Consider the following 47,498-nt stretch of genomic DNA (forward strand, 5'->3'; position numbering starts at 1 on the left):
CATTGGAAGGCGGTTTTCCTTCTTGAGCAATTAGTTGAACCAACGCTTCTTTCGCATCAGCTACTACTGGGATTTCAGTCGGAACATTTTTGCCGATTTCAGCTGGGTCAATATCGACATGAGCAACCGTTGCATTCGGAGCAAAGCAGCTTAAGTTCCCTGTTAACCGGTCATCAAATCGAGCACCGATATTGATAAGAAGGTCAGCCTCATAGAGGGCCATATTAGCGGCATAACAGCCATGCATTCCACCCATTCCTAGGAACATCTCATGTTCTGCAGGAAATCCACCGAGTCCAAGCAGAGTATGAACAACCGGAATTTTCTGTTGCTCAACATATGCTTTCAAATCAGCAGCAGCATTGGCATGTAATACTCCTGCACCTGCTAAAATGACTGGCTTTTTCGCTCTGCTTACCGCTTCAGTTAGCTTGCGAATTTGCAAATAATTTGGTTTTAACGTTGGTTGATAGCCGGGTAACTGAATTTCCTTTTCCTCCGGAACTTCTGCAGTCCCGATGGCAATATCCTTGGGAATATCGATGAGAACAGGACCCGGTCTACCTGAAGTTGCTATATAAAAAGCTTCTTTAATCACATGAGGGATATCCTCAACATTTCGAACCTGATAGTTATATTTAGTAATCGGAGTTGTGATTCCTAAAACATCCGCTTCTTGGAAAGCATCTGTTCCAATCACACCAGTTGCAACTTGCCCAGTAAAGACAACGAGCGGAAGAGAGTCTATCATCGCATCTGTTAATCCAGTGACAATATTCGTTGCACCGGGCCCTGATGTTACAATCACGACACCTGGTTTTCCAGAAATTCGTGCATAGCCTTCAGCAGCATGAATTCCTCCTTGTTCATGACGCGGTAGAACATGCAAAATTTTAGAATCGTAGATTTTGTCATAAATAGGTAAGACTGCCCCACCTGGATACCCAAAAATTACTTCAACATTCTCCTTTTCTAAAGCTTGCAGCAAAAGCTCCGAACCACTCATCGGTTTGTTTTCAGCCTTTATGTTTGTAAAGGCAGTTTCCTGTAACATTCCTTGCCCTCCTCTTATCCATTCAAAATTTTTTAAACCAAGATTTAAACAATATAAAAAACCCTCCCATCCCTCGTATGCCTAAAAAAATAAGGCGAAAGGGATGAAAAGGCTTTATAGCTTTTCCACGGTACCACCCTTGTTCACGCAATAGCTTGCGTGCACTTATGGCCAACACTCTGACCTTTTTGATAACGAGTGTCTACCACTCGACTGTCTCTACTCGATCATTCTTTCAAGACAGCACTCTGAGGTGAGTTCATTTTATGTAGTGACTACCGGTTCTCAGCACCTCCGGCTCTCTGTTAATCAACTATCAATAAAACTACTTATCCTCTTCGTCGCTTTACATTATGAAGTAATCCTTAGCTTACGTTTGGCGTCCTTTCGGTGTAAACCTTCACACCTTCGAGAACAACCCGTTCGCGGAATTTTGCTAAAAGTTTTTTCGTGTGGACGCCAGGAACTCCATCCCCTATCGTTCTACCATCCACTTTTACCACCGCAATTACTTCTGCTGCTGTGCCAGTTAAAAACACCTCATCTGCGGTATAAACATCATGTCGAGTGAACGGTTCTTCTTTTACTTCGTAGCCAAGTTCTTGAGCAATATCGATAACCGCATTTCTTGTAATTCCATCTAAAGCACCAACATATCCTGGTGGTGTATAGAAACAACCATTTTTTAAAATAAAGACGTTGTCAGCAGAGCCTTCTGCTACATAGCCTTGGTCATTTAACATTAGAGCTTCACTTACATTTGCTAGATGAGCCTCAATTTTCACAAGTACATTGTTTAAGTAGTTCAAGGATTTGACCTTCGGGCTCAACACATCTGGCCGATTTCTTCTCGTAGCTACAGTAACGATTTCTAGGCCAGATTCGTATAATTCTTTCGGAAAAATGGACAATGGTTCGACTATGACCACAACGCTCGCTTTCGGACATTTGTATGGATCCAATCCCAGGTCACCGATCCCTCTAGAAACAACAACTCTGATATAAGCATCTTCTACATTATTTTTTTCAACAGTATTAGCAATGATCTTCGTTAGTTCTTCTTCTGTATATGGAATATTTAAGAGAATTGATTTCGCAGAGTTATATAAGCGTTCCATATGCTCCTTCATGCGAAAAATATTCCCGCTATATACTCGAATTCCCTCAAATACACCGTCACCGTAGAGGAAGCCATGGTCGTAGACAGAAACCTTGGCATTTTCTTTCGTGACGTATTGATCATTTAGGAATATCCATTGCTCTGGCACGAAACTCACCTCTTTACTTTAATATTAAACCGCTTTAAACGACTGAAATTCTGAGTAAAAAAAAGATATAATTAAAGATTCCAAAAATTTATCGCGCTTTCAGTTCCTTATCCAAGATCTTATATTTGAGGACTATCTTACTCGGATTTTCTCCCTTCGTCAACAGTATTTTTAAGAATTGTGCGATTATTTAAATAAATCTTTTAATTTGAATCCGCTTACAATATTGGTACGTCAATCGTTACGAAAAGAAAAATTTTTATAATTTTTTGACGATTATTTTTTTAGAATTAAGAGCCCAATTTTTCATAGATATATTAATAGAAGAAACACGGATTTAATGTTAGCTTTCCTAACACCGAAGAAAGCGCTTTAACAATTTCGAGGATGGACAAGTTCAAAAATGAAAAAAAAGCTGCCCAAAAGCAGCCTCACGGTAAATTTCCCTTTCCTTTACCAATCTCTGATGTTTTAAAGGGATGATTCAATTCGGTCTAACCATTCGTGTAGCAGCGAATTAAAAATTTCTGGTTGTTCAATTTGCAAATTATGACCCGCGGTATCCAATACAGTAAATGTACCTCTTGGATATTTATCTATTATTTCTAGTGCATCTTTGAAACCAACAACAGAATCCTGTCTCCCTAAAAGGAACACACTAGGTTTTTCAAATTCAACTTGATCCACCTTAAAGGAAAATTCATATTTAGCCATTACCTTTATTAATAAATTCTCATCTGCAATTTTACACCCATTTAAAACTTCCTCGTTGTATCTTACCCAATTATACTCATCAAGAATAACTTGATTTGCCTTGAAATCTTCTAATTCGTCATTAGTAAGACTTGCAATAAATTGTTCGTCCGATCTCATAATTTTATGTTCATCGACTGTTCTTTCTTCTTTATTAGGAATAATAACCGGGCAAATGAAAGCCGCTCCTAAAATTTGTTCCTTACGTTTTTCAATTATTCCTCTGGCTATATAACCACCATATTATTCCCCAGCAATTAAGAATTTTTGATTTTGCAGGACAGCTTCAATAAATTCCAATACGGCATTTAACATTTCGTCAGAACTGCTGATTTCATTATAATTTTTTGTTAATCCCATTCCCGGAAGATCTATGTAAATACGTCTAAAGCCATTTCTTTCAGTAAACACTGGCTCCATACACCCACTCATTAGTCTGTGATCGGGTGCAAAGCCATGTATCAATAGTATTGGTATCCCCTCTCCAACCTCTTCATAATAAATCTCTGCGTTGGAAACATTACAGTATGCCATTCCTCGCCCTTCTTCCCATTCTAAAATCGTCTATACTATTTTAATTTTATACTAAGTTTAGATTTGTCTCAAAATGGAAGTACCTATTTATAACATCGAAAATAATAAAAATGGCATAAAAAAAACCGTTAAGTTTCGTCAACTTAACGGGTATGTATATGGTGTGTATAAATGGCGTCCCAGGAGAGATTCGAACTCCCGACCGTACGCTTAGAAGGCGTATGCTCTATCCGGCTGAGCTACTGGGACAAATATAAGTATTCTTTTTTGTCTCACTTGTTTTTCGAGGACATTTTTTATTATATTAGGCTAACATTTAAAAGTCAATAGAAAAATTCATTTTTTTGCTGTGAAAATCAAAGGGGTGCTTACCCCCTTGATTATTTCACACAATCATCCGAGATTAAACGTTTGTCGCAATTCCACCATTTCACCACGGTCGAAATCATGAACTTCTAGTTCAACTTTATTCCCTTGGATGTCTAAGAGTACATAAGTCCGTTCTTGTCTTCCTCTTGGTAAGCGAAGACTACCTGGGTTAAGGAACAGCTTTCCTCGAACTAATTCCGCTCCCAATAGGTGAGAATGTCCAAAACAAACGACCTGGGCACTGACCTCATCTGCACGATAAAGTAACTTCATCAACGAAGACTTCACACCAAAAAGATGTCCGTGAGTGACGAAAAAGCGAAGACCATTAGATTCCACAAAGATTTCATTTTCAAAATCTCCTGTAAAGTCACAGTTTCCCTTCACCACAGTATATCCCTGTATTTCCTCATCGTTTTTTTCAAGCTCTGAATCACCACAGTGAATCATGAGCTCGACTTCTTGTCCATGGCGTTTTTTTAACTCCTCAAGTTCTGCCCGTTGGCCATGACTATCACTTACAACTAGCACCTTTGCCATAAAAATCGCACCTTCTACAAACTAAATTTACTTGAATTCAATATGCTTTCAAGATTTTTTAGAGCCTTAGCACGATGACTGATTTGGCTCTTTACTTCAGGCTCGAGCTCCGCCATTGCTTTTCCAAGTTCCTTCACGAAAAAGATTGGATCGTAGCCGAAGCCATGATTTCCTCTTCTCTCCCTTAAAATCATCCCTTCGCATGTACCATGTACAGTAAGGGATTCTCCATCTGGAAATGCAACAGCTAATGCACAGTAAAAACGCGCAGTTCTTTCTTCATCGGGAACCTCTTCAAGTTCTTTTAAAACCTTATCCATATTGGCCTCATCACTTTTTTCAAGACCTGCATAACGTGCTGAATAGATTCCTGGAGCTCCGTTCAAAGCATCAACAATTAACCCGGAATCATCAGAGATGACGACCTGCCCAGTTATTTTACATACAGCTTCTGCTTTCAGAAGTGCATTTTCTTCAAATGTCTTACCTGTCTCTTCAATATCCTCGAAATCATCAAAATCTAATAATGTTTTTACTTCATAGCCTAGTGGAAGGAACATTCTTTCGAATTCTTTCACCTTGCCTCTATTTTTTGTCGCGATAATTACAGTTTTCATTTAGATTTTTTCTCCTCAATTTTTGCCGCTGCTTCTTCACCAATCGCCATACGTTGATGTTCAAATAGTTCAGAAATCCCTTCCTGCGCTGCTTTTAACAACTGCTGCAATTGATCATAGGAAAAAGTAGCTTCTTCTCCTGTTCCTTGCACCTCTACGAACTCACCATTACCTGTCATAACGATATTCATATCAACATTTGCTTGTGAATCTTCTATGTAATTTAAATCTAGTACAACTTCATTGTCTTCTAAAATTCCAACACTTGTTGCCGCAAGGAAATCCTTGACCGGATATTTGGAAAGCTTACGGTCCTTATAAACCTTATGTAATGCTTGCGTCATCGCTACAAAAGCACCTGTAATGGAAGCAGTTCTTGTACCTCCATCTGCTTGGATGACATCACAATCTACCCATACTGTTCTTTCGCCAAGAGCCTCTAAATCAACAACTGCCCGAAGTGCTCGGCCGATTAAACGTTGAATTTCCATCGTACGCCCTGTAATTTTCCCTTTAGCTGATTCCCGAATATTTCGTTGTCCTGTGGCACGAGGAAGCATCGAATATTCTGCAGTAACCCAGCCTTTCCCTTGTCCTCTCATAAAAGGAGGTACCTTCTCTTCAATCGTTGCTGTACAAATTACTTTCGTATTCCCTACTGTAATGAGTACAGAGCCTTCTGGATGTATTAAATAATCCGTATCAATTTGGATTGGTCGCAATTGAAAGGATTCTCTTTCGTCATGACGCATTTGTTATTTCCTCCTTCTCCATACACTAGAGTCTATTTTACAATGATTTAAGTATAATTTCTGCATTAACGTATTTGAATTAAGTTCCCTTATATTGAAAGAACTTCAATGAAAGAAGAGGTGGCCCCATTTAGCCAACCTCTTACTTTCGTCCTTTATATAGTATATCAAAAAAGATTTTTTAAAAACTACCTGTATTGACATTTTCAGGTCGAGTAACTGGTTCGGCTAGCTTTTCCCCGTTCTCTCTGACAAGATCTGCTTTTCCATTTACCATCACTTCAACACTTTCAATGCCCTTCTGTTCAGTTAGAGAAAGAACAAGTGAGTTCAAGACATGCTCAGAAATGATTTTTTCTTCAAAGCTACCGTAAATGGATTCATTGAAATTCAATGTCACTTTTCCATCTTCAATCTTTGGCTCATCTAATAGAGCAACATCAGGAGCAAAATCATTAATTAAAGGTGAATTATAGCTCGGACCTTTGACCAATTCTGCTACAAGGCCTTCAATATCATTTTCCTCAACGCGACGCGTGACAGGGACATAGTAGTATGCTCCCTCATCTCCAGCTACATAATAGACTGTTGCCGCTTCTGTATTTGTAATATCCACAACATCTGAAGTATCAATATTGATTCCATTTACACGACTAATTGATGCACCAATTGGTGTACCAGCTACTGGCATTTCATTTAAATCATGACCATTTAATTGGAGCTTCACATTCTCAATCGAATCAAATTGAGTTAATGTCCAAGTGACTGCCTGTAATATCTTCAGTTCGTCCTCTGGTTTGTAATTTTTAAACTCATTCGAAAAATTGACAATCGCTGTCTTGTCTTTCACATTAATATTTACTTCTGTGTCAGCCGGTAAAACCGCTGCAAATCCATTTGGCAATAGTTCTGTAACTGGCCCATCTTGAACTAAATATTCAATCGCTTGTTTTGCGACTGATTCGGTTTTGGGCAGCTCCAACGTCTGAGGTACCACATAACCATTTTTATCAAACAAATAAAGCTCTGTTCCAATCGTTTCTTCTGCTACTTCTTGATCCACACCTTCTTCAGCAACACTTCCCTCTGTAACTGTTCCGTCATCAGTATACGTTACCGTTTTAGGCGGATCTATTTCCTCTTTCTTTTCACTTCCTAGCAATCCACAGCCAGATAACAGAACGGATGAAATAATCACTGATGTGAATATAGTAGTTCTCTTGTTAATGGACATGCATATCCCTCCAAAGACAGTTTGTACTAACATATATACGAGCCCTATTTTCAAATTAGACCGCAACTGATAAAAAAAATGGACAAATATAAAATGTTGTTAACACAATCAAAAAAATAAGCCTCCTTAACGGAGACTTTTACTTCCAATTTTGATTTTTTGTACATTGGTGATATCTTTCCCTAGCCAGCTCGAAGCGATTTTTGAAAAAATACGACTTGAACCTGTTGTGAAATATTCATGTTCTGGAATCTCACTATTGTTCGTAAGCAAACCTTTATAATTTAAGATACTACTTACTTCTCTTGCCGTTTCTTCCCCTGAACTAATCACATTAATACCTGTTCCCATCGTCGCTTTAATGATCGGTTCTAAAAGCGGGTAATGGGTACAGCCTAATATTAGGGTATCTAATCCTTTATTTTGTAGCGGAATGAGCGTTTCCGCCACAACCTTTCTTGCGACTGGACCATCATAATCACCACTCTCTACTAATGGAACAAATTTCGGACAAGCCAAGCTGGTCACTTTTGTTTTTCCATTAATCGATTTTAAGGCAATTTCGTAAGCATTACTCTTAATTGTTCCAATGGTTCCAATCACACCAATTTGATAATTCTTCGTTACCTTTAGAGCCGTTATCGCTCCTGGATAAATCACACCAATAACCGGAATTGGTAAGGTTCTTTTAATTTCCTCCAGAGCCACAGCGGTAGCCGTGTTACAAGCAATAACGAGCATTTTAATATTTTTATCTAATAAAAAATCTGTAAGCTGCCATGTAAACTTTTTTACTTCTTCACCGGAGCGGGGGCCATATGGACATCTAGCTGTATCGCCTAAATATACAATCTGTTCATACGGTAGCTGTCTCATGATTTCCTTTGCTACCGTTAGACCACCTACACCAGAATCAATAATCCCAATTGGTTGTTCCAAAAATCTCGCCTCATTCTCGCATATCTTGATGTAATCGCATTAAGTTGTCCTTTAGCGTGATAACCTCTTCATCAGAGTGATTTTTTAGCACTTCCTGAAGGTAAACTTGACGTTTTTTAATTACTTCGTCAATAATTCTTTCCCCTTCTGCTAAAAGATGAATCCTGACGACACGTCGATCCTTCGGGTCCTTTACACGCTTCACTAATTCGTTGCGTTCCATTCGGTCGACAAGGTCAGTTGTTGTGCTAAAGGCTAAATACATTTTATTCGATAATTCACCAATTGTCATGTCTCCTTCTTCAAAAAGCCACTGCAAGGCGACAAACTGAGGAGGCGTAATTGTATAATTACTAAGGATTTCTCTTCCCTTTTGTTTCACAATTCCTGATATGTATCGCAAATCCTTTTCTATGTCTGCAACAATCGATAAATCTTTAGGCTCTTTCGTTTTCTCTTGCTCCATCCCACTACCACTCCCCTATTCCGAATCCGTACCAAGCATATAATTTTCTTTTATTTTCTACCTTTTTTCTTGAAATTTCAAGAAGAAATAGAAGTAGGTCGTCGGATACTGTCGAAAATGTGTAAACCGGCACCCAAATTGGATAGCCGGTTTTCATTTAAAGTTCTAGCTCTCCCATTCGAAGGAGCTCTACAACGGCTTGTGAACGCCCCTTAACGCCGAGTTTCTGCATGGCATTCGAAATATGATTCCGAACCGTTTTTTCGCTGATAAACAGTTCACTAGCGATTTCTTTCGTAGTTTTATCTTGTACTAATAACTCAAATACTTCTCTTTCACGTTTGGTGAGTAATGGCTTGTGAGTATATTCATTCTCCTTCAAGTATTGTAACCCTCCTTGCCTTCGCCAGCTATGAACAGCGGGGTGGGTATATATTTAGTCACGATATCATATGTGAATTAATCAACGGGAGTGACTACAATCCTTTAAAGGAGTTCGTGTTTTATAAAAAAATGTGCGAATGCGGAGTTTATTAGATAGCTCCCTCTTTCAGTTCAAATTCTTCCTTCATACTTTCTGTCCATGGAAGACTCTTACCTGTCTTTCTAGAAATCTGAACAATCGTACCACGGCCCACAAAACAAATATCTCCGTTTTCATTTTTTCCCATATAGTGAATATCGACTGAGGAAGTTCCAACACTATTCGCCTTCACATATATCCTTAATCTTTCGTCGAAAAATACTTGTTTAAGAAAATCACATTGCAGGTCTGCCACAACAATTATAGCCTCGCTTTTTTCATTCAACCAATCAGCCATGAATCCTTTGCTCTTAAAAAATTCAATCCGCGCTTCTTCATAATATGTAAAAGGGACCGTATTGTTTAAATGTCCAAACATATCCGTCTCGGAAAATCTTACTTTTACTGGATAATAAAAATCAAAATCCTTCTGCCACGCGACTAAATCGTCTATATAGCTAATTCTGCTCATCTAAATCCCTCCTAGTTTGTATGAATGACTATTCATTCATTATAAATCATTTTCGGATAATTGGGAATACTTTAGAATGGTTGGGTGCAATGAGGAGAATTACATTGTGCAGGGTTGCTTTCTGAAAGAGGTAATTTTAGCGCTGATAATCGTGTACTACAGGATATTTTGAAAATTACGCCCTTCTGTATAGCAAATAAGTTTTGTACGACACATCTCTATCAAAAGGTTCTATTCTGTCAGACAAATTCCGATTGTACGCCACATTCCCCTCAAAAGGCTCTATTCTGTCAGACAAATCCTATTTGTACGCCACATTTCTCTCAAAAGGCTCTATTCTGTCAGACAAATCCTATTTGTACGCCACATTTCTCTCAAAAGGCCCTGTTCTGTCAGACAAATCCTATTTGTACGCCACATTTCTCTAAAATAGCTCTATTCTGTCAGACAAATTCCGATTGTACGCCACATTCCTCTATAACATCTCTATTCTGTCCGACAAATGCAAAAAAGCTGCCCCGAAAGGCCTTGAAACAGCCAATCGGGACAGCTTTCCATATTATACTTACACTTGATCGCTTCCGAAGAAGTTCTTGAATGATTGAATTGCAGTGTCTCTATTTAATGCTGCGATTGATGTTGTCAATGGTATACCTTTTGGACAAGATTGAACGCAGTTTTGTGAGTTTCCACAGTTAGCAAGTCCACCGTCTCCCATAATAGCATCTAAGCGTTCAGCTTTATGCATCTCTCCAGTAGGATGAGAGTTAAATAGGCGAACCTGAGAAAGCGGTGCAGGACCGATAAAGTTGGAATTGCTATTTACGTTTGGACAAGCTTCTAGACAAACACCGCAAGTCATACATTTTGATAGCTCATAAGCCCATTGGCGTTTTTTCTCAGGCATACGAGGTCCAGGACCTAGATCGTATGTACCATCGATCGGAATCCATGCCTTTACCTTTTTCAAGGAATCGAACATACGGCTTCTATCCACTTGTAAGTCCCTAATGACAGGGAATGTACGCATTGGCTCTAAGCGAATTGGTTGCTCAAGTTGGTCAACAATCGCCGAACAAGATTGACGCGGTTTTCCGTTGATAACCATGGAACAAGCTCCACATACTTCTTCCAGACAGTTCATATCCCAAGTAATTGGAGAACTTTCTTGTCCTTTTGCATTAACTGGATTACGACGAATCTCCATCAATGCAGAAATTACGTTCATATTCGGACGATAAGGTACTTCAAATTCTTCCTGATATGGTTCAGCTTCAGGTGAATCTTGTCTTGAAATAATAAATCGAACAGTTCTAGTTTCAGACATAGTTTAGTTCTCCTCCTTTTTCTTAGAATAATCACGCTTACGCGGTGCGATTAAGGAAGTGTCTACATCTTCGTAGTGGAATGCAGGTGCTTGTTTCTCATCTACAAATTTTGCCATTGTTGTCTTTAGGAATTCCTCATCATTTCTCTCAGGGAAGTCTGGCTTATAATGAGCTCCACGGCTTTCATTACGATTGTAAGCACCGATTGTAATAACACGAGCCAACTGAAGCATGTTTTGTAGCTGACGAGTGAACGCAGCCCCTTGGTTGCTCCATTTTGCTGTGTCATTAATATTAATATTTTCATAACGCTCAAGTAGCTCTTGTAATTTCTCGTCTGTTTTCAATAATTTATCATTGTAACGAACAACAGTAACATTATCTGTCATCCATTCGCCTAGCTCTTTATGAAGAACATAAGCATTTTCAGTTCCATCCATGGACATGATGTTGTTCCATTTCTCTTGTTCTTGTTGAACATGCTGATCAAATAGAGAAGAAGAAAGAGAATCAACACTCTTTTCAAGACCATTAATATATTTCACAGCATTTGGACCAGCAACCATACCACCATAAATGGCAGATAGTAATGAGTTTGCTCCAAGACGGTTTGCACCGTGCTGCGAATAATCACATTCACCTGCTGCAAATAAGCCAGGAATATTCGTCATTTGATCGTAATCAACCCATAGACCACCCATTGAATAGTGAACAGCCGGGAAGATTTTCATTGGTAATTTACGAGGGTCTTCACCAGTAAACTTCTCATAAATTTCAATAATTCCACCAAGCTTAATATCAAGCTCTTTAGGATCTTTATGAGAAAGATCCAGGTACACCATGTTTTCTCCATTAATTCCTAATTTTTGATTTACACACACATCAAAAATTTCACGAGTAGCAATATCACGAGGAACTAAGTTTCCGTACGCAGGATATTTTTCCTCTAAGAAATACCAAGGCTTACCATCTTTATAAGTCCAAACACGTCCACCTTCTCCACGAGCAGATTCACTCATTAGACGAAGTTTGTCATCCCCAGGAATCGCTGTAGGGTGAATTTGAATAAACTCACCATTTGCATAATAAGCGCCTTGCTGATACACGATAGATGCAGCAGAACCAGTGTTAATAACAGAGTTAGTAGATTTACCAAAGATAATTCCAGGGCCACCAGATGCTAGAATAACCGCATCAGCAGGGAATGATTTAATTTCCATTGATGTTAGGTTTTGCGCCATGATTCCACGGCAAATTCCTTCATCATCAACAATTACTCCCAAGAACTCCCAGCCTTCAAATTTGGATACTAGTCCAGCAACCTCATGACGACGAACCTGCTCATCTAATGCATAAAGAAGCTGTTGTCCTGTTGTCGCTCCTGCGAATGCAGTACGGTGATGCTGTGTACCTCCAAAACGTCTGAAATCTAGCAATCCTTCTGGAGTACGGTTGAACATTACACCCATACGGTCAAATAAATGGATAATTCCAGGCGCAGCTTCACACATCGCTTTAACAGGCGCTTGGTTTGCTAAAAAGTCTCCACCATAAATGGTATCGTCAAAATGAATATAAGGTGAGTCTCCTTCACCTTTTGTATTTACCGCTCCATTAATACCACCTTGGGCACAAACAGAGTGAGAACGTTTCACTGGTACTAATGAAAATAATTCTACTGATGTTCCTGTCTCAGCAGCTTTGATCGTTGCCATTAAGCCAGCCAATCCACCACCGACTACAATAACTTTTCCTTTAGCCACGCGTATCACTCCTAACTTATATCTCTAGCAATCTATTAAACGAACGCGAATATTGCACGAATCCCTACAATTGATAGGGCAATAAAAATTACCAACGTTACATATGTGGAAATTAATTGTGATCTTGGAGAAACAGTAATTCCCCAGCTCACAGCAAAGGACCATAGTCCATTCGCAAAATGGAAAATCGCAGATACGACTCCAATTACGTAGAATGCAACCATGAATGGATTTGATAGAATACTTTCCATCATATCGAAGTTAACATCAGCTCCGAAAGCGGCCGCAATTCTCGTTTCCCATACATGCCACGCAAGAAAGATGAGTGTAATTACGCCAGTTACGCGTTGGAGTAAGAACATCCAGTTGCGGAAAAAACTATATCGGCTCACATTATTTTTTGCTGTGAAGGCAATATAAATTCCATAAATTGCATGAAACAACAATGGTAAGAAAATAACAAAAATTTCTAAGAAAGTTCTAAAAGGTAAAGATTCCATAAAATGTGCAGCTTTGTTAAAGGATTCCTCTCCTCCAGTAGCAAAATGATTGACCACTAGATGTTGTACAAGGAAAAGCCCAACTGGAATAACACCAAGCAGTGAATGCAACCTGCGATTAAAAAACTCTCGATTACTCGCCATGAATTTACCCCCTTTTTGAATTTAAGCCACGAAGCTTTTCGTTTCTTCCCTATTCCCCTTTGATAGGAAATTCAATCATACTCACTATGTAAAAAATAGTTCGACATTTTTTACAATTGTGTGACATGTTCATTTTACTCCCTACTATGGAGAGCGTCAAGAAAACGGATACACAAAATTTCCTATATAAACAAAATCTTTTGATATTATAAACAATGAAAATTACTTTGTTTGTCCCCTTTTTTTCTATATATTAAAATAGCAATTATTACTAATTGTATAACTATTCTTTTTTTATTTTTTACGCGTAAAATCGAATAAATTGTATATAATAGAATCATAGAAAGAGGGGAAGAACGTTGACCGAAATAAATACTTCTGAAATCGTCATTCAAACAGAGTCTGACTCTGTTCCAGTGTTTGGATATGAACTAATACGCGAAATACTTTTGCCAAATATTCTAGGTAAAGAAACCTCAGCCATTCTTTATTGGGCTGGAAAAGACCTAGCACGAAAATTCCCACTACAATCAATGAACGAGATTATTGATTTTTTCCAAAAAGCAGGTTGGGGCCATTTGACAATTTTGAACGAAGCAAAAAATGAACTAGAAGTTGAACTGACAAGCATCCTAACTTCGGAAGGATCGAAGAAAAAAGATACATCAACTTTCCAGCTCGAAGCAGGATTCCTTGCCCAACAAATCGAATTCCAGAAAGACGTTATCGCAGAGTGCTATGAGCATCCGAAAAAACGCGCGAAAAAAATCATCTTCACGATCAAGTGGGATCGTAAGGACCCGGTTGATTAATACTATATGTACAAAATAAGCCAAAAAGCGTACAAACGCATTTTGGCTATTTTTTTGCTCTATTGCTTCACAGCTGTACGAGCTAATTCAAAAGCTTGATGCAGGGCTTCTACAGCCTTGAGCATATTTTTTTCTTCAACTACAGTTGAGACCTTGATCTCAGATGTACTAACCATTTTCACTTCGATATCATTCGCTGCTAATACTTCAAACATCGTAGCAGCTACTCCTGGATTTGAAACCATGCCTGAGCCGACAATAGAAACTTTTGCTAAATCTTCCTCAAACTGAATATTTTCGTATTGGAGTACCTCTTTATGGTCAACAAAGACCTGTAGCGTATCCTTAATGTCCTGGGATTGAATGGAAAAAGATACATCAGTTGTATTTTTATTTGTTGTACTTTGAATGATAATATCCACATTAATATGATGTTTTGCCAACGTTGTAAAAATCGTAGACAGGCTCTTTAATGTATTCGAAAGTCCTAATACGGTTACTTTCGTGATTTCATCTTCAAAAGCAACTCCTCTAACAACTAAATTTTCTTCCATTCTGCCTTCCTCCTCAATAATCGTTCCTGATTCCTTTTCCATACTTGAGCGAACCTCTAGCGGGACTTGATAATTTTTTGCAAATTCAACAGCTCGTGGATGAAGTACGCCAGCCCCTAAATTAGCTAATTCAAGCATCTCGTCATATGAAATGCTTGATAATTTTCTCGCATCCTTTATATATCGAGGATCGGTTGTGAATACGCCTGTTACATCTGTATAAATATCACATTTATCCGCTTTTAGTGCTGCTGCTAGAGCAACTGCCGTTGTATCTGATCCCCCACGACCAAGCGTAACAATTTCACCATCGATTGTTGACCCTTGGAAGCCGGCTACTACAACGATTTTCCCTTCTTCAAGTTCTTTATTGACTCTGTTTGTATCAATATTTAGAATGCGTGCATTTCCAAAAACGGGCTCCGTTTCTATACCTGCTTGCCAACCCGTAAACGAAACCGCATCATACCCCTTAGTATGTAAAGCCATTGCTAATAAGGAAATCGTAATTTGCTCTCCTGTCGTAAGAAGCATATCCATTTCCCTTTTACTAGGTTGCTTTGATATCTCTTGTGCTAAAGAAACAAGCTGGTCCGTAGTTTTTCCCATTGCAGAAACGACTACCACTACGTTGTTGCCTCTGTTCTTTTCTTCAATGACACGAGTTGCGACATTCATGATTCGTTCTGGACTTCCTACTGAAGTACCACCAAATTTTTGTACGATTAATCCCACTTTTGTCCCTTCTTTCTTCTCCCCTAGAATCTTTTTTGCTTTTCTCATAGTCTTTACAAAAAGTGACTTTTCACATAAAGAAAAAATCATTTTGCACTTATGAAAGCTTTTTTCTCATTGAGAATAGTACTTTCTCTCCAAAAGAAGACAATAAAAAAAGCAATGAGATTCTATCTCATTGCTGCGTAATATAACGTAAAAAAAGAAATTGTACGTTCGCACCAAAAGATAGCTCTCCAAGACATAACATCTTGACAATCCTGCATTTATTCAATACAGAACCAGCTTAGAAAGATATGAGTCTTTCTTCACTTCGGCGGTCCATCCCTTTCAAAGCCCCTCACAGAAACTCATCTTTCTCCGAGCTTTTACTCTTAATGTCCGCACCTCTATCTTCACTTTAATTAAGTAAAGTGATAGCGTTATGAAATTGTTCTCATTATAGCATAGCCATTTTTTGAAAACAATGTTATTCTTGCAATTTTCTAAACAATAACTCGGCTGTATTCGGTGGAATTCCTAAGTCTCGGAATTCTTGAAGAGACGCCTCTTTCATTTTTTTGACCGAGCCAAAAGCTTTTAATAGCTGTTTCTTTCGCTTTTCACCGATTCCTGGAATGTCATCCAAAATCGATTGAAAAGCAGTCTTCCCTCGCAATTGACGATGGAATGTAATGGCAAAGCGATGGACTTCATCCTGAATCCTTTGAAGCAGGTAAAATTCCTGACTATTTCTTGCCAGTGGAATCATTTCAAGAGGATTTCCAAATAATAGCTGAGATGTGCGATGCTTATCATCCTTCACTAAACCTGAAAGAGGAATATCAAGACCTAATTCATTTTCAAGAACATCTCGAACAGCCTCTACATGTCCTTTTCCCCCATCAATCATAATGAGATCTGGGAGGGGAAGAGCTTCCTTTAACGCTCTTGAATATCGTCTACGAACAACTTCACGCATCGAATCATAATCATCTGGTCCTGTCACCGTCTTAATTTTATATTTTCGATAGTCGCGCTTTGATGGCTTTCCATCAATAAACACAACCATTGCAGATACAGGGTCAGTCCCTTGAATATTCGAATTATCAAATGCCTCAATGCGATGAGGCGTGGCAATACCCAGTTGAGCTCCTAACTGTTCCACAGCCTTAATCGTTCTTTGTTCATCTCGTTCAACTAATGAGAATTTTTCCTTTAGGGCAATCGTCGCATTTTTTTTCGCAAGCAGGAGCAAATCCTTTTTTTGGCCCCTCTTTGGTTGAATGATTTTAACGTTTAGAAGTGCATTAGCAAGTTGCTCATCGACTTTCTCTGGTAAAAGGATTTCTTTTGGCTTAAAATGGCTTGCTTGATCGTAAAAGCGGCCGAGAAATGTTAAAAACTCCTCTTCCGGCTCACTATAAATCGGAAACATTGAGACATCTCGTTCAATCAGTTTTCCTTGTCTCACGAAAAAGACCTGTACACACATCCAGCCTTTGTCCACAGCATAAGCAAATACATCTCGATCTGTGAAGTCAGTAGACGTCATCTTTTGCTTTTCCATCGTTGACTCGATATGTGCAATCTGGTCGCGAAACTCTTTCGCTCTTTCAAAATCCAACTCTTCAGAAGCCTTCAGCATTTTTTCTGTCAGCTCATTTTTGATCTCTTTATAGCCACCGTTTAAGAATTTTGTAATTTCCTCAACCATTTCCTGATAGGTCGCTTCTGGGACTTCATTCACACATGGAGCCAAACATTGTCCCAAATGGTAATAAAGACATACTCGGTCAGGAAGAGTTGAGCATTTTCTTAAAGGATAAATACGGTCTAATAATTTTTTTGTTTCATTGGCTGCACCAACGTTTGGATAGGGACCGAAATACTTTCCTTTATCCTTTTTCACTTTTCGTGTTGTGATGAGACGCGGATGCCGTTCTGCCGTCAATTTTATAAAAGGATACGTTTTATCATCCTTCAGCATGACATTGTATTTCGGGTCATGCTTTTTAATCAGATTAAGTTCTAATAGCAATGCTTCAATATTGGAAGAAGTGACGATATATTCGAAGTCTTCGATTTCACTTACGAGTCTTTGTGTTTTTCCATCATGGGAACCCGTAAAGTAGGAACGCACACGATTCTTCAATACCTTCGCTTTTCCTACATAAATAATCGTTCCTTGTCGGTCCTTCATCAAGTAGCATCCAGGCTGATCAGGGAGTAGTGCTAATTTATTTTTAATTGTGTCATTCATCTTGATTTCCCCACCTACACGACTCTATTTATGTTAACTATAACAAAAAAATCTCCTGACAACATCTTGTCAGGAGATTTTTCATACATTTTATAGATGTGAGTTTAAGCGCTCAGCTAATGCTTCTTTTGGTTGGAAGCCTACTACTTTGTCAACTACTTCTCCATCTTTGAATACAAGCAATGTAGGGATACTCATAACACCAAATTTAGCTGCTGTTTCTTGGTTATCATCTACATCAAGCTTGACGATTTTTAACTTATCTCCAATTTCTGCATCCAATTCTTCAAGTACTGGAGCAATCATTTTACAAGGGCCACACCATGGTGCCCAGAAATCAGCTAAAACTACGCCAGAACCAGTTTCCGTATCGAAAGTTTGGTCAGTAACATTTGTAATCGCCATTGTTTTGCCTCCTAAAATAAACTAGCTATGGATAGGAAAATAAGCTTGAATCCTATATAGCCCAATATTGTAATTAAATACTAAGGTCAGTATAACATCGATTATTACGCGATGCTAATAATTTGTTCGAAACTAATTTTCCCTGAAAAAAGGCTTCTATTCACAATATGAAAGGTCTCAAAAATAAAGAACGAGCGGATTTTGCCGCCCGTCCAATTTACATTCTCTTTTTATGCATTTACTTTCAATTTCTTAAACTCTTCTGTTAGCATTGGTACGACTTCAAAAAGATCACCCACGATGCCGTAATCAGCTACGTTAAAGATATTCGCTTCTGGATCTTTATTAATCGCTACAATGACTTTGGAATTTGACATACCAGCTAAGTGCTGAATTGCTCCAGAAATTCCGCAAGCAATGTAAAGGTCAGGCGTTACAACTTTACCTGTTTGACCAATCTGTAAAGAATAGTCACAATACTCAGCGTCACAAGCTCCACGGGAAGCGCCAACTGCTCCACCAAGTACTTGAGCAAGTTCTTTCAATGGCTCAAAGCCGTCCTCGCTCTTAACACCACGACCACCTGCTACAACCACTTTTGCTTCTGAAAGGTCAACCCCTTCAGTTGCCTTACGTACCACTTCTTTAATAATCGTACGCAAGTCTTTAATATCAACAGAAAGTGTTGATACATCGCCTGTTCTAGACTCATCTTTTTCTAACGGAGCAATATTGTTCGGACGAACAGTCGCGAAAATTAATCCATCGGTCACAATCTTTTTCTCAAAAGCTTTACCTGAATAGATTGGACGAGTAAAGACGATATTGCCACCTTCAACTTCAATGGATGTTACATCAGAAATTAATCCAGAGCTTAATTTACCTGCAATCCTTGGAGACAAATCCTTTCCAAGAGAAGTGTGTCCAATTACTAACCCTTCTGGCTGTTCGGATTCAATTACCGCAAGTACACCTTGCGCATAGCCATCAGATGTATATTGGGCTAATTTATCATTTTCAACGACTACAACGCGATCAGCACCATTTTGAATTAATTCTACAGCTAAGCTACTGACAGAAGCGCCAAGTAGTACCCCAACTACTTCTCCACCTTCAGCAATTGTTTTTGCTGCACCGACTGCTTCGTATGATACGTTACGTAATTGTCCATCACGGACTTCACCTAACACTAATACTTTTCTAGCCATTTCGATTCCCCCTGTGTGATATTTTCAAGTTTTCTCCCAGTCTTAAACTACTTTTGCTTCATTGTGAAGCAGGCTTACTAATTCTTTTACTTGATCAGCTAACTCTCCTTCAAGCACTTTTCCTGCTTGTTTTTGAGCTGGTAGGTAAATTTCAATTGTTTTTGTTTTGGCTTCCACGTCATCTTCTTCTAGATCTAGATCGTCTAGCTCTAATTCATCAAGCGGTTTCTTTTTCGCCTTCATGATTCCTGGTAAAGATGGATAGCGTGGTTCATTCAAACCTTGTTGAGCTGTAACAAGTAAAGGCAAGCTAGTTTCAATTACTTCAGAGTCACCTTCAACATCACGAACAACAGTTACTGTTGAACCATTGATTTCTAGATTCGTAATGGTCGTTACATATGGAATATTCAATAGCTCAGCAACACGTGGACCAACTTGACCAGAACCACCGTCGATAGCTACGTTTCCTCCAATAATTAAATCAGCGTCTTTATCCTTTAAATATTCAGCTAAAATTTTTGCAGTTGTAAATTGGTCACTATATTCAAGGTCATCTTCTGTATTGATTAAGACTGCCTTATCTGCTCCCATTGCAAGTGCTGTACGAAGTTGCTTTTCTGCTTCTTCGCTTCCTACTGTAATAACGGTAACTTCTCCACCTTGGGCATCGCGAACTTGTATCGCCTCTTCAATTGCATATTCATCGTAAGGATTGATGATGAACTCTGCACCATCCTCGTTAATCTTTCCGCCAGAAATTGAGATCTTCTCTTCCGTATCAAATGTTCTTTTCATTAATACAAAGATGTTCATGTTTTTTCCCTCCTAATATTTTTCAAAATCAATCTTTTGCTAAGGGTACTCATTACAAATGCAATGCAGAACCCGAAAATATGTTAAAGAGACTTGCTAGATACAAGCTCCTAAACTCAAATGAATGTTAACGCTATCAATTTTCGGAAAATTTAAAGGGATTATCTCCCTTTAAATTGCGGTTCTCTTTTTTCAATAAAAGCTGAGATCCCTTCCTTTGCATCCTTAGAGGCAAAAACCTCACCAAATAGTTGGGCTTCTTTTTCTACGCCACTATGAAACTCTCTTGTTTTTCCATAGTTTAATAGCTCAATAGCAGCCTTGAGAGCAGCAGGGCTCTTCTTCGCAATCTTTTTCGCCATTGCATAGGCATTATCCAATAATTCTTCTTCTGGATAAGCATGATTAGCAAGTCCATACTGTACGGCTTCAGTACCTAAAATGGGGTCACTGGTAAATAACATTTCTGCCGCTCTTGCAACACCCACATAACGTGGTAGTCTCTGGGTACCTGCAAATCCTGGAATAAGCCCTAGCTGTAATTCAGGCAATCCTAGCTTCGCCTTTTCAGTTACAAGTCTAAAGTGGCATGCCATTGCAAGCTCTAATCCGCCACCTAGTGCAGCTCCGTGAATAGCTGCGATAACAGGCTTCGGAAAATTTTCAATTCGCTCAAATAAGTCTTGACCGTTCCGACCTAAATTTGCAAAAGCATCGCCTGTCTGAACCTCTGTGAATTCTTTAATATCGGCTCCAGCTGAGAAGAATCTCCCTTCTCCATGAATGAGAACAACGCGTATTTCGTTGTTCGGCTCAATTTCATCAAGAACACCCGTAAGTTCCTTGATTAAGCCTGAAGATAAAGCATTTGCTGGTGGGCGATTAATGGTAATCGTTGCAATTCTATCTTCGTAAGACCAATTTAAGTATTCCACTTAAATTCCTCCTTTTTATTTCGTGCTACATCCATGTAAGAGCAATTTATGAACCGGAGCTGCTAATGCCTGTAAGTCATATTTTAAATCACTCATGACCCAAGTTGTCGCTGTTTCATCCATCGTACCGAAAATCATTTGTCGAGCTAGTCGAACATTTAAATCACTAGCAAATTCTCCACTTTCCATACCCTCGATTAAAATTTGGTCAATCACCTTTAAGTACCCTTTAAGTACATTATTAATTCTTAAACGAAGTTCCTTATTGGATTGTCTTAATTCTAATTGAGTCACGATAGCTAGTTGTGGATCTTCTGAAAGGATTTTAAAGTGGGTTTCGACCATCTTTAATAACTTCTCTGCCGCAACTTGTTTTCCTGCTATCTTTTCTTCAATTTTTTCTACAAAATTACCCATTTTTTCTTGAAAAAGAGAGATGAGAATATCCTCTTTATTCTTGAAATATAAATAAATGGTTCCGTCTGCAACTCCTGCCTGTTTGGCTATTTTTGATACCTGTGCTTGGTGGTAGCCATTTTCAGCAATCACAATCACGGCCGCATCAATAATTTGCATATACTTTGGTCTGTCTTTTTTCAATCAACTTACTCCTTCCAAAAAACCTCTAAGCAAACATCTATGTTAAACGTACTATTCCATTTTACTAAAATAATTCCAGAAATAAAAAATAAAATTATGAATGAATGGTCATTCATAATTTTATGATAGTAGCCAATTAATTGAATGTCAAGAAAATATGAATCCTTCTGAAAAAATTTGTGTACAAGCCTTACAGTTCAAAAAAAATAATTGGATTTAAGCTTTTTTCTCTTCTTGTTCTAGTTTTTTCTTTTCTTCATCCACCAAAGTTCTTCTTAAAATTTTTCCAACAGCTGTCTTTGGCAATTCTTTTCTAAACTCATATATTCTTGGAGCTTTATAAGCTGCGAGTGATTTACGAGCAAATTCATTCAGCTCTTTCTCTGTTACAGTTGCTCCTTCTTTTAAAACAACATATGCTTTGACCGTTTCTCCCCGATACGGATCAGGTACACCAGCAACCACCACTTCGACAATATCTGGATGCTCATATAACACTTCTTCTATTTCACGAGGATAAATATTATAACCACCCGCAATGATCATATCCTTTTTCCGGTCCACAACATAGAAATATCCATCTTCATCCATATACCCTAAATCTCCTGTTAAAAGCCAACCATCTCGGAGGGTTTGAGCAGTTTCTTCAGGACGATTCCAATAGCCCTTCATCACTTGAGGTCCATTCACACATATTTCTCCCATTTCACCTGCTGGTAAACGTTCGCCGGTTTCTAAGGAAAATATCCCCGCATCTGTGTCTGGCCAAGGTACTCCAATACTGCCTTTCACACGTGGACGATCCCATAGAAAGTTTGCATGGGTAACAGGTGAAGACTCGGTTAATCCATAACCCTCTACTAACTTTCCTCCAGTCACCTCTTCAAATTTCTGTTGAACCTCCACTGGTAATGGAGCGGAGCCAGAAATACAAGAATCAATGGAAGAGAGATCATATTTGTGTAAGTCAGGATGATTTAACAAGCCAATATACATTGTTGGTGCCCCAGGAAACAATGTCGGGCGTTGCTTTTGAATGGTTTTAAGAGCAGTCTCCATATCAAACTTCGGAAGAAGAACCATTTTGTTTCCTTGCATGACTGAAAGGATTAGGACGGTTGTCATTCCATACACATGGAAAAATGGCAGGAATCCGAGGACCACTTCTTCCCCTTTTTTACACTTATACAGCCAAGCCTCACACATCGCTGCATTAGAAACAAGATTTTTATGAGTTAGCATGACACCTTTCGGAAAACCAGTTGTTCCTCCGGTATATTGGAGTAATGCTAGGTCTTCTTCAAAATCAAATTCAAGCTCTTTCAATGTCTTTTCCGGTTGTTTTAGTATTTCAGTAAAAAGATGTTGATTCCCTTCATGTTTAACCTCAACTGAAAAACCATATTGCTTTTTCTGGATAAATGGATAGATTAAATTTTTCGGGAATGGAAGATAGTTTTTGATAGCGGTTACAATAACGTGTTCTAAATCCGTTTGTGGCATCACCTTCATAATGCGTGGATAAAGAATATCTAGAGACACAATGATCTTTGTTCCCGAGTCTTGCATTTGATATTGAAGTTCTCGTTCTACATACAGTGGATTGGTTTGAACGACTATTCCACCTGCAAACAATATTCCATAATAACTAATGACAGCTTGCGGACAGTTCGGCAGCATAATCGCTACTCGATCCCCTTTTTCTATCCCCAAATCCTGTAGATATGCTGCAAACTTGAGCGACTGTTCGTAAACTTCCTTATAGCTTATTTCCTTACCCATAAAATGAATAGCAATCTTGCTGGGGAATTCTTCAGCTGTATTTTTCAAATAGTTTTGGACGGGTTCATCGGTGTAGGACAAGGTGTGTGGAATTTCTTCTGGATAGTGCTTGAGCCAAGGCTTCAGCTCTGACATATTCGGGCCCCCTTTTCTTTTAAAATTTAGAACATTCGAATTGTTCTTTCTCAATTATAATATAGTATACATATTGTGACAATTCACATTTGTCCTAGGGGAAATGTCTAATCTCAAAAAAAGTGCCAAACCCTGCACTATACAACGTAAGGTTTGGCACTTTTAACTCTATAATAATTCCTGATTAGCAAGTAAAAATATACTTAGAAACGGTTACCCTATAGTAAGTAAATCACGCCAACAACAAAGAAGATGGCACATACAACAAATAAGATTTTAGCTAATTTCTCCAACTTGTACTCGCTCCTTATGCAATGCTAGCACCGATTACGTAAGATAAACTTATGGATATCATCATCGAAATGAAACCTACTGCCCGATTATCGTTCTCAATCTCTACATCAATTTTGAACTTTGGTGTAAAAAATTCAAAAATAAAGTAGCCCAATAACAATAAGAAAAATCCAAATACTCCCCAACCAATCATCGTAAACAAACTATCATGTTGAGAGATAGAATGACGGAATACGTTCACGATTCCAAAGATTTTCCCTCCCGTAGCCATAGCTACCGAGATATTGCCATTTTTAATCTGTTCCCAGTTCCGATACTTCGTTACCAGCTCAAAAACCGCTAAAAAGACGACTAAACATAGAATCACAATACTGAAATATCCAGCTGTCTGGACAAAAGCATTCTCCCAAAAACTCATGTTTAAACTCTCCCCATTATTTAAATTCTACTACTGTGACACCAGTTCCACCTTCGCCAGCATCACCGAAGCGGATTTTTTTGACAGAGCGATGATTACGTAAATATTCCTGAACACCTTGTCTCAAGGCGCCGGTTCCTTTTCCATGAATAATCGAGACCCGAGGATAACCAGCGAGTAAGGCATCATCAATGTACTTTTCTACCCTCACCAAAGCGTCTTCAAACCGCTCACCTCTTAGGTCGAGTTCAAGATTCACGTGAAAATCTTTGCCTTTAATTGTAGCGAGAGGTTTTGTCTCTTTTACTTTTTCACTTTTAATAAACTGTAGGTCCTTTTCTTCAACCTTCATTTTTAAAATACCAATTTGAACATGCCACTCCGTTTCAGAAGATCGCTTAATCAATTGACCGTTTTGACCAAAGCTTAATACTTTAACCTCATCTCCAGGTTTGAAGTTATGCTTCTTATTTGCTGTCGCAGCTGCTTTTTTCGATTGCTTCGTTTTTGGCACAGCTTCTTCTAAACGTCGTTTTGCTTCAATCAATTCATGTTCTTTAACTTCTGCATGTTTCTCAAATTGCATTTTTCTTAAATCACGAATGATTTCTTCAGCTTCTGCTTTAGCCTTTTCGACAATCTGCTGAGCCTTTTCCTTCGCTTTTTCATCTAAGGTTTCCTTGCGATTATAATACTCAGCCATTTGTTTCTGAAGGTCCGCATGGAGCTTTTCAGCGTCTCGCATTAAGCTATGCGCTTCTTCGCGTTCTCTTTCTGCTTGACGTCTATTTTCTTCTAACGCAGCAATCATGCTTTCGACTTGATTCGTATCGGCACTCACATGAGACCTTGCTGTTTCGATGACGCTTTCCTTTAACCCTAATCGTTTGGAGATTTCAAAGGCGTTGCTTCGTCCCGGAACTCCAATTAAAAGCTTATAGGTTGGGCTAAGCGTCTCAACATCAAATTCGACACTCGCATTGATAACCCCTTCTCGGTTATATCCATACGCTTTTAGTTCAGGATAGTGGGTAGTAGCAATGACACGTGCCCCTGTTTTATAAACCTCATCTAAAATCGAAATTGCAAGGGCAGCCCCTTCTTGTGGATCCGTCCCTGCACCTAACTCGTCGAACAGGACTAAGCTCTGGAAGTCTACTTCATTTAAGATGTCCACGATGTTGACCATATGAGAAGAGAATGTACTTAAGCTTTGCTCAATCGATTGTTCATCCCCAATATCAGCAAAAACAGAGCCAAATACCGCCATTTCTGACCCATCTAACGCAGGAATTTGTAGGCCGGCTTGAGCCATTAACGTACAAAGTCCAACCGTTTTTAATGTCACTGTTTTACCACCTGTATTTGGTCCAGTAATGACAATCGTTGAAAAGTCTTTACCAAGATAAATATCATTCGCCACGACAACATTCGTTGGAATTAATGGATGCCTTGCTTTTACTAGCGAAATTCTTCCTTCATCATTCATCTTTGGTTTAGATGCTTTAATCTTCTTACCATAACGAGCCTTGGCAAACATAAAATCTACCTGTGCGAGCACATAAACGATCGTTCTTAGTTCATTCGTATATCCAGCCACTAGACCCGACAATTCAATTAGAATTCGCTCAATTTCCTGCTGTTCTTTTACCCGGATTTCCTGAAGTTCGTTGTTTAACTGAACAATCGATTGTGGTTCAATAAACAATGTTTGTCCTGAGGAGCTTTGATCGTGAATAATTCCACCATAATGCCCTCTGTATTCTTGCTTAACCGGAATAACGAATCGGTCATTACGAATCGTCACAATAGCATCTGATAGCATTTTTTGTGCATTGGAAGAGCGAATCATACTTTCAAGACGTTCTCTTACTCTTCCTTCTTTTGCACGCAATTGATTTCGGAGCGAACGTAATACTTCACTCGCACTATCAAGTACTGCCCCATTATCATCAACCGCATTTCGGATGGCTTCTTCTAATTCCGCTAAAACGACGATTTTATTTGTCAATTCTGATAGATGTGGGAGCTGAATCTCTTCTTCAATCAAATCTTCCACAAATTTTCTAATCATGCGGCTCGCATGAATCGTACTTGAGATTTGCATAAGTTCGTGTGGACTCAGCATACCGCCAATTTCTGCCCGTTTGATATGTTGGCGAATATCAAAAATCCCACCTAGTGGAACATTTCCTTTTAATCGTAAAATATTCGAAGCTTCATCTGTTTCTTCCTGTCTTTTTACAACTTCCTCAAGGTTTGTGGAAGGCATAAGCTCTTGAACTAATGTGCTTCCCAATGAAGATGAAGCGTGCTCGAGCACCTGCTCCTTGATTTTGTCAAATTCTAATACCTTTAGAACTCTTTGTTGCATGGAGAGGAACCTCCTTTTCTCTAACGCACAAATTTGTGCACACCAATTATTTTTTTTGCAAGAAGCTGAGTAATTCGTCTAAGCCTGATGCATTTAAAACGCTTGAACGCTTAACCCAGCCTTTTTTCCCTTGTGACACACCGATTTCCATTTGAGGGAGTGTCTCCATTCTATGGGCATCCGTGTTAATGACAATCTTTACGCCAGCTTCTGCGGCCTTTCGGATATTCTCTGCATTTAAATCCAAGCGATTCGGATTGGAATTCAATTCAAGCGCTGTATTTGTTTCTTTCGCAAGCTCAATTAATAAATCGATATCAACATCGTAGCCTTCGCGTATGCCAATTTTTCTTCCTGTTGGATGAGCAATAATATCAACATGCTTATTCTTCAAGGCATTTGTTAGACGTTCCATTATTTTTTCTCTCGGTTGGGAGAATCCTGAATGAATGGATGCAATCACTAGATCCATTTCCTCTAAGAAGTCATCCTCATAGTCTAACGAACCATCTGGAAGAATGTCCATTTCTACGCCAGCTAGAATTGTAATATCATCATATTTTTCATTTAATAGTCTTATTTCTTCCCGTTGTTTTCTTAATCGTTCTACGGTTAAACCATTGGCTACTTTTAAAAATTGGGAGTGGTCGGTAATCGCCATATACTTGTAGCCTAGCTTCCGACATGCCTCTACCATCTGCTCAATCGTATGAGCTCCATCACTCCATGTGGAATGCATATGCAAATCCCCTTGGATATGTTCAAGGGAAATGATCTCTTGTTCAAGCGAATAATTTTCAACCTCACTGCCGTCTTCACGCATCTCTGGCGGGAAAAGAGGCAGTCCAAAATGCTGATAAAACTCCTGTTCAGAGGTGAAGGTCAGAATTTCACCTGTCTCCACATTCTCAACACCATACTCACTAATCTTTTCGCCACGTTCTTTTGCCAGCTGTCTCATTTTCACATTATGATCCTTTGAGCCGGTAAAATGGTGAAGGGTCGTTGCAAACTCTTTTGGCTTTACGAGACGAAAATCCACAGATACATCATAACTATATTCAAGAATGACCGAAACCTTTGTATCTCCAGCTGCAATCACTTCTTTAATTTTTTCAAGTCCTAGTAGCTGTTCCTTTACTTTTAGCGGTTCGGTTGTCGCGATGATAAAATCTAAATCCTTTACCGTTTCTCGTACTCTACGGATACTGCCAGCTCTCGAGAATTGTTGAACAAAGTCCATTCCGCTTAAGCTCTCTTCAATTTGGCTAGCAATTGGAAGCATATATGCAAGCGGAAGACGGTCAGGTTGATTTCCGACACTCTCAATGGAAGCTAGAAGCTTCTCTTCTGTTTTCTTCCCAAACCCAGCAAGAGCACTTACTTTTCCTTCGAGACACGCCTTTTTTAAATCATCGACACTTTCAATCCCAAGGTCCTTATGAAGCTTCGCAATCTTTTTCCCACCTAATCCAGGGATTTGGAGAAGAAGAATTAATCCAGTTGGCACTTCTTCTTGGAGTTCTTTTAAAACACTTGATTGTCCCGTTTGGATAAACTCCTCGATGACAGCTGCCGTTCCCTTTCCAACTCCTTGAAGCTGAGTAAAATCAGCTATTTGCGTTAATGAACGTTCATCGACTTCAAGAGCTGCCGCTGCTTTCCGAAATGCTGATACCTTGAAGGGATTTTCCCCTTTTAATTCTAAATATGTAGCAATCGTTTCAAGTAAACGAATAACATCCTTTTTATCTACCATCCCAAATACACCTCTTCCCATTCACGATCGTTTTACAAGCCCCATTCAATCCGATACAATTATTGTTACCTTATTCTCTATACGTACTACATTGAAAAAGGTTTTGAATTGTGACTTCTTCGAAAAAAAACTTCTCTATCACAGAGAAGTTTCAGAGTCTAGATAAATTATTAGCTATCAGTTACTTCAAATCTAAAGGTTATGAACCTATATGATCTATCCATAACTCCTTAATCTGGCTCGAAAAATAAGGAGTATGCTCAACCATGATATTCGCTAGCATTGAATCTCCGAGCGCATCCTGTATGGAACCGATTGGTAAAAGAGCTGCTATGTATAACATAATAAATAGAACAAGATATACTTCCATGAAACCTAATAGCCCACCTGCCCAAACATTCACCGTTTTTAAAATCGGAAGGTTTGCGACAAAGTCTAGCATACTGCCAATGATTTGCATGGCTATTTTAGTCACTAAAAAGATCCCTACAAACGCAATCGCATTGTAATAGGCCGTTTCTAAATGGCCATTATCTAACAGCAATTGGAACGCTGAATGGCTGAAGCTTGGATATGGAATCCATAGGGTAAGCTTAGGGGCTAAATCAGCATAGTATACATAAGCCACAATAAAGGCGACAATAAATCCAATTAGGTGGATAAACTGAAGAATAAACCCTCTTTTTAAACCTATTAAAAAACCAATTATTAATATAATTAAAATCGCGAGACTTAGCATGACTTTTTCAGTCCTTTTCTCTTATTAATTCTCGTTCGAGTCGCTCAAGCTGATCTTTCATTTTAATATAATCATTGACTGCATTCACAGCTGTTAAAACGGCTAATTTACTTGAATCGAGAGAGGGATTCTTGGAGCTTATTTCACGCATTTTCTCATCAACCATTGAAGCTACTAGTTTAACATGGTGCGGATTTTCCGTCCCAACGATTATGTATTGCTGTCCAAAAATATCAACAGTTGTGCGTGATTTCTGTGCATCTGACAAGCGAAATGCCCCCCATTCATTGAATCCTATTCACTATGATAACATGAACCTATTATTAGTGAAAAGTCTAAGTATGTCTAAAGAAAGCGATTTATGGGAATTCCTGTACTTTTATAAAAAGGAGTTGTGTAAAATGAGTCAAGTTGTTTTAAAATTAAGCATGCCTGATATAGAAAAATTGAAGCACCACTATGAAACACAATTTGCAGATAAATTTCCTCCCGGGAGCGTATTTAGTGCCAAGACAGCCAACTGTACCATCACGGCTTATAAGTCTGGGAAGGTTCTTTTTCAAGGAAGCGGGAGTGCAAGCGAAGCAGAAAAATGGGGGAAATCTGAGCAGAAAGCATCCACGAAAGCTGCTCCTACACCTAAGTCGTCCACTGTTTTGCCTCCAAACTTCGAAACCTGGTCGGTCATTGGCTCGGATGAGGTGGGCACCGGTGATTATTTTGGTCCAATCACGGTGGTTGCAGCTTATGTGGATAAAAAGCAAATCCCGCTATTAAAAGAACTAGGCGTAAAGGATTCGAAAAATTTGAAGGATGATAAAATCATCGAAATCGCCAAGCAAATCAAGGATATTGTTCCTCATAGTTTGCTAACCTTACATAATGAAAAATACAACCAACTGCAGCAAAAAGGAATGTCTCAAGGAAAAATGAAAGCATTGCTCCATAACCAAGCCATTGGACACGTCTTATCGAAAATGGCACCAGAAAAGCCCGAAGGAATTCTCATTGATGAATTCGCCAAAAAGGATATATACTATCAACACCTAAAGGGACAAAAGGTGATCCATACAGAGAATGTTTATTTTAGCACGAAGGCAGAGGGACTTCATCTTGCTGTGGCAGCCGCTTCCATCTTAGCACGATATGCTTTTGTTCAGCATTTTGAAAATCTATCTAAACAGGCTGGTTTTACGATTCCTAAAGGCGCAGGTCCCGGAGTCGACAAGGCAGCAGCTCGACTAATAAAAGCAAAGGGACAGGCCGTGTTGCCTCAGTTTGTGAAGCTACACTTTGCCAATACCCAAAAGGCATTAAATTTGCTTAAAAAATAGGCTCTGTTAAAGGTCGGTTTGGAATTTATAAGATTGAAAAATAGGCGGAAAAATCCCGGCTAAATCAAGAAATTCAATCTATTTCTCTATAAATAAGCGGGATTTTTCCGGTTAAGCTTTACATTTTTCAAGATTTTAAGGCTTTTTAGGCCCTTTAACGGAAAATCTTCGCCTATTTCACCTAATAAGCGTTAATCTTTCAAAATAAACGGAATTTTTCCGGTTAAGTGGGTACACCTATCGAATATCAAAAAATCAACAATAACAGAGCCAAAAAGTAAAAATGACTAATAGTGATTTAGGAATGAAGAAAAAACGAGTATAGCATCCACGCTATACTCGTTTTATTTAGCCTAGCCTCTTAAAACAGCTCCAGATTTTTCCTTCACTGCCGTTAATACTTTTTCGTGAACCTTTGTTACTTCTTCATCTGTTAGTGTTTTTTCTGGATCGAAATATTTTAGTGAGAAGGCAATTGATTTTTTACCTGGCTCCATATGCTCACCTTCGTATAGGTCAAACACATGAACATCCTTCAATAGCTTTCCACCAGCTTCAACGATAATGCTTTCTATTTCACCCGCTACTTTTTCCTTTTCAACAACAAGCGCGATATCTCTTGTGATTGATGGGAAACGAGGGATGGATTCATATTGTAATGGTGCAACTTCCTCTGCAAATACAGTTTCTAGGCTTAATTCAAATACATACGTTTCTTTCAAATCAAGCTCTTTTTGAACCGTAGGATGTACTTGACCAATGAACCCGATTTTTTGTCCTGCTAAAAATAATTCAGCTGTTCTTCCTGGGTGCATGCCCTCTACAACTGCTTGGAGATATTCAACCTTTTGCTCAAGTCCTAGCTTCGCAAATAAGCCTTCTAAAATTCCTTTTAGGACAAAGAAGTCTACTTCCTTCTTTTCTCCCTGCCATTGATGCTGCTCACGTAAACCAGTAATCGCACCAGCTAAGTGCTCGCGCTCATCCGGAAGGGCATCTGTTCCATTTGATAAGAAAACAGGACCTGTTTCATATACTGCCACACTGTCATTTTGACGAGCAACATTATATTTTACAACCTCCAACAACTGAGGAATGATACTTAAACGAAGCTGACTACGATCTTCACTCATTGGCATAGCAAGCTTAATTGGCTCACGTGTTTCAAGCGCATATTGAGTTGCTTTCGCTTCACTTGTTAAGGAATAAGTAACAGCTTGGTACAGTCCTGCTCCCTCTAAATAATGACGAACCGTACGTCTTTTTTGTTGATAAGTTGTTAAATAACCTGGTGTTGAAGAACCCATTGGCAATGTTGATGGAATATTATCATAGCCGTACAAACGAGCCACTTCTTCAATTAAATCCTCTTCAATTGTGATATCACCACGGCGAGTTGGCACTGTTACTGTGATCGTTTCATTATCGACAGTTGTTTCAAATTGAAGGCGTGTAAAAATGCCTGCAACCTCTTCAATAGAAATATCTGTTCCAAGAACTCGATTAATTTTTTCTAAAGTGATAGAGATAACAACTGGTTCTACATTAAGTGTATCAACTACTGCTTCACCATCTAGTACCTCTCCACCAGCGTATAGTGCTAACAGCTCAACTGCTCTTTCTGCTGCTGCACGAACACGATTTGGGTCTACGCCCTTTTCGAAGCGAGAGCTTGCTTCACTTCTTAAACCATGATCCTTTGATGCTTTTCTAACTGTTGGACCAGCGAAATAAGCTGATTCAAGTAATACTGTTGTTGTATCTGCCTTCACTTCTGAATTAGCTCCACCCATTACCCCAGCAAGAGCAACTGGTTCACTACCGTTAGTGATGACAAGGTGGTCTGCTGTTAACGTTCTTTCAGCATCATCAAGGGTAACAATTTTCTCCCCATCTTTCGCACGACGCACTAAGATTTCTTTTGAACCAAGACGATCGTAATCGAATGCATGAAGTGGTTGACCATACTCAAGAAGAATATAGTTGGTAATGTCGACAACATTGTTGTGCGGACGAATGCCAGCTGCCATTAATCTTCCTTGCATCCATAATGGAGATGGAGCAACAGTAACGTTTTTGATTACTTTCGCAACGTATAATGGATTATCTTCCTTAGCTTCTACCTTGATTTGAACATAATCTGTAGCCTTTTCAGAAATTGTCCTTACCGCTGGATTAGGAAGCTTCACTTCTCTGTTTAAAATAGCTCCTACTTCATAAGCTACTCCCAGCATGCTTAGACAGTCTCCACGATTTGCTGTTAAACCAAGCTCTAGAATTTGATCATCACGCTGTAATTTTTCAAGCGCATCTTCTCCAACTGTTACGTCATTCGGAAAAACAAAAATTCCTTCGGAGAATTCTTTCGCGATCAATTTCCCTTCAATGCCTAATTCAGAAAGGGAACAGATCATTCCGTTTGATTCTTCTCCACGAAGCTTTGCTTTCTTGATTTTGAAGTTTCCAGGAAGAACTGCTCCTACTGTAGCAACTGCAACCTTCTGCCCCTTATCAACATTTGGAGCACCACAAATAATTTGAACTGGGTTCTCTTCCCCAATATCAACTAAACATTTATTTAATTTATCAGCATTCGGATGTTGTTCACGTTCAAGGACATGGCCTATAACGACACCTTTAAGTCCTTCATTCAACACTTCTACACCTTCAACTTCAATTCCGCTGCGTGTAATTTTTTCTGCTAGTTCATCAGGTGTAATGCCTGATAAATCTACATATTCTTGTAGCCATTTATAAGAAACGAACATGTCTATATCCTCCTTTATTCCTTCACCTGAAATTGCTTTAAGAAACGAACATCATTTGTATAGAAATGGCGGATATCATCAATTCCGTATTTCAACATCGCAATACGTTCAACACCCATACCAAATGCAAATCCAGAGTATTTCTTCGAATCAAAGCCAGACATCTCAAGAACATTCGGATGAACCATTCCTGAACCTAATACTTCAATCCAGCCTGTTTGCTTACAGATATTACATCCGTGTCCGCCACACTTAAAGCATGAAACGTCAACCTCTACGGAAGGCTCAGTGAATGGGAAAAAGCTTGGACGCAAACGGATTTCTCTGTCTTCGCCAAATAATTTCTTCGCAAATAATTCAAGCGTACCTTTTAAGTCACTCATGCGAATGTTTTCAGCTACGACTAGACCTTCAATTTGCATGAATTGGTGAGAGTGAGTAGCGTCGTCACTATCACGTCTGTAAACTTTACCAGGGCAAATAATCTTTACTGGACCTTTTCCATCATGCTTCTCCATAGTTCTTGCTTGAACTGGTGATGTTTGTGTACGAAGCAATACCTCGTCTGTAATATAGAAAGAATCTTGCGCATCACGAGCCGGGTGACTCTTTGGTAGGTTCAATGCTTCAAAGTTGTAATAGTCTTGTTCAACTTCTGGACCTTCTGCAACTGTATAGCCCATCCCGATAAACAAGTCTTCAATTTCTTCCACAATACGAGTTAATGGATGATGATTTCCTGTTTGAATAGGTCTTCCAGGAAGCGTCACATCAATTGTTTCTGAAGCAAGCTGTGCTTCTACTGCCGCTGCCTCTAATCCTTGTTGCTTTTCTTCAATGTTCGCTGAGATGATATCTCTTACTTCATTCGCAAGAGCACCCATTTTTGGACGTTCTTCTGCTGAAAGCTTACCCATTCCTTTTAATACTTCAGTAATCGGGCCTTTCTTTCCTAAGTAAGAAACACGAATTTCATTTAATGCTTTTAAGTCTGTTGCTTTTTGAATTGCTTCTAAAGCTTCCTGTTGAAGCTCTTTTAGTCTTTCTTGCATCGTAAATCCTCCTTTATATTCATTAGGTAATTAAGTTTCGCAAATAAAGATGAGCGTTTCCCAAACAATACAAAAAAACCTCTATCCCCTATGGAAAGGGACGAGGTTTATCATTCGCGGTACCACCCTAATTAGCCATATAAATATGGCTCACTTCATTCGGATAACGGTTTTTTAAACCGATGCATCTTTACATCGAAAATTCATACTGAATTTTCTCCGGTCCCGATGCCAACTCTGGAGGTGAACTTCACTTACTTTTTCTATAAAAATGCTTTCAGTCTAAGGCATTTTCTCCCTAAATAGATCTGGTAAGATACTTTTCTCCGTCAATGTTTTTTATTATATGTAAAAATAATATCGCTGTTAATTATAGTACATACAAGCTAAGGATTCAACCTTTCAAATAATATAAAAGAATCCCTGCTGCAACAGCCACATTTAACGACTCACTTTTCCCATAGATCGGAATATACAAATTCCGTGAAGTCATTGCTAGTAAATTCGTATTCACACCGTTTCCTTCATTTCCAACAAGTAAAGCAAAAGAGCCTGCTGCTTTCGTTTCCGTATATATATGTCCATTTTCTAAAGAAGTTCCAAAAACCTCAATATTCCGGTCCTTTAACTTCTCTATCCATTCCGTTAGGTTTCCTCTCACTACTGGAAGATGAAAATGACTTCCCTGAGCAGAGCGGATTACCTTCGGATTATAAGTATCGACACTTCCATTTCCGACAATAACAGCATCGATACCAGCCGCATCGGCTGTACGGATCATCGTTCCTAGGTTTCCTGGATCTTGGACTGCATCAATGAGTAAAAATTGTTTTCCCTCAGGTTGTGCATCTTTTTTTGGCGCCTCACAAACCGCCAGAACGCCTTGAGGTGTTTCTGTATCGCTTAGTTCACGAAAGATATCTGCAGATACCGTCGTAATCGAAGTTGAACCGTAATCCATTCGTTGTGGAATTTCGATTCCTTCGCTAATAATGATTTCAAGTATCACATTAGCTTTGAGCGCCTCTTCTACAAGATGAAATCCTTCTACTAAAAAGGTTCCTGTCTTATCTCGTTCCTTTTTTGTTAAAAGTTTTTTCCACTGTTTAAATTGTGGATTTTGAGCGGATTGAATATATTTCAAAGCGATTGTATCTCCTTTTACCTTAGACTGTTCAGTTTCCTCATTATAGCGCACATATGTGAATCTTCAAAGGTTCTTGCCATTATCATACATATTCTTTGTAAAAGAAGAAACCATAACTAAAGAAGTACATTAAAATGAGGGAGTGTGTACATATGAACTTAAATTTGCGTAATGCAATCATTCACAATGTTTCAGGAAATTCACAGGATGAATTAAGAGATACAATCGTTGACGCGATTCAAAACGGTGAAGAAAAAATGCTTCCTGGCCTTGGAGTTCTTTTTGAAATCATTTGGAACAATGCCTCCGAGGAAGAACGAAAAGAAATGCTTGAAACCCTAGAAACGGGATTGAAATAATATTATCGGTGGGAATTTTCCCACCGATTTTACTTATATTCGATAATTTGAGAGAAATTCGAGAAATTCCTTTTGTTGAGAGTGCTTGTACTTCATGATGGCATATGTATTGGCCTCTGGTAAGTTGAAAGAGTGGTCATGTACCTCTAACAATCTTCCTTCCAACAATTCTCTCCTTACTGTGGATTCTGGCAAAAACGATACTCCTAATCCCTCAACAATGAATCTTTTTGTGATATGAGTCTGTGATACCTTCATCATTTTTATTTTTGGATATTTGTTTTTAATCGTCGTACACAATTCGTCCCAATAACCAGGGTGGTTATGAGTGAATAAATAATAATGAGAAAAAAGCTCTTCCTCGTCTAATGGAGGTGCCATTTCAGCATCCCTCCCATCATGAGGAGCAATAAACAAAATCCGATCTTTATATAATAGTTCAGAGGCTAATTTTGAATGCTGACTATTTAGGCATGAAAGCCCTAAATCTACATCCTCTTTTAGTACAGCTTCCTCAATATCAATGGAGTCAAGCACCTTAATGGAGATTTCCACTTCAGGATGTTTATCCGTATAGCTTTTAATAACGAATGGTAAAATTGTGTCTGCTATTAAGGGAGAAATCCCAAGTGAAAGTTTTGTACTATATCCTTGACTAAAAGAGTTCAAATCTTCTAATCCAGTCCTATATAACTCTAGTAATTTTTCTGCATGATCATAGTATCTCCGTCCCGCTTCCGTTAGCTTAATCTTTTTCCCTTCTCGCTGAAACAATTGCACTCCTAAACTTTGTTCTAACAGTTTTATATGAACGGTTACCGACGGCTGAGAAATGTAGAGTAGTTCTGCTGCTCTGCGAAAATTTTCACATTGAGCCGCCATGACGAACGTATTTAACCATTGAAAATCCATTTGTCCCCTCCTTATTAAATATCTTAATCATTTCGTTTGAAATTATTTAATTTTCTTAATAATGATTATTTTATAAAATAATATAAAAGAGGGAAAGGGGAAATTTATTATGGAGCATAAAGGACTAAAAGGAATTGTTGCTGCTGAAACAAGAATCTCTCATATTGATGGGGAAAATGGGCATCTCATTTATCGTGGTTATGATGCAAAGGAAATTGCAGGGAATTATACTTTTGAAGAAGTTGCTTATTTACTTTGGTACGGGCATATGCCGAATAAGGAAGAACTTTTGTGGTTGAAGGAAGAGCTTAGAAAAAATCGAGTTTTATCGGAAGAAATGAAAACGATTATTACCTTATTACCAAGTTCGATGGATTTAATGAGTGTGCTCCGAACTGCGATTTCAGCTGAAAGTGGATACGGGGAATATCATTTTCCACCGACGATCTCTCAAGCTATAAAATTGACCGCCATAATCCCCACCATCATTGCATTTCGCAAAAGAACATTAGAAGGCGTGGCAGATGTTTCTCCTCGATCTGATCTATCTCATGTAGAGAATTATTTATATATGCTAACAGGAGAAGTCCCCCAGTTTGCACATGCGCAAGCCTTGGAAACTTATCTGATCTTAACATTAGAACACGGCATGAATGCCTCAACCTTTTCAGCCCGTGTGACAGCATCAACTGAATCTGACATCGTTTCAGCTGTTACTTCGGCAATCGGAACCATGAAAGGCCCACTTCACGGTGGTGCTCCATCAGGAGTCATCGAATTATTAGATGAAATTTCTCTTGCTAATAATGCTGAAAAAGTCATTAGAGAAAAGCTGGACAGAGGAGAAAAATTAATGGGATTTGGTCACCGAGTTTATAAGACTCACGACCCACGTGCTATTGCTCTAAAGGCTAAGTTAAAAGAGTTAGGGGGCCAAGATGATTGGTTGGATTTAGCGATGAATGTAGAGAACATCGCCATTACCTTGTTAGAAGAATTTAAATCAGGTCGCTCCCTTTACACAAATGTAGAATTTTACGCGGCTGCGATTATGAAAGCATTGAATTTGAATCCTGAACTTTTTACACCGACATTTACAGCTAGCCGTATCATTGGATGGACTGCGCATGTACTGGAACAGGCAGATGGAAATACCATTTATCGACCAGAATCTAACTATATCGGAGAGATTCATTAAAGTTCTCCTCATTGAAAAACTCTTAGATATGACTATGTATCTAAGAGTTTTCTTATTATTAAAGCTTCACATTAATGAACATATGAATTATTGTAAAAGCCCAAATGCTTTAAGTATTTTATATCTATCTACAGTAAGGATACCTTTCCATTGTCTTCGTGCAATTGCAAATTCTTCTGGATAGCTTCCCCAATCCCATGAAATATCCCAAGTTCCCTCTTCAGATAAACTCTCAACATAAAAGTTCAAGTTCTGTTCCATTAAATCACCAAATTCTCTAGAAAGAGAATGGTTCGGATTTTTAATAAAATCCAATGGTAGTGGTTTGTAACCAGTGGACCACACAGACACATCCCTCTCAACACAGAGCTTGATGAGTTCTGCAATTTTATTTGAAATATCCATCAACGAAAATGGTACTTTACTATTAAACGCAGATTCATGTAAAGTCATTACTTTAAGCAACTGTTGATAATTGTTTAGTTCATGTTTATCCATTTCAGATACATTCATTAGTCGATTGATGGCATTTTCTATAGACGCCCACCCTATTTTAGAAGCTTCGCTATTTTCTGTAGACCAATGCACAAGAAATCCAGCTAGCTCTGCACCAGGATTAAACATCCAATTTTCCTGCACAGCCTCTGTCCAATGCCACCATGGTGCATGTGGAAATTGATTATTTTCAGGTAACGAGGATGGCCACATGCCTGTTTCAGGTTGATTAGTATTGACCAGATATGAAATCATGGACTTAACTACTTCGTCCTCTTTGTCTGCATGTATTTCCATTAAAATTTGTCCTGCTGCCCATGTAGCCATCGGTGATGAATATGGCGACCAAAAATCTGGTTCAATTCCATGGCCAAAGCCCCCATCCTCGTTTTGAAAAGCAGATAAATATTCAATGACTTTTTCTTTTGAACCTCCTTCGAAATGATATTCCCATCTTGCTACCTCTAGTGGACGAGCATTCCGTTTGAGCCACAAACTTGACTTTTCGAATACCTCTTTTGATATTTTCATTTTTAAAAATTGCCTCCATAAATTTTTTAATTCTCGAATATTCACCTATTCGATATAAATGTTTGTTTATCCTTACATGAAGTCTATCGAAGTATACGAAAATGTTATTGCGCTAATATAGTATTTATTGAATCTTTTTTTGCTTAATTATTCCTAATACAATCGGGATGAACGCACTTAATAATGCGATCGGTAGAAACCATCCTCCAAACCCGTTTCCCCAATCTAAGGCAATCGAAACTGTTTCAAAAATAATGAAAGAAAAGATAATTAAACAAATATTTTTTAATTGATTCACTAGTTTTCGGCTTAACAAGTAGAACTCTTTAGCATTCTCTTTATTGAACCGCTGTGGGTAATTATGTGATTCAGGGAATTTTTCAAACAATTGCATTAAAAGAGCCAAAAATGCGCCTATCATCGGCAATATAAGAAAGTTCCATTTTCGAACCCCAACGATCAACCTCACCCAAAGCGTTATAATGAGCTGGAACTTCATCAGGAAGCGCGCTCCAATTGTAGATTAAAAAGAGTAACGAGCCTAAATAGATTGAATACCCTATAATATCCCAGACCCACTCACTCTTCGTTTTCAACATCTTAATTTTAGGTCTTTTCAAAGAATTTGACATCCAATCACCTCCTTACTAAAAGCTCGTCAAAATATAGTTTTCGGTTTTGCTTACATCATCAAATACCGTTTTCCAAATATGATTGATAACTATAACAGCTGACCCGTTTCATTAGTTTAATAACTTCAACAAAAATAAGCGATAATCCTTCATGGACTTTCGCTACCTTTAAGTACAATCACTCACATATGTACCTTCTATTGATACCACTTAGGTTTTAATCTACTGAAGTAATCATGATCTTCTAAATACATGTAGACTTTTTCTAACATCTCATCTATGTTGTTTGGAACTGTTTTTAGAGTCCATACAACTGTAGAAAAAACGCACATTGCTAGGTAAAGTGAATACAACCTCCAAAAATCTTCATCAGGTTCTCTATTATTAAAATAGCCTCTAATTTGTCCTATTGAAAAAGGAATGCTTACTGCTCGGCTAAAAATTCCTATCTTTAAAAATTCATGAATTGGATCTCCCCAATCATACCTATTAAAGTCTATAACTCCAGCAAATTTTTTATCATTCACAATAATGTTTCCAAGGCAAAAATCATCATGTTGAAAAAGGTTCGGACGCGATTTCATGTATTGAATATTCTCATCAATGAAATCTATTATCTTATCGTCATTCTTCACCTTTACCTCACATGCTAAGTAAGCATCTATATAATTCTTATGCTTTTCAACTTTCCTTGAATACCACGAAGATATATGGGCTGGAGCAGACATTTGATGCATTTTTCTTAGTTCTTTTCCCGCCTCAATGCCAATATTATATTGTTCTTGGGCTGAGTATTTTGAGATTTCATCCTCAGCATCCTTACCCTCTATGTATGATGTGATCATGTACCCACGATTTCCTATCTCACCAATTGAAATCGGCTGTGAACAAGTAACATGATATTCCTGCATCCTTCCCATAATGGCGAATTCTGTCTTCTTTAATTCCATTTCTTCTAAATTAAACATCCGAAGTAGTAGCTTAGTATTACCATCTTGCATATGTATTAGAAATTTTTCATCTGAGGAAAACCCTTTATTGATTTCAATAACTTCTTTGAAGTTACTTATTAAAGGAATCTGTTTTATTAGTGTTGTAATCACACCCTCACCTCCTTTATGACTTTGAAATCAGTCAATCATCTCGAACTTGTGTTCTTCTATAAAAACTACGTTACCTTCTTGGACTATAGGAACACGTTTGATTAAGTACAATTCTCACACGTTATTTCTTTAATACATTTGTAATCTGATGAATCGGTCTTCCTACAATGAAGAAAATAACAATAGCCATAGAAGTAAAGATGACTACTAATTCCGTAAATGACTTGCTTTCTAGATCAATATTTAATACAGCTTTTGACCACAATGGGCTTGTGATTCCTAAAATAATAATGAAAACTACAGCACAAATTCTCAAAGTTAAACCATAATCATTTTTCATATTACTCACCTCTTTTATCCTGATAGTTATGAGTCCACGTATTGAAAAAATCCTTACTCCTACTAGAAGAAGTAGTCTATTACTTGCAAGCTCAGAAAACATTGTTCTTTAGAATTCAGATGGCCTTTAGCCCACTCAATTAAAATGTTAATATACGCAGCATGACTATTAACCACTCCTCAAATTCAACACTTTAGGGTAATAATTTCAACAATAATAGCAGCACTTCCTGCAAAGAAATAGAAAAATCTGAGCCTGTTTCTTTAGCTAAACTTGATTGTTATACATTAACTTGTAAAGAAGAAATTGTTGATCCCTCCTTTCATTAACGCTCCTCTTGACTAGCACCTTCTCATTTTTACTCCAAAAAGTAATAAAAATTAAATTCAAAAGTAATTTTATGTTGCGATTCAACGTAATTTATTTTACTATATAAAGTAAAGGAGGGAAGTTATGGAAAAAACAGATGACTTAAGATTAAATGTAAGTTTATTACGCAGGAAAGTACCAAATCTAACAAGCGCAGCTCGGCAAGTCGGGTTGCGACCAGCCACCGTTTCTAACCTTTGCACAGGAAAAATACCTGTTGGCAGAGCTGAGGTTAGAACTTTAGTTGCACTTGCTTCCTTAGCCGATTGTAGTTTGGATGAATTAATTATTAGAGGGGAGAAAATGGAAATGATAGAAACTAAAATTAAAACTTTAGATTTATTTGCTCCTATCGCAAAAGGAGGTACTGTCGGTCTGGTTGCACGCCCTGGAATGGGGCAACTCGTTGTATTAGCAGAATTACTCTATCGCTTTAAGAATGAACCCTACAAAACAATTCTTTTAATGCCTCAAGGTGATCACCAAGGTTTAAATGATCTCGTTGAAAATGTAGAAATCATTACAAACACAATTGAAGAAACTTATGAGCGTATAGCGAATATTGGTGGAGACAACGATATTATATTCGTTGCAGACAGAACCCATGTGATAACAGGTGGCATTCAACAATTGCAGGAAAATCTTCAAGGTATTGGAATTCACTCTGTTACAACTTTCCTCGTGGATTTGACAGGTGAAGTTGTCGATGAAGATTTACCTTTCGGACCACTTGAAACCTTATGGCAATTCGATGCAGATCTTGTTGCAAGACACCGCTATCCAGCTGTTAATCCTCTAAGTTCTACATCATCTGTACTCGAAGGAGCACATTTAGATCAAGAACACTTCACAATTCAACAAAAAGCCCAAAAACTTCTTCGCCGCTATCGGGAACTCCGAGCATTAGTGAATGTTAGTGGGATTGAAAGAATTCCGACTTCTGAGTTACAAACCTATCAAAGAGGTGAGAGACTTGAAGCATATTTAACTCAGTCTTTTTATGTTGCCGAGCCTTTTACAAAAAAGTTGGGCCAATCTGTAAGCCTTCAAGATACTTTAAATGATGTTAAAGAAATTTTGAACGGAACCGTAGATTCTAAAGATGTAGCTGAACTAGAGTTCATTGGGAGCATTCAATTGGGAGAGGGTTAACATATGCATAAGCTTCTGTTTGAGCTTAATCTAGGGTTTGACTTAGTTTCGCATTCCTAATATAGACAGGACCGATTAAGAATTGCCCAAATTGTTTAGGCATCAACATCATTGAATCTTTTTCTAGGTTCCTCTAATGAACATGGGTTTAATCGGTAGATTTTGGACATCAGTACCTTGGTCGTAGACTTACGAATTACTCAAATAGTAAATACTTCAAAAGGAGTTCATGCATTTCTTCCCTTTGGCGTACTAAGATAGGAATGAGAAAGCGCTTCTTTTTAGAAGGGGCGCTTTCATCTATTCTGCCTCATTTGTTCAAAAAAAAATTTAAACCTTCTTAGATTATGCCGCTCCTTTAGATTAATTAGAAATTCCCTAGATCCCAGAAAAATTCTTTACCAAGATCCATACATCGCTCTTAACTCAGAAAGATTTTTTCCTAACCAAGTCATCTCATTTTGGAATTGTACTACTTGGTATCTATCCAGACTGAGGTTAGGGTTTATCCACCAAGTACTTTCTAAATACCACAATGCATAAAGAGATCGAGCAAACACCCCTTTTTCTAGTTTTCTTATTGTTCTATACCCGTCCAAAAAAGCCTTGGCACTATTTGAATTAAAAGTACTTCCATTAAATGCCCCTGACATTATTGCTCTTGCAATATCTAATTCAGGATAATCAAAAGCAAATCGATCGAAATCAAGAATTGAAGATAATTGATCACCAGTAAATAGAATATTATCAACCCATAAATCACGGTGTGCCCAACCTGTTTCACAGGAGCTGATCAGTTCTAAACTAAAATGTTTAGTTGCTTTGATTTGGATTTCTAACAACTCTACAAACATATCGTTTTCATCAATTGTTTTATAAAACGATTTCCAATAGTCTAAGCGTTGTTCAACACTCGGAGGAATGAATTTTGGATTTCTATCATTTTTGTTTGTCCCGTCGTTGGCAACATTGTGCATATGACCAGTCATTTGACCTAGACTATACATCTGTTTCACATTTAAAGTGCCAGGAAGAAGATTTTTCCCATCTACGTGCTCCATAACGTTGAACTACCCCTACCTAAAATCCAAATGGATTTTTGAGGAAGGGGATTCCTAAAAAGGCTACTAAAGAATTTAGTAGACCATCACCCGTTCAACTAGGCAATGGGTTTTCTACTTTTCACCTTTGACAAACCTTTTACCTCCAAGTCTGAAAGAGCCCCTTGAGGAAAGAGTTGATTCAGCGAGTCAATCTTGTCGCAGGCAAAAAGTTCTATCCGATAGAACGCGTGTTTACGAACATCGGATAGGCATAATGAAACCCACTTCCACTGCGCCCAGTGATGTAGACCTGCTATCTTCTCCGGTAACAGGGAATGCAACACTGGTGGAAGTGTTTCTTTGAATCCCATTGCACGTCGTGCAATCACATAAGAAGCGGCTTGGTGAATCGAGATTCCCAAACGCTTCATGTATTTAATTTTGCCAATTTGGGAGGTATAAGTGGGATTCACATCAAACACGGCTACCCCCATTTTCTCTGCCCGATTTTTAATGGCAGAAATCATTTTATTGTACGCAAATTGACTCATCGCTTTATTGGCTTTTCTATTGCCGTATGGATGAGATATTTTGGATTGGGTGGTATTTAATTTTTCCAAAGCAATTGGTTTATTTAACTTCATCGCTAAATCAGCAATAACGACTGCTTTGTTTTCAATCACTTTTGTAATTTGTTCAGACGTTTTCGTTTCCAAATTGAAAGAAAACACACCTGATTTTATCAGTTGACCTTTTGCATTGATATTGGACCAGGCGATATGGTCTACATTTAAATCCAGACCTAATAAGCCGTCTGCACGACTATGATTTTTATGAGGTTTCTCTGGCACATCGACTATGCATTTGAAAATATAATAGTCCCCATGGTCTTCCACAGACCATGCAATGGGTTTGCCGTATTTCTTTTTGTTTTTGCAGCTGATCTGTGTTTCAATTGCGTGGTCAACCTGTTCTTGACCATATGGAAATACAAGGTTTTCAATCTTTATCTTAGTCCCATCCGGGGTTGTGAAATGAAGTTCTCGCGTCTCTGGAATATAACAAAACACGAAATTGCCGACTTTGGCATCTTTTCGTCCACTAATCGTCATTTGATGATAGCGAGCTTGTTCCCAATCTTTTCGCCATTGTTGATGATCGTTTTGATAGTTTTCTATTGTGTGTTGAGCCTTGAATAATTTTTTCGTGCCAAAGACTACACTTTTAGTGTTATGTTTTAAGCTTTCGAGCTCCTTTTGCAATCTATCTAATCTGAATTTCAATCGACCTAATTTATTTCTAAAATGAGCGATTTGAACATCTAAATAGTCATGTTCAAATTGATATGCGTGATAGTAAATGTCTGTTTTCTCATAGAATTTCACCACAAAAAAATGGCCAAATTGTTGTTCTCTGGAGGTTTGATTGAATTTTGGATTTCCGTTTACAAAAGATTGTTTGATTTTTAAAAGAGTCGTTAAATGGCGTTTGGTTGATTTTATTTTCTTTTTAACCGAAGTGATTTGAACTTCTTTATTTTCGATATACATTTTTTGAAGTTCCTTTTGCGATTTGATCAAGGCGTTTGCTTCTTGAACAGCACTACCTGCATAATGATCATTCAATTGAAACCGTTCCTTTACAGCAAGGTGCAAAGATTTTTTCCTTCTCGATTCACTAGACCGTTTTTCTAACACTTGTATTTGGAATGAGAATTGTTTGGCACGGCTAAACAAAAGATGGGCATGAGAAATAGAATTCGTACATTTTTCAGGTAACGTATTTTTGTATACACGAGTAGAAAAATAAGTTTTCCTCATTTCTCAACCACCTCCAAAAGGAACATTTGTTCTTACTTTTATTTTACCAAAAATTCAAAACCTTGTCCCTTTGTTTTTATTTAATTTTGAAAATAGACACAAAAAGCGATTCATCTCCTCCCTACGTCGTTGAGGAAGGAGTCTTCTCGCTAGTGTTGATAATCTCTCTTGAATTATCGCCTCTTTAGTTTAATGGCCCTCGTTTACTAAGATATAATAGATCAAATCTAAGCCAATTCCACTAATGAACATTCTCTCTTTCTTATTGCCTAATAATTGCTGGGACCAATCAACAATACCTCCATCCCCGATATTAATTTCCCGCCCATTTAATTTAGCAGTAATTGTGAACTGTAGGCCTTGATAGTACAGATTATCCCTTTCTATTGAATTTTTAACTAAACTAACTTCTGGTAATTGTTTATTCATGTAATCACTCAGTCTTTGAATTAAGCCTTTGCTATCAGCATATCCCCTGGAAGCGTTTAGACTTACTGTAATATCAGTATTAAATACTGTCTTGAAGATATCTCGATATACCCTGATATGTTCGAAAAGAGCCTGTTGTTCAAAAGAATAGGATCCCTTATCTTTTCCTGACGTAACCATACAGAAAATATTAAAATGAGGAACAAGGCCTTGTTGTTCAAACTTTTGAGCACGTACATGTCTATGTGACGTACTAAATCTTATGAAATCCGAATCGTTCTTCAACTTCCCTTTTTTCAGTAAATCACATACATGTAGGGCTAAAACATTGGTGGCATCAGATACTACTTCAGTTCCTCTTAACGCCGATATTACTTTATTTTGATTAGCTGTCGCTATTACCGAACAAGAGCCTAGTGGAGAAACAGGCGATATTTGTATAGGCGTGTACAAAGAACTTTTGCTAATCTTCAATAGTTCTACCTCTAATTGTTTCATCCAGATAGGATCAATTTCAGAAGGCTGAACAAATCGGTTCATGGAATATTTTTTTAGCAAATCAACTGCTGTAATATCATTCGTCTTTTGTCTAAACACTTCAAGTAAGAGAGTATTTAAGTCAGAAAGAGGAATTTCCTTACATAATATGTTCATCAAATCTTCTACACCAATTTTATCTAAAACTCTTTGTATTGCTTTCATGTCTTTTGATTCCATATTCGCCCTCCTAATTAACAAGCCTTTCTACGGCTCTTTAGTCAACACATCCCTAAATCGAAATACTATTGGGATCTGTAACATTTGATCAAACAAAAAAGCTCCCACCCCCAAGATTATTCATCTTGAGGACGAGAGCTATCTGCTTCGTGGTACCACCTCAGTTTGTCGATATGTTACCATATCAACCTCTTCGGGTACGGAAAATCAATATGCATATACCCTATCCCTTTAACGTGAGATCCCGTCACAGTATCACTAAGACTCCCATCCTAGATCCGTGCAAAGCTCCAAGCCTTTTTTCATTAAGATCATTACTACTCCTTTTCACCAAACAGGAGCTCTCTGGAAATAATTAATCTAAATTACTCTTCTCTTCATCGCATTTTTAATTTAGTTGATTAGGAGTATTTTAGGTGATATAAATGATTTGGTCAATAGCGAAAATTCACTATTGTCTGATTAAGAGCGTTTCTTCACATGTGATTTAAATTTATGCTAATATCACTGATCATCATTAAGTTGGCAAAAAAATAGTGTGCTAAACATTTTGTTATTTAGCACACTATCTCTACAAATTTGCATTCCTTGTTATTCGAACGTAATCTTATTCACTGCATCCTGATCTAGTCGCTTAATTACTTCAACCAGTAATTTCACTGCATTTTCATAGTCATCACGATGAAGCATTGCAGCATGAGAATGAATATAACGTGTTGCGATTCCGATTGCTAATGAAGGAACACCATGGTTTGAAAGGTGAATCGAACCTGCATCTGTTCCACCACCAGCTACTGTATCAAACTGATAAGGAATATTTAATTCATCTGCAACACCAGTTACGAAATCGCGAAGTCCTTTATGAGATACCATCGAAGCATCATATAGTAAAATTTGAGGACCTTTCCCCATTGAACTATACCCCGGATATCGGACACTGATAAAAAAGTGCCCCCTATCCGGGGTTTTTGTGTTTCAATAGATTTAATGAATATGGGCGGAGGATTATTATGAGTAAGAATATATATAATGA

The 47,498-nt window shown here is 38.2% G+C and carries 41 protein-coding genes, 1 tRNA gene, 3 pseudogenes, 1 riboswitch and 3 other annotated features (1 of these 49 only partly in view); of the genes and pseudogenes, 5 read left to right on the plus strand and 40 right to left on the minus strand.

Going from position 1 to position 47,498, the window contains the following annotated elements; all coding sequences use genetic code 11:
* The 15 genes and pseudogenes from ilvB to FAR12_RS19465 all read right to left on the minus strand — a co-directional run.
* Positions 1-1,054, minus strand: partial view of an acetolactate synthase large subunit gene (gene ilvB, locus FAR12_RS19395; protein WP_126410433.1) — the 5' portion only. It extends 665 nt beyond the left edge of the window; only the first 1,054 of its 1,719 coding nucleotides appear in the window; it begins with the start codon at positions 1,052-1,054; its stop codon lies off the left edge, out of view.
* Positions 1,055-1,150: 96 nt separating this feature from the next.
* Positions 1,151-1,405: a binding site (T-box leader), on the minus strand.
* A gap of 14 nt (positions 1,406-1,419) precedes the next feature.
* The gene (gene ilvE / locus FAR12_RS19400) at positions 1,420-2,322 is read right to left on the minus strand and encodes a branched-chain-amino-acid transaminase (protein WP_126410434.1); all 903 of its coding nucleotides are present in this window, start codon (positions 2,320-2,322) and stop codon (positions 1,420-1,422) included.
* A gap of 471 nt (positions 2,323-2,793) precedes the next feature.
* A pseudogene (locus tag FAR12_RS19405) lies at positions 2,794-3,609 on the minus strand (alpha/beta fold hydrolase).
* 172 nt (positions 3,610-3,781) lie between these two features.
* A tRNA-Arg gene (locus tag FAR12_RS19410) sits at positions 3,782-3,858 on the minus strand.
* A 144-nt stretch (positions 3,859-4,002) separates the two neighbouring features.
* Positions 4,003-4,518: a metallophosphoesterase family protein gene (locus FAR12_RS19415; RefSeq protein ID WP_126410435.1), complete on the minus strand. Its 516-nt coding sequence runs from the start codon at positions 4,516-4,518 to the stop codon at positions 4,003-4,005.
* Positions 4,519-4,532: 14 nt separating this feature from the next.
* Positions 4,533-5,135 carry an XTP/dITP diphosphatase gene (locus FAR12_RS19420; RefSeq protein ID WP_126410436.1) on the minus strand — a complete coding sequence of 201 codons (603 nt, stop codon included), beginning with the start codon at positions 5,133-5,135 and terminating at the stop codon, positions 4,533-4,535.
* Positions 5,132-5,887, minus strand: a complete 756-nt coding sequence (gene rph / locus FAR12_RS19425; RefSeq protein ID WP_126410437.1) for a ribonuclease PH — start codon at positions 5,885-5,887, stop codon at positions 5,132-5,134. The genes FAR12_RS19420 and rph overlap by 4 nt, the downstream gene beginning before the upstream one ends.
* 181 nt (positions 5,888-6,068) lie before the next feature.
* Positions 6,069-7,121 carry a GerMN domain-containing protein gene (locus FAR12_RS19430; protein WP_126410438.1) on the minus strand — a complete coding sequence of 351 codons (1,053 nt, stop codon included), beginning with the start codon at positions 7,119-7,121 and terminating at the stop codon, positions 6,069-6,071.
* A 126-nt stretch (positions 7,122-7,247) separates the two neighbouring features.
* Positions 7,248-8,060, minus strand: coding sequence for a glutamate racemase (gene racE, locus FAR12_RS19435; RefSeq protein WP_126410439.1), 813 nt, complete (start codon positions 8,058-8,060; stop codon positions 7,248-7,250).
* A 10-nt stretch (positions 8,061-8,070) separates the two neighbouring features.
* On the minus strand, positions 8,071-8,526 hold the full coding sequence (locus tag FAR12_RS19440) for a MarR family winged helix-turn-helix transcriptional regulator (protein WP_126410440.1): 456 nt from the start codon (positions 8,524-8,526) through the stop codon (positions 8,071-8,073).
* Between the two features lie 157 nt (positions 8,527-8,683).
* The gene (gene gerE / locus FAR12_RS19445; RefSeq protein ID WP_019154738.1) at positions 8,684-8,908 is read right to left on the minus strand and encodes a spore germination transcription factor GerE; all 225 of its coding nucleotides are present in this window, start codon (positions 8,906-8,908) and stop codon (positions 8,684-8,686) included.
* 151 nt (positions 8,909-9,059) lie between these two features.
* Positions 9,060-9,521, minus strand: coding sequence for an acyl-CoA thioesterase (locus FAR12_RS19450; RefSeq protein ID WP_126410441.1), 462 nt, complete (start codon positions 9,519-9,521; stop codon positions 9,060-9,062).
* 565 nt (positions 9,522-10,086) lie between these two features.
* On the minus strand, positions 10,087-10,848 hold the full coding sequence (gene sdhB, locus FAR12_RS19455; RefSeq protein ID WP_126410442.1) for a succinate dehydrogenase iron-sulfur subunit: 762 nt from the start codon (positions 10,846-10,848) through the stop codon (positions 10,087-10,089).
* 3 nt (positions 10,849-10,851) lie between these two features.
* Positions 10,852-12,612: a succinate dehydrogenase flavoprotein subunit gene (gene sdhA / locus FAR12_RS19460; RefSeq protein WP_126410443.1), complete on the minus strand. Its 1,761-nt coding sequence runs from the start codon at positions 12,610-12,612 to the stop codon at positions 10,852-10,854.
* 35 nt (positions 12,613-12,647) lie between these two features.
* Positions 12,648-13,256 (minus strand): succinate dehydrogenase cytochrome b558 subunit, encoded by a 609-nt coding sequence (locus FAR12_RS19465; protein WP_126410444.1) that lies wholly within the window; start codon positions 13,254-13,256, stop codon positions 12,648-12,650.
* 359 nt (positions 13,257-13,615) lie between these two features.
* Between FAR12_RS19465 and FAR12_RS19470 the strand changes: the two genes are divergently transcribed.
* A complete protein-coding gene (locus tag FAR12_RS19470) occupies positions 13,616-14,068 on the plus strand; it encodes a YslB family protein (protein WP_126410445.1) in 453 nt (150 codons plus the stop codon).
* Between the two features lie 59 nt (positions 14,069-14,127).
* On the opposite strand, the gene FAR12_RS19475 is transcribed toward FAR12_RS19470, so the two are convergent.
* The 13 genes from FAR12_RS19475 to zapA all read right to left on the minus strand — a co-directional run bounded on the left by FAR12_RS19475 (position 14,128) and on the right by zapA (position 29,332).
* Positions 14,128-15,357: an aspartate kinase gene (locus tag FAR12_RS19475; protein WP_126410446.1), complete on the minus strand. Its 1,230-nt coding sequence runs from the start codon at positions 15,355-15,357 to the stop codon at positions 14,128-14,130.
* Positions 15,358-15,578: 221 nt separating this feature from the next.
* A riboswitch (Lysine riboswitch) is annotated at positions 15,579-15,757 on the minus strand.
* A gap of 69 nt (positions 15,758-15,826) precedes the next feature.
* Positions 15,827-17,599 carry an excinuclease ABC subunit UvrC gene (uvrC, locus tag FAR12_RS19480; RefSeq protein WP_126410447.1) on the minus strand — a complete coding sequence of 591 codons (1,773 nt, stop codon included), beginning with the start codon at positions 17,597-17,599 and terminating at the stop codon, positions 15,827-15,829.
* Between the two features lie 90 nt (positions 17,600-17,689).
* Positions 17,690-18,004, minus strand: a complete 315-nt coding sequence (gene trxA, locus FAR12_RS19485; protein ID WP_126410448.1) for a thioredoxin — start codon at positions 18,002-18,004, stop codon at positions 17,690-17,692.
* A 230-nt stretch (positions 18,005-18,234) separates the two neighbouring features.
* Positions 18,235-19,212 (minus strand): electron transfer flavoprotein subunit alpha/FixB family protein, encoded by a 978-nt coding sequence (locus tag FAR12_RS19490; protein ID WP_126410449.1) that lies wholly within the window; start codon positions 19,210-19,212, stop codon positions 18,235-18,237.
* 42 nt (positions 19,213-19,254) lie between these two features.
* Positions 19,255-20,028 (minus strand): electron transfer flavoprotein subunit beta/FixA family protein, encoded by a 774-nt coding sequence (locus tag FAR12_RS19495; protein ID WP_126410450.1) that lies wholly within the window; start codon positions 20,026-20,028, stop codon positions 19,255-19,257.
* A 161-nt stretch (positions 20,029-20,189) separates the two neighbouring features.
* On the minus strand, positions 20,190-20,963 hold the full coding sequence (locus FAR12_RS19500) for an enoyl-CoA hydratase (RefSeq protein WP_126410451.1): 774 nt from the start codon (positions 20,961-20,963) through the stop codon (positions 20,190-20,192).
* A 15-nt stretch (positions 20,964-20,978) separates the two neighbouring features.
* Positions 20,979-21,563 carry a fatty acid metabolism transcriptional regulator FadR gene (fadR, locus tag FAR12_RS19505; protein WP_126410452.1) on the minus strand — a complete coding sequence of 195 codons (585 nt, stop codon included), beginning with the start codon at positions 21,561-21,563 and terminating at the stop codon, positions 20,979-20,981.
* A gap of 216 nt (positions 21,564-21,779) precedes the next feature.
* Positions 21,780-23,480 (minus strand): long-chain-fatty-acid--CoA ligase, encoded by a 1,701-nt coding sequence (locus FAR12_RS19510; protein ID WP_126410453.1) that lies wholly within the window; start codon positions 23,478-23,480, stop codon positions 21,780-21,782.
* Positions 23,481-23,787: 307 nt separating this feature from the next.
* Complete coding sequence (locus tag FAR12_RS19515) at positions 23,788-24,192, minus strand: DUF350 domain-containing protein (protein WP_126410454.1); 405 nt, start codon at positions 24,190-24,192, stop codon at positions 23,788-23,790.
* Between the two features lie 16 nt (positions 24,193-24,208).
* Positions 24,209-26,566, minus strand: a complete 2,358-nt coding sequence (locus tag FAR12_RS19520; RefSeq protein ID WP_126410455.1) for an endonuclease MutS2 — start codon at positions 26,564-26,566, stop codon at positions 24,209-24,211.
* 46 nt (positions 26,567-26,612) lie between these two features.
* On the minus strand, positions 26,613-28,325 hold the full coding sequence (gene polX / locus FAR12_RS19525) for a DNA polymerase/3'-5' exonuclease PolX (RefSeq protein WP_126410456.1): 1,713 nt from the start codon (positions 28,323-28,325) through the stop codon (positions 26,613-26,615).
* 199 nt (positions 28,326-28,524) lie between these two features.
* Positions 28,525-29,064, minus strand: a complete 540-nt coding sequence (locus FAR12_RS19530; RefSeq protein ID WP_126410457.1) for a CvpA family protein — start codon at positions 29,062-29,064, stop codon at positions 28,525-28,527.
* 7 nt (positions 29,065-29,071) lie between these two features.
* The gene (gene zapA / locus FAR12_RS19535) at positions 29,072-29,332 is read right to left on the minus strand and encodes a cell division protein ZapA (RefSeq protein WP_126410458.1); all 261 of its coding nucleotides are present in this window, start codon (positions 29,330-29,332) and stop codon (positions 29,072-29,074) included.
* 133 nt (positions 29,333-29,465) lie between these two features.
* Between zapA and rnhC the strand changes: the two genes are divergently transcribed.
* Positions 29,466-30,398 (plus strand): ribonuclease HIII, encoded by a 933-nt coding sequence (rnhC, locus tag FAR12_RS19540; RefSeq protein ID WP_126410459.1) that lies wholly within the window; start codon positions 29,466-29,468, stop codon positions 30,396-30,398.
* Positions 30,399-30,751: 353 nt separating this feature from the next.
* On the opposite strand, the gene pheT is transcribed toward rnhC, so the two are convergent.
* The 3 genes from pheT to FAR12_RS19555 all read right to left on the minus strand — a co-directional run bounded on the left by pheT (position 30,752) and on the right by FAR12_RS19555 (position 35,362).
* On the minus strand, positions 30,752-33,166 hold the full coding sequence (gene pheT / locus FAR12_RS19545; protein WP_126410460.1) for a phenylalanine--tRNA ligase subunit beta: 2,415 nt from the start codon (positions 33,164-33,166) through the stop codon (positions 30,752-30,754).
* Between the two features lie 14 nt (positions 33,167-33,180).
* Positions 33,181-34,218 (minus strand): phenylalanine--tRNA ligase subunit alpha, encoded by a 1,038-nt coding sequence (pheS, locus tag FAR12_RS19550; protein WP_126410461.1) that lies wholly within the window; start codon positions 34,216-34,218, stop codon positions 33,181-33,183.
* Positions 34,219-34,311: 93 nt separating this feature from the next.
* Positions 34,312-34,560: a binding site (T-box leader), on the minus strand.
* A 52-nt stretch (positions 34,561-34,612) separates the two neighbouring features.
* Entirely contained in the window at positions 34,613-35,362 is a 750-nt protein-coding gene (locus FAR12_RS19555) for a TrmH family RNA methyltransferase (RefSeq protein ID WP_126410462.1), read from the minus strand.
* A gap of 155 nt (positions 35,363-35,517) precedes the next feature.
* On the opposite strand from FAR12_RS19555, the gene sspI reads away from it, so the two are divergent.
* Positions 35,518-35,724 (plus strand): small acid-soluble spore protein SspI, encoded by a 207-nt coding sequence (gene sspI, locus FAR12_RS19560; RefSeq protein WP_126410463.1) that lies wholly within the window; start codon positions 35,518-35,520, stop codon positions 35,722-35,724.
* 33 nt (positions 35,725-35,757) lie between these two features.
* On the opposite strand, the gene FAR12_RS19565 is transcribed toward sspI, so the two are convergent.
* Positions 35,758-36,636, minus strand: coding sequence for a LysR family transcriptional regulator (locus tag FAR12_RS19565; protein WP_126410464.1), 879 nt, complete (start codon positions 36,634-36,636; stop codon positions 35,758-35,760).
* A 109-nt stretch (positions 36,637-36,745) separates the two neighbouring features.
* Between FAR12_RS19565 and FAR12_RS19570 the strand changes: the two genes are divergently transcribed.
* On the plus strand, positions 36,746-37,834 hold the full coding sequence (locus FAR12_RS19570; protein ID WP_126410465.1) for a citrate synthase/methylcitrate synthase: 1,089 nt from the start codon (positions 36,746-36,748) through the stop codon (positions 37,832-37,834).
* An 87-nt stretch (positions 37,835-37,921) separates the two neighbouring features.
* Here the strand turns inward: FAR12_RS19570 and FAR12_RS19575 are convergent, their stop codons facing one another.
* The 4 genes and pseudogenes from FAR12_RS19575 to FAR12_RS19590 all read right to left on the minus strand — a co-directional run bounded on the left by FAR12_RS19575 (position 37,922) and on the right by FAR12_RS19590 (position 40,935).
* On the minus strand, positions 37,922-38,860 hold the full coding sequence (locus tag FAR12_RS19575) for a prenyltransferase/squalene oxidase repeat-containing protein (RefSeq protein ID WP_126410466.1): 939 nt from the start codon (positions 38,858-38,860) through the stop codon (positions 37,922-37,924).
* Between the two features lie 124 nt (positions 38,861-38,984).
* Positions 38,985-39,459 (minus strand): annotated as a pseudogene (locus FAR12_RS19580) (DUF1648 domain-containing protein).
* Between the two features lie 230 nt (positions 39,460-39,689).
* Positions 39,690-40,595 (minus strand): aminoglycoside phosphotransferase family protein, encoded by a 906-nt coding sequence (locus FAR12_RS19585; protein WP_126410467.1) that lies wholly within the window; start codon positions 40,593-40,595, stop codon positions 39,690-39,692.
* 121 nt (positions 40,596-40,716) lie between these two features.
* Positions 40,717-40,935 carry a hypothetical protein gene (locus tag FAR12_RS19590; RefSeq protein WP_126410468.1) on the minus strand — a complete coding sequence of 73 codons (219 nt, stop codon included), beginning with the start codon at positions 40,933-40,935 and terminating at the stop codon, positions 40,717-40,719.
* Positions 40,936-41,388: 453 nt separating this feature from the next.
* Between FAR12_RS19590 and FAR12_RS19595 the strand changes: the two genes are divergently transcribed.
* Positions 41,389-42,456 carry an ATP synthase beta subunit C-terminal domain-containing protein gene (locus FAR12_RS19595; RefSeq protein WP_126410469.1) on the plus strand — a complete coding sequence of 356 codons (1,068 nt, stop codon included), beginning with the start codon at positions 41,389-41,391 and terminating at the stop codon, positions 42,454-42,456.
* A gap of 398 nt (positions 42,457-42,854) precedes the next feature.
* On the opposite strand, the gene FAR12_RS19605 is transcribed toward FAR12_RS19595, so the two are convergent.
* The 4 genes and pseudogenes from FAR12_RS19605 to FAR12_RS19620 form a co-directional block, all read right to left on the minus strand.
* Positions 42,855-43,517, minus strand: coding sequence for a phosphotransferase (locus tag FAR12_RS19605; RefSeq protein WP_126410470.1), 663 nt, complete (start codon positions 43,515-43,517; stop codon positions 42,855-42,857).
* Positions 43,518-43,615: 98 nt separating this feature from the next.
* Entirely contained in the window at positions 43,616-45,319 is a 1,704-nt protein-coding gene (locus tag FAR12_RS19610; protein WP_126410471.1) for an IS200/IS605 family accessory protein TnpB-related protein, read from the minus strand.
* A 189-nt stretch (positions 45,320-45,508) separates the two neighbouring features.
* Complete coding sequence (locus FAR12_RS19615) at positions 45,509-46,465, minus strand: hypothetical protein (RefSeq protein WP_126410472.1); 957 nt, start codon at positions 46,463-46,465, stop codon at positions 45,509-45,511.
* Positions 46,466-46,589: 124 nt separating this feature from the next.
* Positions 46,590-46,855 (minus strand) — a binding site (T-box leader).
* Positions 46,856-47,056: 201 nt separating this feature from the next.
* Positions 47,057-47,383 (minus strand): annotated as a pseudogene (locus FAR12_RS19620) (peptidase M28); the annotation flags it as partial.
* Between the last annotated feature and the right edge of the window lie 115 nt (positions 47,384-47,498).

The sequence above is a fragment of the Bacillus yapensis genome, from assembly GCF_005280205.1.
GTDB classification, from domain to species: Bacteria; Bacillota; Bacilli; order Bacillales; family Cytobacillaceae; genus Robertmurraya; species Robertmurraya yapensis.

Coding starts and splice junctions, on each gene's coding strand:
- FAR12_RS19415 (WP_126410435.1), bottom strand. CDS start 4,518: ATGGCAAAGGTGCTAGTTGTAAGTGATAGTCATGGCCAACGGGCAGAA.
- FAR12_RS19420 (WP_126410436.1), bottom strand. CDS start 5,135: ATGAAAACTGTAATTATCGCGACAAAAAATAGAGGCAAGGTGAAAGAA.
- rph (WP_126410437.1), bottom strand. CDS start 5,887: ATGCGTCATGACGAAAGAGAATCCTTTCAATTGCGACCAATCCAAATT.
- FAR12_RS19430 (WP_126410438.1), bottom strand. CDS start 7,121: ATGTCCATTAACAAGAGAACTACTATATTCACATCAGTGATTATTTCA.
- FAR12_RS19440 (WP_126410440.1), bottom strand. CDS start 8,526: ATGGAGCAAGAGAAAACGAAAGAGCCTAAAGATTTATCGATTGTTGCA.
- FAR12_RS19450 (WP_126410441.1), bottom strand. CDS start 9,521: ATGAGCAGAATTAGCTATATAGACGATTTAGTCGCGTGGCAGAAGGAT.
- sdhB (WP_126410442.1), bottom strand. CDS start 10,848: ATGTCTGAAACTAGAACTGTTCGATTTATTATTTCAAGACAAGATTCA.
- FAR12_RS19465 (WP_126410444.1), bottom strand. CDS start 13,256: ATGGCGAGTAATCGAGAGTTTTTTAATCGCAGGTTGCATTCACTGCTT.
- uvrC (WP_126410447.1), bottom strand. CDS start 17,599: ATGAATGACACAATTAAAAATAAATTAGCACTACTCCCTGATCAGCCT.
- trxA (WP_126410448.1), bottom strand. CDS start 18,004: ATGGCGATTACAAATGTTACTGACCAAACTTTCGATACGGAAACTGGT.
- FAR12_RS19490 (WP_126410449.1), bottom strand. CDS start 19,212: ATGGCTAGAAAAGTATTAGTGTTAGGTGAAGTCCGTGATGGACAATTA.
- FAR12_RS19495 (WP_126410450.1), bottom strand. CDS start 20,028: ATGAACATCTTTGTATTAATGAAAAGAACATTTGATACGGAAGAGAAG.
- FAR12_RS19510 (WP_126410453.1), bottom strand. CDS start 23,480: ATGTCAGAGCTGAAGCCTTGGCTCAAGCACTATCCAGAAGAAATTCCA.
- FAR12_RS19515 (WP_126410454.1), bottom strand. CDS start 24,192: ATGAGTTTTTGGGAGAATGCTTTTGTCCAGACAGCTGGATATTTCAGT.
- FAR12_RS19520 (WP_126410455.1), bottom strand. CDS start 26,566: ATGCAACAAAGAGTTCTAAAGGTATTAGAATTTGACAAAATCAAGGAG.
- polX (WP_126410456.1), bottom strand. CDS start 28,325: ATGGTAGATAAAAAGGATGTTATTCGTTTACTTGAAACGATTGCTACA.
- FAR12_RS19530 (WP_126410457.1), bottom strand. CDS start 29,064: ATGCTAAGTCTCGCGATTTTAATTATATTAATAATTGGTTTTTTAATA.
- rnhC (WP_126410459.1), top strand. CDS start 29,466: ATGAGTCAAGTTGTTTTAAAATTAAGCATGCCTGATATAGAAAAATTG.
- pheT (WP_126410460.1), bottom strand. CDS start 33,166: ATGTTCGTTTCTTATAAATGGCTACAAGAATATGTAGATTTATCAGGC.
- pheS (WP_126410461.1), bottom strand. CDS start 34,218: ATGCAAGAAAGACTAAAAGAGCTTCAACAGGAAGCTTTAGAAGCAATT.
- sspI (WP_126410463.1), top strand. CDS start 35,518: ATGAACTTAAATTTGCGTAATGCAATCATTCACAATGTTTCAGGAAAT.
- FAR12_RS19565 (WP_126410464.1), bottom strand. CDS start 36,636: ATGGATTTTCAATGGTTAAATACGTTCGTCATGGCGGCTCAATGTGAA.
- FAR12_RS19570 (WP_126410465.1), top strand. CDS start 36,746: ATGGAGCATAAAGGACTAAAAGGAATTGTTGCTGCTGAAACAAGAATC.
- FAR12_RS19575 (WP_126410466.1), bottom strand. CDS start 38,860: ATGAAAATATCAAAAGAGGTATTCGAAAAGTCAAGTTTGTGGCTCAAA.
- FAR12_RS19590 (WP_126410468.1), bottom strand. CDS start 40,935: ATGAAAAATGATTATGGTTTAACTTTGAGAATTTGTGCTGTAGTTTTC.
- FAR12_RS19595 (WP_126410469.1), top strand. CDS start 41,389: ATGGAAAAAACAGATGACTTAAGATTAAATGTAAGTTTATTACGCAGG.
- FAR12_RS19605 (WP_126410470.1), bottom strand. CDS start 43,517: ATGGAGCACGTAGATGGGAAAAATCTTCTTCCTGGCACTTTAAATGTG.
- FAR12_RS19610 (WP_126410471.1), bottom strand. CDS start 45,319: ATGAGGAAAACTTATTTTTCTACTCGTGTATACAAAAATACGTTACCT.
- FAR12_RS19615 (WP_126410472.1), bottom strand. CDS start 46,465: ATGGAATCAAAAGACATGAAAGCAATACAAAGAGTTTTAGATAAAATT.